The following is a 57,671-nucleotide window of genomic DNA, read 5'->3' on the forward strand; positions in this document are numbered from 1 at the left end:
CGCCGGCGTCCATCACGGCGATCCGGTCCGCCAGGCTCAGCGCCTCCAGCTGGTCGTGCGTGACGATGATCGTGGTGTAGCCGAACTCGCGCTGCAGCACCTTCAGCTCGCGGCGGACCCGCTGGCGCTGCCCGGCGTCCAGGTGCGAGAGCGGCTCGTCGAGCAGCAGCACCGGCGGGTTGCGCACCAGCGCGCGGGCCAGCGCCACCCGCTGCTTCTGCCCGCTGGACAGGTTGGCCGGGCGCAGCTCCAGCAGGTCGGTCATCTCCAGCCGCTCGGCGATGGCGTCCACTTTCCGGCGCGCGTCCCGGTCGCGGCGGGCGCGCAGCCCGTAGGCCAGGTTCTCCCGCACCGACAGCGGCGGGTACAGCGCGTAGCTCTCGAACCCGACGCCGACGTGCCGCTTGCCCGCCGGCAGGTCGCCCACCGACCGGTCGCCGATCAGGATGCGCCCGGCGGTGACCGTCTCCAACCCGGCGATCATCCGCAGCGTGGTCGTCTTGCCGCAGCCGGACGGGCCGAGCAGCGCGACCAGCTCGCCGGGCTCGATGTCCAGGTCGATGCCCTTCACCGCCTCGAACGGCTCGCGCCCACGGCTCCGGTACGTCTTGCGCAGCCCCTCCAGCCGAAGCCGCTGCGCCACCTGGGCCGGCGCCGTTGCGGCCGCCGTCATCGGGACCCTCCGGCCGCCACCTCGTCGGACACCTTCCTGGCCGCACCGATCCTGGCGCTGTCCTCCCCGGGACCGAACACATGCACCCGTGCCCAGTCCACCGCCAGCGTCACCGCTTCACCCTCCCTCACCCGCTGGTCGGCGGTGACCGCGATGACGGACTCCCCTGAGACGTCAACGCTCAGCTCCACCAACCGCCCCAGCCGCTCCGCGAGCGTCACCCGCCCGCGCAGCACCAGCCTGTCCGCCGGGACCGCGCCCGTGACCAGCGCGAGGTCCCGGGGCCGGATGCCCAGCCGCACCGCGTCCGGCGAACCCTCCGGCACCCCCACTGTCACACCCGCCCACCGCGCCACCCCGCGCTCCACGGCCGCGTCGAACAAGTTGATCTCCGGCTGGCCGAACATGCGGGCCACGAACGTGTCCACCGGCTCGTCCCACACATCTCCAGGGGCGCCCACCTGTACCAACCGCCCGTCCCGCAGCACGCCCACCCGATCCCCCAGCGCGAGCGCCTCCTGGTAGTCGTGCGTGACGTACAGCGTCGTCGTCCGCGACATCTCGCCCAACTGCTTCAACTCCGCGCGCATCGCCGCCCGCAGCTTGGCGTCCAGGTGCGACAGCGGCTCGTCGAGCAGGTAGACCTCCGCCGGCCGCACCAGCACCCGGCCCAGCGCGGTGCGCTGCCGCTGCCCGTTCGACAGCTCCCTGGGGAACCGCTGCAGGAGATGATCGATCCCGAGCGTCCTGGTCACCGCCGCGATCCGCTCGGCCTGCTCGGCGGCGGTGAACCGGCCGGCCCGCCCGGAGCGCAGCGGCGAGGCCAGGTTCTGCTCGACGGTCTTCTGCGGGTACAGCGCGTAGCTCTCGAACGCCATCGCCACCCTCCGGTCGTACGGCTCCACCCGCGTGACGTCCCGCCCGGCGATCCGCACCTCCCCGGAGACCGAGTCGACCAGCCCGGCCACGCTCTTCAACGTGGTCGTCTTGCCCGCGCCGGACGGCCCGAGGATGACGAAGAACTCCCCGTCCGCCACCTCCAGGTCCAGCCCGTGCAGCGCGACCTTCCTGCCGTACCGGGCGGTCAGGTTCTCCACGGCCAGCGAGCCCACTACGCCTTCACCGCCCCGAACGACAGCCCGCGCACCAGGTACCGCTGGATGGACAGCGCCACCAGCAGCGGGGGCAGCGCCGCGATGATCGCCGCCGCCGCCGTCAGGCTGTAGAACGCCTGCCCGCCGCCGCCGAGGAACCTGGTCACCGCGACCGTCACCGGCGGATGGTTGCTGCCGGTCAGGATCAGCGGGAACACGTAGTTGTTCCAGGCGAAGATGAACGCCAGCAGCGCCGACGCCGCGATCCCCGGCCGGACCAGCGGCAGCGCCACCATCAGGAACGCGCGCTTGCGGGTGTAGCCGTCCAGCAGCGCGGCCTGCTCCAGCTCGGCGGGCAGGTCCTGGAAGTACGACCGCAGGATCCACACCACCAGCGGCATGGTGACCAGCTGCAGCACCCACACCATGCCCACCGTGGTGTCGAACAGCCCGAGCTGGTTGTAGATCACGAACAGCGGGACGATCACCATCAGCTCCGGGGCGAACCGGAACGACAGGATCGTGAACATCACGTCGCTGGACCCTCGGTACTGCCAGCGCCCCGCCGCGTACGCCGCCGGGATGCCGATCACCAGCGAGACCAGCACCGCGCCCACGCAGTTGAGCACGCTGTCCAGCAGCGCCGAGGTGAAGTTCACGCTGGTCAGCCGGGCGCCGTCGGCGGAGAGCACGGTCGCGAAGTTGCTCAGCGTGGGGGTGAACTCGAAGTACGTGCTGACCTGCTCGGCCTCGGACTTCAACGACAGCAGCACCAGCCACACCAGCGGGAACAGCGAGAACAGGAACCACGCCAGCAGCATCAGGTCGGCGCCCACCGACGCCGGCGAGAACCGCCGCTGGCCAGGGGCTCGTTCACGGATGGCCACCTGGGTCACACCTCCGATCCGGCCGCTCGGCGCTGCGCCTTGGCCAGGACGCTCACCAGGTAGCGGGCGGTCAGGAACACCAGCGCCCAGAGCAGGAACATGTACGTGCTGCCCAGCGAGTAGTTGAAGTTGATGATCGAGTTCTGGTACGCGTTGATCTGCAGCGTGCGGGTGGCGTCGCCGGGTCCGCCGGCGGTGAGCACGAACACGTGGTCGAAGATCTTCAGGCAGTCCATGAACCGGAAGATCACCGCGACCAGGATGTACGGCCACATCATCGGCAGCATCAGCCTGCGGAACATGTAGAACCAGCCGGCCCCGTCCACCGCCGACGCCTCGAACGGCTCTTTCGGCAGCGACCGGATCCCGGCCAGCACCAGCACCGCCACGAACGGCGTGAAGATCCACACGTCCACCAGCACGACAGAGATCAGCGCGTGCGTGTCGCTGAGCCAGTCGAACGTCGAGCCCAGCCCGAGCACGTGGTTGAGCACCCCGAACTGCGGGTTGAACATCAGCTTCCAGAGCACGCCCGCGATCACCGGCGCGATCATCAGCGGCAGGATCAGCACCCGCTCGAACACCCGCCCGACCAGGCTGGACCTGTTCAGCAGCAGCGCGATCCCGATCCCCAGCACGGTCTCCGCCGCGGTGGCGGCCACCGCGTAGACCAGCGTGACCCGCACGCTCGCCCAGAACGCCGGGTCGGACAGCACCGTCCCGAAGTTGCGCAGCCCCACCAGCACCGGCTCCGGCACCACCGCCGCGTAGTTCAGGAACGCGTAGTACACCCCCAGCCCGAACGGGTACAGGATCCCCACGATGATCAGCACCGCCGGCAGCGACAGCACGTACGGCCGCATCCCCCGCCGCCACGCCGGCACCGCCCTCGCCCCGCCGCTCTCCGCCGCCCCGGTGTGACCGGGCCGAGCCGGCGCGCTCGTCGTCATCGAGTCCTCCCTGGTCAGGACCCGTGAGTGGTTAGCGTTGTCATAGCAACGCTAACCACTCACGGGTTGTTCACGGCGGAGGTGCTGGCGGCGGCCAGCTTGTCCAGTCGGGCCTTGGCGTCCTGGCCGGAGTAGATGTCCTGCAGCGCGGACGCCCAGTCCTCGGTGGTCTTGAAGAACTGCTTCTGCGGGGTGAACTTGATGTCGGTGGTGTCGATGACCCGCTCGAACGTCTCCTGGTAGCCGGGGAAGTTGCCCAGGGTCTGCTTGAAGGCGCCGTTGAACACGGACGCCCGCGTGGGGTCGGCGAAGCCGCGCTGGCCGCGCTGCACGGCCTTGGTCTGGGCCTGCTTGCCGGTGGCCCACTGGATGAACAGCCAGGCGGCGAGCTTCTTCTTCGACGCGGAGTTCATCGCCAGCGACCAGGTCCACAGGTTGGTGGCGTAGCTGCCGTCCGGGCCGGCCGGTCCGGGGTGCCAGGCCAGGTTGCCGGCCTGCGCGGCGTTGCCCTTGATGTTCTGCGGGTAGGTCGCGGAGTCGGCGTCGTAGACCATCATCGCGGTGCCGGCGCCCAGGTCGGACGTGCAGTTCGGGTACTCGTAGGTGGTCCACGAGGTGGGGCCGGCCTTCTTCGCCAGCTCCACCCACTTGCGGGTGAACGCCACCGCCTTCGGCGAGTTCATGGTGGCGGTGAGCTTGCTGCCCTCGCGGGTGTAGTCGACGCAGCCCTCGCGGGTGAACTGGGTCATGAACCCGGGGTGGATGGTGGCCCACGAGCGGGAGCCCCGGAACGCCACGCCGTAGCGGTTGTTGGCGCGGTCGGTGAGGTCGATGGCGAGCTGCATGAAGTTGTCGAAGCTGTCCGCCGGCTTGATCCCGCGCCTGTCGAACTCGGCCTTGTTGTAGCAGACCACGTTCGTCTCGAAGCCCCACGGGATGGCCCACTGCCCGCCGGTGCCCAGCGGGCTGCCGGTCTTGAAGTCCCACGCGGTGGAGCGGCGCAGGCCCACGTAGATGTCCTCGAAGTCGTAGTCCGGCGCGGTCGCCGAGGCGTTGTGCAGCCACGGGTTGAGGTCCTCCATCCAGCCGGGCGGGCCGTAGGTCCAGATGAAGTAGGCGCCGGTCATGAACGCGTCGTAGTTGCCGGCGCCGCTGGCCAGCTCGGTGTTCAGCCGGGTGAAGTAGTCCGCCTCGGCGACCAGGTCGGCCTTCACGTTGATGCCGGTGAGCTGGGTGAACTCGGCCAGCAGCGGCTGGAACGCGACCTGGTAGGGGTGCGGGGTCTGCAGGATGGAGATCTCCTGGCCGGCCGCCTTGCGCCAGTCGAACCCGCCGGTGACCTGGGAGGCGCCGTTCTCGTTGCGCCGCCCGCCGCCGGTGCCGACGCCGCAGGCGGCCAGCGCGCTGGCCGCGCCGAGGGCCGCGCCGCCCACGCCGAGCATGCGCAGCAGATCACGTCGGGGCAGGTCACGTCGGGGCAGCGCGCCGACCGGTCGGGTTACGTTCATCGGGGCCTCCGGGGTGACACGGGTTCGGGGGTCAGGCTCGCGTTCAGGCACAGCAGGGCCGGCGGGCGGTCCGGGTCGGTGGGCGTGGCCACCCGCAGCCGGGTGACCGCCACGTTGTCCAGCCGGGGCAGCACGTCGCGGTAGCGCGCCACCGCGATGCCCAGCCAGGAGCACAGCGCCAGGCGCAGCGCCGTGTTGTGGCCGACGACCAGCACGGACCCGCCCCGGTGACGGTCGGCCAGCGCGCGCAGCCCGTCGCGGACCCGGGTGGCCGCTTGCTCCGGCGGCTCGGCCCCGGGGAACGGGTGGCGCACCGGGTCGGTCACGAAGGCGGCGGCCAGCTCGGGCTCGTCGTCCCGCAGCTCGGCCAGGGTGCGGCCCTCGGCGATCCCGAAGTCCACCTCGCGCAGCTCCGGCACGACCTCCGGCCGTACGCCCAGCTCGGCCGCCGAGTCTTCCGCCGTCTGCCGGGCTCGACGCAGCGGCGAGCAGGCCACCGCGTCGTGCGGGTGCTCACGGACCCAGGCGGCCAGCGTGCGCGCCTGCTCGCGGCCGACGTCGTCCAGCTCCAGGTCGGTGACGCCGGCGTAGCGGTTCTCGGCGTGCCACTCGGTGCGGCCGTGGCGAACCAGGGTCAGCTCGACATCCCCTGCCGGGACGTCACCCTGGAAACCGAGCACCGCTGCTCCTTACCACCGCACCAGTCACGTGATCAGACAGCGGGCGCCAGGTGTGACCCGGTTCACCGCCCGCCAGGCTGGGCGTCACAGTATGACGGCGGTACATCTCAGGTCAATATGTGTAGCTAACGTCGTTTCACGTGATGTTGGCGTGACGAACATCCGCCTGTCGCCGAAGATCTCATCAGCAAGCGTGATTTTCACATCCAAGCTTGACGTATCCGCCCGGACGCGATGTGATGCCCATCGCAGGTGCTGGTGGGCACGAGCGGTGGGAGGTGCCGAGCTATGTCTACGCCGTCTACGCCCCACTCACCGGCGGAGCTGCGCCGGCTGAGCCCGGAGGGCCGCCAGTCCCGGATCACCGACCTGGTGCTGAGCAGCGGCTCGGTGTCCGCGCAGGAGCTGGCCGAAAGCTTCGGCGTGTCCGTGATGACCATCCACCGCGACCTGGACGAGCTGCAGCGCCAGGGCGTGCTGCGCAAGGCTCGCGGCGTGGCCACCGCCCAGCCCAGCGGCACCTTCGAGTCGAACGTCCAGTTCCGCGCCAAGGCCAACATCGAGGCCAAGCGGCTGATCGGCCAGCACGCCTGCCGACACGTCGAGCCCGGCATGTCCGTGCTGCTCGACGACTCCACCACCGCGCTGCAGATGATCCCGCACCTGGCCGAGCTCACGCCGCTCACGGTGGCCACCAACTACCTGGCCGCGATGCGCGAGCTGGCGGCCGTGCGCGACGTCCAGGTGATCGCGCTGGGCGGGCACTACAACGTGCACCACGACTCCTACCTGGGCACCATCTGCGTGGACACCATCCGCTCGCTGCGCTTCGACGCCGCGTTCGTGAGCACGTCGGCGGTCCGCGAAGGCTACGCGTTCCACCAGGAAGATCGGATCGTGGCCGTCAAGCGGGAGATGGTCGAGGCGTCCGAGCGCTGCCACCTGCTCATCGACCACAGCAAGCTCAACCGCAACGCCATTCACCGGCTGCTGCCCGTGCACCGGTTCGAGTCGATCATCGTCGACGCCGGGATCTCGGACGACACGCTGGCCACGCTTCACGAGTACGACGTCCGGGTCGAGGTGGCCGGCCGACCCGCCAGTGCCCGCTAGGGAAGGGAACCAGACGACATGCTGCTGCACGACGAACGCGCCCAACTGGTGGACTACTGCCACCGGATGCAGGCCGACGACCTGACCGTCGGCACCTCGGGGAACCTGAGCGTCCGCTCCGGGCAGCACATCGCGATCACCCCGAGCGGGGTCCCGTACGAGGACCTCACGCCGGAGTCCATCTGCGTGATCGACCTGGACGGCAACAAGGTGGACAGCGACCTCGAACCGTCCTCCGAGGTGCCCATGCACACCTCCGTCTACCGGGCCACCGACGCCGCCGCCGTGGTGCACACCCACCCGCTGTACTGCACGGCGCTGTCCGTGCTGCTCGACGAGGTGCCGCCGGTGCATTACATGATCGCGCTGCTGGGCGGGCCGGTGCGGGTGGCGCCGTACGCCCGGTTCGGCAGCCCGGAGCTGGCGGAGAACAGCGTGCGGGCCATGGAGGGTAGGTACGGCGCGCTGATGCAGAACCACGGCGCGACGACGTACGGCGACAGCCTGGCCAAGGCGTACTCGCGCAGCGTCTACCTGGAGTGGGTGTGCCGGCTCTACCACCAGGCCCGGCTGCTCGGCGAGCCCAACCTGCTGCCGCGCGAGGAGATCGACGGCGTGGCCGCCGTGCTCGGCGGCTACGGCCAGACCGTGCCGGCGCGGTGAGTACGGGCGCGCGCCTGGGCGTCGACGTGGGGACGTCGGTGGTCAAGGCGGTGCTGTTCGACGCGGACGGGGCGGCGCTGGCGGTGCGCGGGCGGCCGCTGGAGCTCGCGCACGGCCCGGACGGCGCGGTGGAGCAGGACCTGGAGGTGGTGCTGGCCGGGCTCGGCGAGGTGGTGCGCGGCGTGCTGGCGGACACGGGCGCCGACGCACGGCCGGAGCTGGTCGCGCTGACCGGCCAGGGCGACGGCTGTTGGCTGGTCGACGCGGCGCACCGGCCGGTCCGCCCCGCGATGTCCTGGCTGGACGGGCGCGCGGCGGGGCTGCTCGGCGAGTGGAGCGCGGACGGCGTCACCGAGCGGGTGTTCCGGGTGAACGGCTCCGCCCTGTTCCCGGGCGCGCCGGCGCCGCTGCTGGCCTGGCTGGACCGTCACGAGCCGGCCGCGCTGGATGCAGCCGCGACCGCCGGCTACTGCAAGGATGCCGTGTTCGGCCGGCTCACCGGGGTGCGCGCGACCGACCCGTCGGACAGCTCCATGCCGTTCGGCGACGGCACCGGCACCGGCTACAGCACCGAGGTGCTCTCCCTGACCGGTCTGGAGCACCGCCGCGAGCTGCTCGCACCCATCCAGGGGCCGGTGCCGCGCGCACCGCTGTCCGCATCGGGCGCGGCGCTGCTCGGCCTGCCGGCCGGTACGCCGGTCAGCTCCGGCCCGTTCGACTTCCCGGCCTGCGCGTTCGGCGGCGGCCTGCGCGACATCGGCGACGCGCTGCTCATCGTCGGCACCACGCTCGGTTGCCTGGTCAGGGTCGACCGGCTGGTCACCGACGGCGAGCCGGCCGGCTTCCACGTGGCCACCGGCGAGCCGGGGCGCTGGCTGCGGGCCATGCCGGCGATGGTCGGCACCGCGTCCCTGGACTGGCTGCTGCGCGTGCTCGGCCTCGGTGTGCAGGCCGTCGGCGAGGCGCTGGCCGAGAGCCCGCCCGGCGCGCGCGGGGTGGAGGCGCTGCCGTACCTGGCCACCTCCGGCGAGCGCGCGCCGTTCGTCGACCCGGCGGCGTCCGGGCAGCTCACCGGCGTCCGGCTGACCACCGACCGGCACGACCTGGTGCGCGCGGTGTGCGAGGGCCTGGCGTACGCGGCCCGGCACTGCTTCGAAACGGCGGGCCGCACCGGCCGGGTGGTCGTCTGCGGCGGCGGCACCCGCTCGCGGGCCTGGATGCGGGTGTTCGCCGACGTCCTCGGGGTGCCGCTGGAGCTGGCCCGCACCCCGGAGGTGGGCGCCCGAGGCGCCGTGATCGTGGCCGCAAGCGGTGACGAACTCGACGTATCGGCCTGGACCGCCCCGGAGGACGTCATCGACCCGGATCCCACCCACCGCCCGCTGTACGACGACGGCTACCGCCGCTACCTCGACCACCTCGCCGCCGCCCGCCCACTGTGGCCCCGGGATACCGCGTGACCGGCCCGAACGTGGCCGAGGCGCGGCGCGGGCTGGTACGCCTGTCGCACCAGCTCGGCGACCCGGCGGCCGACCTGGCCATCCTCGGCGAGGGCAACACCTCGGCCGCGCTCGGCGACGGCTCGTTCCTGGTCAAGGCCAGCGGCGCCACCCTGGGCCGGATCACCGAGGACGACCTGGTGCGGCTGGACCACGCCGAGGTGCTGGCGCTGGTCGACGACCCCACCCTGGACGACCACGACGTGGCCGCCCTCTCCGCCCGGCTGGCCGCCTCCCACGAAGGCAAGCCCGCCTCCATCGAGACCATGCTGCACGCGCTCGCCCTGGACCTGCCCGGGGTACGGGTGGTCGGGCACACGCACCCGACGGCGGTCAACGCGCTGCTCTGCTCCGACCGGGCCGCCGACCTGGTGGCCGGCAGCCTGTTCCCGGACCAGGTGGTGGTCTGCGGCGCGCACGCGCTGCTGGTCCCCTACGCCGAGCCGGGGCTCCCCCTGGCCAGGGCGGTCCGCCGGGGCCTGGCCGCGCACGTCGACGAACACGGCGCCCCGCCCCGGCTGGTGCACCTGGCCAACCACGGCATCGTGGCGCTCGGCGAGAACGCCGCCCAGGTGCTGGCCGTGACCGCCATGGCGGTGAAGGCCGCCCGAATCCTGTCCGGCGCGCTGGCCGTCGGCGCGCCGCGCTACCTCGACCCCGAGACCGTGCGCCGCCTCGACACCCGCGCCGACGAGAGGCACCGCCGCGCCATGCTGAGCCTCCGGGAGGACCGGTGACCGACCCGCCGAACCGGCTCAACCCCGCCCAACGCCGCGCCGCGGTGACCGCCGCAACCGCCGAACGGCACGACGTGGTCGTCATCGGCGGCGGCATCACCGGAGCCGGTGTCGCGCTGGACGCCGCTGCCCGCGGCCTGTCCGTGGTGCTCCTGGAGGCCGGCGACCTGGCCAGCGGCACCTCGTCGCGCTCCGGCAAGACCATGCACGGCGGCCTGCGCTACCTCGAACAGCTCAACTTCTCGCTGGTCGCCGAGGCGCTGCGGGAACGCGACCTGGCCATCACCCGGCTGGCCCCGCACCTGGTCGCCCCTGAGCCGTTCCTGTTCCCGCTGACCAAACGCTGGGAACGGCCCTACATCGGCGCCGGCGTCGCGCTCTACGACCTGATGGCGCTGGCCGGCCGGGGCCGGGGCGTGCCGCACCACCGGCACCTGTCCCGCCGGGGCGCGCTGCGGGCCGCGCCCGGGCTGGACCCGACCCGCCTCACCGGGGCGCTGCGGTTCTACGACGGACGGATGGACGACGCCCGCTACGCGCTGGCGGTGGCGCGCACGGCGGCCGGCCTGGGCGCGCGGGTGATCAGCCACGCCCGGGTGGTCGACGTGCTGACCGAGGGCGGCCGGGTGCGCGGGGTGACCGCGCGCGACGAGCCGTCCGGTTCGCTGTTCGAGGTCTCAGCGTCCGTGGTGGTCAACGCCGCCGGGGTGTGGGCCGCCGACGTCCAGGCGCTGGCCGGCGCCGCGACCTTCCAGGTCACCCCCGCGAAGGGCGTGCACCTGGTGATCGCGCGCGAGGCGTTCGACTCGACGGCCGGCGTCCTGGCCCGCGCCGAGGACTCCGTCATCATCCTGCGCAAATGGTTCGACCACTGGCTGCTCGGGACCACCGACACCGCGTACCACGGCGACCGCTCCGCGCCCACCGTCGACCCCGAGGACGTCGACTACCTGCTGCGCAACGTCAACAGGTACCTGGCCCGCCCGCTGACCCGCTCGGACGTGCTCGGCACCTTCGCCGGCCTGCGGCCCCTGCTCGCGCCCGTGCACGCCGCCTCCGGGGCCACGTCCGCGCTGTCCCGCGACCACACCGTGATCGAAGAACCGGCCGGCCTGGTGACCGTGGTCGGCGGCAAGTACACCACCTACCGCGTGATGGCCGCCGACGCCGTGACCGCCGCCGCCCGCTCCCTGCGCCGCACCCTGCCGCCCTCCCCCACCGCCGCGCTCCCGCTGGTCGGCGCCCCGAACTGGCGCGGCGTGGCCAACCGCCTACCGCTGCTCGCCGCCGAGTACGGCGTCGACGAACGCCACCTGCGCCGGATGCTGCACCGCTACGGCGACGAGCTGCCCGCCGTGCTCGCCCCCGCCCGCACCGACCCGTCGCTCGCCCGGCCGCTGACCGCCGCTCCCGAATACCTGCCCGCCGAGTTCCGGTACGCCGTCACGCACGAGGGCGCCACCACCCTGTCCGACGTCCTGACCCGCCGCAGCCACCTGGCCATCGAACGCCGCGACGGGGGTGCCGAGGCGGCGCCGGAGGTGGCGTCCCTGATCGCTCCGCTGCTGGGGTGGGACGCGGCGCGGGAGGCTCGCGAGGTGGCTGTTTACCGTTCCGAGGCGCGGGCACACTGACCACCGTGGCCACCTTGCTGATCGTGCACCACACGCCCTCGCCGGCCACCGCCGAGATGTTCGACGCGGTGCTGCGCGGCGCGACCGACCCGGAGATCACCGGGGTCGACGTGGTGCGGCGGGCGGCGCTGGCGGCCACCGCGTCCGACGTGCTGGGCGCCGACGGGCTGATCCTCGGCACGCCGGCGAACATCGGTTACATGTCCGGGGCGTTGAAGCACTTCTTCGACCAGGTGTACTACCCGATCCTGGACGATACGAAGGGTCGGCCGTACGGGCTGTTCGTGCACGGGAACCTGGGCACCGAGGGCGCGGTCAAGGCGGTGGAGTCGATCGCGGACGGGCTGGAGTGGAAGCGGGTGGCCGCTCCGGTCGTGGTCATGGGCACGCCGGACAAGGCGGCGCTGGAGGCGTGCTGGGAGCTGGGGGCGACGGTGGCCGCGACGCTGATGGACTGACCTGGCGGGCGCTGGGTCGGCGCTGGGTTAGCCTTCGCCGCATGGCCAGGCCGAAGGTGCACGACGAGGCGCTGCGCGTGCGGCTGCTCGAACAGGCGGTGCGGACCCTGTCCGAGGAGGGGCCGGACGCGCTGAGCCTGCGCAAGCTGGCCGCCCAGGTGGGGACATCGACCACGGCGGTGTACTCGCTGTTCGGTGGCAAGCCCGCGCTGCTGGGGGCGGTGTACGACGAGGCGTTCGAACGGTTCGGGCGGCGGCTGGCCACCATCCCGCCCGGGGACGACCCGCTCGCCGACCTGGCGGCGCTCGGCGTGGTGTACCGGCAGAGCGCGCTGGCCGACCCGCACTTCTACCAGGTGATGTTCGGGCCGGCGGGTGGCTCGTTCACCCCGGGCCCCGAGTCGCGGACGCGGGCCGAGGCGACCTTCCGGCCGTTGCTGGACGCGGTGCGCAGGGCGATCGACGCGGGGGTGTTCCGCGACGAGGACCCGGCGGTCATCGCCGGCTCGCTGTGGGCCAGCGTGCACGGCTTCGTGTCGCTGGAGCTGCGCTCGCTGCTGCCGCCGACCGAGGACGGCCCCGACGAGCTGTACCGCAAGGCGATGGTGGCCAGCAGCGCCGGCTGGCTCACCGCCGACGCGCGCGCCCGCGCCTAGACGGTGCCGAACTGCCGGTCCCCGGCGTCGCCGAGGCCGGGCACGATGAACTTCGCCTCGTTGAGCCGCTCGTCCACCTTCCCGACGACCACCCGCACCGGCAGCCCGCTCGCCTCGACCGTCGCCAGGCCCTCCGGGGCCGCCAGCACGCAGATCGCCGTGACGTCGGTGGCGCCGCGCTCGACCACCAGCTCGACGGCGTGCACCAGGGTGCCCCCGGTGGCCAGCATCGGGTCGAGCACCACCACCGGCTGGCCGACCAGCGAGTCCGGCAGCGACTGCATGTACGGCACCGGGCGGTGGGTCTGCTCGTCGCGCACCGCGCCGACGAACCCCATCCGCGAGTGCGGCAGCAGGGCCAGCGCGGCCTCGGCCATGCCCAGCCCGGCCCGCAGCACCGGAACCAGCAGCGGCGGCTTCTCCAGCCAATGGCCCGTGGTCGTGGTGACCGGGGTCTGGATCGGGCCGCTGGCCAGTGCGGCGTCCCGGCAGGCCTCGTAGACCAGCATGCCGGTCAGCTCGCGCAGGGCGGCCCGGAAGGCGGCGTCGTCGGTACGGGCGTCGCGCAGGGTGGACAACCAGGTCGCGACGAGCGGGTGGTCCACCACGTGTAAGTCCATGCACGGCAGGCTAGAGCGCGCCCCGTGGATCATCCAGCCGGCTGCGCGGCGCCCATGTGGCGCCTGGCGGCGTTGTCGTCGCCCCAGATACAACACCGGTATCTGGGGCTCCTCCGCCTTGCCAGCCACCACATGGATCACCGCTCGCTCGGCATAGATCCACGGGACACGCTCTAACCGGCGGTGAATCGAGCATGAGCAACGCTCCGGGCGCCGGCCGTCGACACAAAAGGCCCCGGTCGGGCCGTAACTGGAAGTCAGGTGCCTCATCTGCGTGATCCGGGGTCGGAGCCGGGGATTGACTGAAACGCGTTCCTGGCGCCCACCAGGGGGTTCCGCGACCCCTCGGGTGCGGCCAGGGGTGGCCGGTTCACCGACCGGAGATCAACACCCGGGAAATCGTGATCACCTGCGGATATGCCATCGTGCCGTACACCCGATCGAGCATAGGCCCGGACGCATATCAGCACCCCGCAGTCAAGTCACCCACAGTGAGCCGTGAACCTGACCCGAACGGGTGGTATCCGGTAAACAGTGACACGCTCACGGCTCCTCCGCCGCTGTACTCATTGAGAGTCAGTCGTCAGGAGGTGATCGGAGTGCCGGAGAACGCGCCTGCAAACGCGGCCTTGGTTGCCGCGGCGGAGCAACTCGGACAATGCGATGGCTACATCGTGCTAGCCGTGGACCCACAGACCGGCGAGGTCGACGCGCACGGACCGTACGACGGCCTGTCCGCCACCTTGAAGGCGGATCGCCTCCGCCACGAGTTCGACGAGGGTGGGCTCACCGATGTCAGCGTCGGCGTGGTGCGGTTGCACACCTCGCCGTGAGGCGTCTCGTCCGAGACACGCGGTTCCATACCCGGGTCGGCCCCATGCGGGGTCGGCCCGGTGGCGTGTCCGGGTGATCATGCGGCCCTATTACCCTGCGGACGCGACCGCACCGAGAGGCATACAGAACAGTGGCCACGGATATCGTCCCGATCCAGCTCTCCCTGACCGCCGGTGACCTGATCACCCTGTGGGCGCCGAGGTGGCGCGACGGGGGTGAGGACTGGGAGGGGTTCCTCGGCGACGAGGACGCGATCCACGCCTTCCCGGACGCGCCCGCGCTCGCCGCCTACGTGCGCACCGTGGCCGAGCACGACCTGACCGACCACCCGGCGTGGCCGCTGGTGCGCCAGCTCACCGTGGCCGAGCTGGTCCCCGACGAGGACAACTGTTACGACCTGGTCGGCGCGCCCGAGATCGTGGCCGACGAACCGGACACCTGGACCGTCGGCGAGCTGGCCGGCATCACCACGCTGGTCCGCTCGCTGGCCGACACCTGCGGCCTGGACTCCGTGCACGACGTGCTGAACTCCGCCGAGGGGTTCGCCCTGCTGGAGCGCGGCAAGTGGCTGTTCACCGGCCGCGACGGCGGCAAGCTGTGGACCGAGCTGGGCGAGGTGATCGCCGCCAGGTGGGACGAGGTGATCGACGCGCTGGACGGCATGGTCGAGGTCCCGGAGGTGGACGAGGACGCGCTGGCCACCGCCCGCAGCGAGCTGGCCGAGGAGACCGGCGAGCCGCTCCCGTCCGAACCCGAACGCGAACCCGCCCCCCGCGCCACCCACGACCGGCCGGTCGAGCGCGACGCCCCGCTCAGCAAGGCCGCCCGGTTCTGGGAGGACGTCGGCATCGACCCCATCATGATCAGCACCGACGAGGGCGACTTCTACACGCTGCGCTGCTACCTCGACGACCGGCCGCTGTTCCTCGGCGCCGAGGGCCGGATCGACGTGTTCGGCTCGGTCCGCGCGCTGGCCCGCCACCTGGCCGACGCCGGGGCCGACGACCACGACCTGACCCGCGCGTCCACCTGGCCCGACGTGGTCACCAAGGCCGTCGAGCGCGAGCTGGAGATCGAGGTCGACCCGCAGAACGCCTACCAGCTCGCCGGCCTGGGCGAGGACATCGCCGAAGGCCCCGCCGCCGTCGACCCCAACCAGCTCGACCTGGCCGTGGAGCTGCTGCGTGACGTAGGCGCCTGGGCACATGACGAGAGCGCCGCGATCGCCCTGGCCCCGTCCCAGAGCCTCGGCTGGCTGGTCTCCTGCATCCTCCGCCCCGACCCCAGCCGCCTCACCCCCAGCCCACCGTTCGAAGCCGAAGCCACCCGCTGGACCACCCTCACCACCGCCCTCACAAGGCGCCTCCACCGCCCGTAACCCAACCCACCCGCGAGTCGGGGCTCCCGGCACACCGAGTCGGGGTTTCCAGCACACCCGGCGGGGCGGCCGTCAGCCGATGAGCGGCGCGTACCCCGGCTTGATCACGTCGTTGATCAGCGCCAGCCGCTCGTCGAACCCGATGAACGCGCTCTTCATCGCGTTCACCGTGAACCACTGCAGGTCAGCCCACCCGTAGCCGAACGTGTGCGCCAGGTCGGTCAGCTCGCTGGTCATGCTGCACCGCGACATCAGCCGGTTGTCGGTGTTCACCGTGACCCGGAACCGCAGCCGGGTGAGCAGCCCGATCGGATGCTCGGCCAGCGACGCCACCGCCCCGGTGTGGATGTTCGAGGTCGGGCACATCTCCAGCGGTATCCGCTTGTCCCGCACGTACCCGGCCAGCCGCCCCAACCGCACCGACCCGTCCGGCGCCACCTCCAGGTCGTCGACGATGCGCATGCCGTGGCCGAGCCGGTCCGCGCCGCACCACTGCAGCGCCTCCCAGATCGACGGCAGCCCGAACGCCTCGCCGGCGTGGATGGTGAAGTGCGCGTTCTGCTGGCGCATGTACTCGAAGGCGTCCAGGTGCCGAGTGGGCGGGAAGCCGGCCTCGGCGCCCGCGATATCGAAGCCGACCACGCCGTCGTCCCGGTACCGCACCGCCAGCTCGGCGATCTCCCGGGACCGCGCGGCGTGCCGCATGGCGGTCAGCAGGCAGCCCACCCGGATGCGGTGGCCGGCGCCCGCGGCGCGCTCGGCGCCCACCCGGAAGCCCTCCAGCACCGCCTCCACCACGTCGTCGAGCGACAACCCGCGCTCCACGTGCTGCTCGGGGGCGAACCTGACCTCGGCGTACACCACGCCGTCGGCGGCCAGGTCCTCGGCGCACTCGGCGGCCACCCGGACCAGCGCGTCCCGATCCTGCAGGACGCCGACGGCGTGGGAGAAGGTCTCCAGGTACCGCTCCAGCGAGCCGGAACCGGACGCCGCGGCAAACCAACCGGCCAGCTCATCGACGTCGGTGGTGGGCAGCGACCACCCGCTGGACTCGGCGAGATCGACCACGGTGGCCGGCCGCAAGCCACCGTCCAGGTGATCGTGCAGCAGCACCTTTGGCGCAGTACGGACGTGTTCTGCGGTCAGCGGGACCGGGATCTGCGTCACGTGGGTGACCCTAGCGCTCATTACTCCCCTTCTTTCGGGTGATGCAAGAGGAACCGCCGACCCATGCGGGTGACGCTGCGCTACTCGATACTCTTGTGACTGCTCAGCTCCCCCTAACCGTTCGACGAAAGCGTCAGCGCCTTGAGTGATCAACAGACCATGTCGTTCGACCGGATGCGCAGCATGCTGATGCGTGCCGCCGAGATCCGGGACAGCGAGCAGCAGCAGATCTTCGACTCCCTGGACGAGATCCACGCGCGGTTGGCGACGCTCGACGCGCTGGGCTCGATGCGCAAACGGCTCGCCGAACTGCCCGACCGCACCGAGGTCAGCGTGCTGGCCGAGCGGCTGGACGAGACGGTGGCCAAGCTCGACGCGCAGGACGCCTCGATCGCCTCGGTGGCGCGCGGGGTGGACGCGCTCGTCGACCGCCTGGCCAAGCCGTTCGCCCAGCTCGACGGCCGGTTGGACGGGGTGGCCGGCCGGATGGAGGGCGTGGTCGGCCGGATGGACGGGCTGGACGACAAGCTCGGCGGCCTGCACAAGCGCCTCGACGACCTGGACAACCGGCTGGACCGCCACGAGCTGCGCCTTGACGGGCTGCCCGGCGCGATCACCAGCCCGGTCAAGGAGCGCGTCGGCGACGCCGAGACCGCGCTGCGCGGGCGGCTCGACGAGCTGGACGAGGAGTTCCGCCAGCAGTTGGACGGCGCCCGCGACGAGGCCCGCAAGAACGGCGACGAGCTGCGCCGCACCACCCAGCAGACCGGCGACGAGCTGCGCACCCTGATCAGCGAGAACGGCGCCGGGGTGCAGAACCTGATCGGCGAGACGGGCACCGAGCTGCACACCTTCATCGGCGACACCGGCACCGGGCTGAGCGGCAAGCTGGACGCGCTCGCCGAGCGCCCCGCCGTGGACCCGACCGACCAGCTCACCACGCTGGCCAACCGGCTCGACTCCCTGGCCGACCGGCTGGAGGAGGTCACCAAGCGGCTGGACACGCTGGACAAGACGCTGGACAACCGGCCGGACAAGGACTCCCTGTCCACGCTGGTGCGGCAGGCCAACCAGGAGTCCGAGCGGCGCAACGCCGGCCAGCTGGACGAGGCGATGGCCACCTTCGCCGAGCTCATCCTGGGCCGGGGTCCGGGCGGGCACCCGCCGCAGATGCCGATGCCTGCCCCACGTCCGGCACAGCGCCGTTCGCGCGCCAAGGCCTCCGTCAAGGCCCGCAACGGAACCACCCCCGACGACCCGTCCGACGACGGCGACGACTGAGCAGTCCGTAACGCCTGAGCCGTCCGCAACGAGCCGAACCTAGACCGACCGTCGGTCGGTCTAGGCCGGCCGGAGCTAGACCGACGGTCGGTCGGTTTGGGCGCGGACGGTCGGTCAGGTACGGACGTCGGCCAGTACGAGCTGGCGGGGGCCGGGCGCGGTGTCGGCCACGGTGACCGCGCCGTCCAGCGCGGCGCGGGCGGCCGGCAGCGTGTCCGGCCGGTCGGTGTGCAGCTCCAGCAGCGGCTGCCCGGCGGTGACCGGTTCCCCCGGGCCGACCAACAGGCGGACCCCGGCGGCCGGGTCCACCGCATCCTCCTTGCGAGCCCGTCCAGCACCCAGCCGCCAGGCCGCCACCCCGACCGCGTAGGCATCCGCCACCAGCACCCCGGACCGGTCCGCCAGCACCGGCTCGACGTGCCGCGCGGTGGGCAGCGGGGCGTCCGGATCACCGCTCTGGGCCGCGATCATCGCCCGCCACACCGGGTACGCCGCCCCGGACGCCAGCACCTCCGCCGGATCGGGCGCGCCGTCCAGGCCGACCAATGCGAGCATCTCCCTGGCCAGCCGCACGGTCAGCTCGACCACATCGGCCGGCCCGCCGCCCCGCAGCACCTCCACCGCCTCGGCGACCTCCAACGCGTTCCCGGCGGTCCGCCCGAGCGGCACCGACATGTCAGTGATCAACGCCGCGCACCGCAGCCCGTGCGCCGCACCAATGTCGATCATGGTCCGGGCCAGCTCGCCGGCCTGCTCCGGCGTCTTCATGAACGCCCCGGAGCCGACCTTCACATCCAGCACCAGCGCGTCGGTGCCCTCCGCCAACTTCTTGCTCATGATCGAGCTGGCGATCAGCGGGATCGACTCCACCGTCGCGGTCACGTCACGCAGCGCGTACAGCTTCCGATCCGCCGGCGCCAGCCGAGGCGTCGTAGCGCACACCACCGCCCCGACCTCCGCGAGCTGCGCGCGGATCTCCGCCTCGGACAGCGACGCCCGCCAGCCCGGAATGGCCTCCAGCTTGTCCAGCGTGCCGCCGGTGTGCCCGAGCCCCCGTCCCGACAGCTGCGGCACCGCCGCCCCACAGGCCGCGACCAGCGGCGCCAGCGGCAGCGTGATCTTGTCACCGACCCCGCCGGTGGAGTGCTTGTCCACCAGCGGCCGCCCCACCCCGCCGGAAAGGTCCAGCCGCTCCCCCGACTCGATCATCGCCAGCGTCCACCGTGCGGTCTCGCCGGCGTCCATACCCCGCAGAAGCACCGCCATCGCCAGCGCCGCCATCTGCTCCTCGGCCACCGCCCCGTCGGTGTACGCCCGCACCACCCAGTCGATCTGCTCGTCGCTCAGCCGCCCGCCGTCCCGCTTCGCCCTGATCACATCAACAGCGCTGGTCACCACCCGTGAGTGGCTAGGGCCGCTATGACGACCTTTACCACTCACGGCAGTTGACCTGGGCCGAAGGCGGCGGGGAGGAGCTCGTCGAGGGGGCGCACGCCGTCGGGGGTGTCCACCAGGCAGGTCGGGCCGCCGAGCTCGTAGAGGACCTGGCGGCAGCGGCCGCAGGGGGTCAGGGCGATGCCGTCCCCGGAACGGCAGGCCACCGCGACGAACCGGCCACCGCCGGTCAGCCGCAGCTGTCCGGCCATGGTGGTCTCGGCGCACAGCGTCAGCCCGTACGAGGCGTTCTCCACGTTGCAGCCCATCACCAGGCGGCCATCGTCGCACAGCCCGGCCGCCCCCACCCGCAACCCGGAGTACGGGCTGTAGGCGTACCCGGCGGCCGCCGAGGCGGCGGCGCGCAGCATCGGCCAGTCCGGCCTGGGGTCAGTCACCGGAACCACGCCGGTACTCCAGCCCGTCCGCGGCCGGCGGGCGCAACCGCTGCGCGGCCACCGCCAGCACCACCAGGGTGACCAGCTGCGGCGCGTACGTGGCGAACTCGCGCGGCACCGTGTCCGCCACGTAGTACACCGCGTACGCCAGCGCCCCGGCCACCGCCGCCGCGACCGCCGCCCACCACCGCCGCCGGGCCACCCACCACAGCGCCACCGCGACCGCCAGCAGCGACCCGCCGTAGAGCAGCGCGTGCACCGCCTCGCCCCCGGCCCGCAACTGCAGCCCGTCCACATAACCGAACAACGCCGACCCGGCCAGCAGCCCGCCCGGCCGCCAGTTGCCGAAGATCATCGCGGCCAGCCCGATGTAGCCGCGCCCGCCGGTCTGGTTCTCCAGGTAGCCGAGCTGGCCGGGGTTGAGCACCAGCGCCACGCCGCCCAGCCCGGCCAGCGCGCCGGACACCACCACCGCGATGTACTTGTGCGTGTACACCGACACCCCCAGCGACTCGGCGGCGAACGGGTTCTCCCCGCACGAGCGCAGCCGCAGCCCGAACCGGGTGTGCCAGAGCAGCCAGTAGCTGACCGGGACCAGCGCGAGCCCGAGCAGCACCAGCGGGGTGAACCCGGTGACCAGCCCGCGCACCAGGCCGGCCAGGTCGGAGAGCACCGGCACCCGCCCGTCCTCCAGCACCCCCAGCCAGTTGCCCAGCGGCTGCACCGAGTACGTGTCGAAGCCGGGCAGCTGCGGCGACTGCCGGGGGTTGCGGGACAGCGGCTCGAAGATCAGCGTGGACAGGTACTTGGTGAGCCCGGCGCCGAGCAGCGTGATCGCCACCCCGGACACGATGTGGTTGACCCCGAACGTCACGGTGGCCAGCGCGTGCAGCAGCCCGCCGAGCGCGCCGAAGACCACCCCGCCGACGATCGCCGCCCACGGCCCCCAGGCCAGCCCGGCGAACGCGCCGCCCCAGGTCCCCATGATCATCATGCCCTCGAGCCCGAGGTTGATCACGCCGGCCCGCTCGGCCCAGAGCCCGCCCAGCCCGGCCAGCATGATCGGCAACAGCAGCCGCAGCGCGGACTGCGCGGTGCCCGAGGAGGTCAGCTCGTGCTGGCCGGTCAGCTCGGAGGTCACCACCAGCACGCCGACGCCCACGGCGGTAACGAGAGCGGCCCGCGCCCACCCCGGTACCCGCCTGCGCGGCGGCGGCGCGTCCGGGACGGTGACCGGCGCGTCGGCCGGGTTCAGCGCGGTCATCATGCCTCCGAGGGGGCGCTGGCCGGCGGCGCGGACGGCGGGGGCGGGCCGGATCCGGCGGAGCTCAGCGCGATGCTGGCCTGCGCGGTGACCTTGCGGCGCTCGGCGGCGAGCTGGTAGCGGCGGACGATCTCGTACGCGATCACCACCGAGATCACCGTCACGCCCTGCATGATCACCGCGATCTCCCTGGGCACGCCGACGTTGTCCAGCGCCAGCGCCGCCTTGTCCAGGAACGCCCAGAGCAGCGAGCCGAACGCCACGCCGACCGGGTGGTTGCGGCCCAGCAGCGCGATCGCGATCCCGGTGAAGCCGTAGCCCTGCGGGGCGTTGAGGGTGTACGCGAAGTCGCGCCCGAGCAGCTCGGGCAGCCCGACCAGCCCGGCCATCGCGCCGGAGAGCAGCAGCGCCAGCACCGTCATCCGCCGCGCGTTGACCCCACCGGCCGAGGCGGCGGTGGCCGACTCCCCGGACGCGCGCAGGTCGAACCCGAACCGGGTGCGCCCGAGCAGGAACCAGTAGCCGAGGCCCAGCGCCACGGCCACGAACACCATCCCGAACACCGTGCCGCGCTCGCCCAGCGAGATGCCGGGGAACTGGCCACTCGGCCCGATCGGCTGGGTGGAGATGTTGTTCCCGCGCAGAACGCCGAAGGTGTCCGGCCTGATCAGGTAGGCGATGACGCCGGTGGAGATGGCGTTGAGCATGATCGTGGAGATCACCTCGTGCACGCCCCGGTAGGCCTTGAGCAGCGCGGCGATCGAGGCCCAGCCGGCGCCGACCAGCACGGCCACCAGGATGATCATCGCCGTGTGCAGCACCGGAGGGAGCACCCAGAGCCCGCCCACGATCGCGGCCACGCAGGCGGCCAGCCGGAACTGGCCCTCCACGCCGATGTTGAACAGCTTCATCTGGAAGCCCACCGCGACCGCCAGCCCGGAGAAGTAGTACACCGCCGCGCTGTTCAGGATGTCCACCGCGGTGGTGCCCTGCCCGACCTGGCCGACCATGGTCCGCAGCGCCAGCCACGGCGAGTCGCCGCTGATCGCCAGCGCCCCCGCGCACAGCAGCGCGGCGAACACCACCGCCAGCACCGGCGCCAGCAGCCGCCCACGCACCCCGTTCACGCCGCCGCCCCGCTCACGTCGCCGCCCCGGTCATCGCGGTGCCCAGTTGCTCGGGCGTCACGGTGGAGGGGTCCGCGTCGGCCACCAGCCGCCCGCGCAGCATCACCTTGATCGAGTCGGACAGCCCGATCAGCTCGTCGAGGTCGGCGGAGACCAGCAGCACGGCCAGGCCACGGTGGCGGGCGCGGCGGATCTCCTCCCAGATCAACGCCTGCGCGCCGACGTCCACGCCACGGGTCGGGTGCGACGCGATGAGCAGGTGCGGGTCGCCGGCCAGCTCGCGTCCGACCACGAGCTTCTGCTGGTTCCCTCCGGACAGCGCGGCCGCCGCGACCTCCACCGACGGGGTGCGGACGTCGAACTCGGTGACGATCCGCTCGGTGTCTGCCCGCGCCGCCGCCACGTTCAGGATCCCGCGCCTGACCAGCGGGCGGCGGCTCTGGTGGCCGAGCAGCCGGTTCGCCCACAGCGGCTGGGTGGGCAGCAGCCCGTGCCGGGTGCGGTCCTCCGGGATGTAGCCGATGCCGGCCTCGCGGCGGAACAGGGTCGGCTCGTGGGTCAGGTCGTAGTGGCCGAGCCGCACCCGCCCGGCCGCCGCCCGGCGCATGCCCATGATCGTCTCGACCAGCTCGGTCTGCCCGTTGCCCTCCACCCCGGCGATGCCGAGCACCTCGCCGGCCCGCACGCTCAGCGTGATGTCGTCGAGCACCCGCCGGCCGCCGTCCGCGAGCAGCGTCAGCCCCTCCAGCCGCAGCACCTCGCGCCCGGCCGCGGCCGGCTCCCTGATCCCGGGGTCGGGCAGCTCGCTGCCCACCATCATCTCGGCCAGCCGCCGGCTGGTGACCGTGCGCGGATCCACCGTGCCCACGCAGCGCCCGCGCCTGATCACCGTGATGGTGTCCGCGATCGCGCGCACCTCGTCCAGCTTGTGCGAGATGAACAGGAACGTGTACCCCTCCGCCCGCATCGCCCGCACGGTGCCGAACAGCTCGTCCACCTCCTGCGGGACCAGCACGGCGGTCGGCTCGTCCAGGATCACCACCCGGGCGCCCCGGTAGAGCACCTTGAGGATCTCCACCCGCTGCCGGTCGGCCACCCCGAGGCGGGCCAGCGGCAGCCCGGGGTCCACCCGCAGCCTGGTGGTGGCGGCCAGCTCGGCGATCCGGCGCCGGGCGCGCTTGCCGATGCCGTGCAGCCCCTCCGCGCCGAGCAGCACGTTCTCCGCCACCGTGAGGTTGTCGGCGAGCATGAAGTGCTGGTGCACCATGCCGATGCCGGCCTTGATCGCATCCGACGGCGAGCGGAACCGCAACGTCGAGCCGTCCACCTGGATCCGGCCGGAGTCCGGCTGCAGCATGCCGTAGAGGATCTTCATCAGGGTCGACTTGCCGGCCCCGTTCTCGCCGCACAGCGCGTGCACCTCGCCGGCGCGCACGTTCAGGTCGACGTTGCTGTTCGCCACCACGCCGGGGAAGTGCTTGCTGATGCCGAACAGCTGGACCGCGTACCGAGGGCTCATCTCAGGCCGCCCAGGCCTACGGAGTGGCCGACACCGTGATCGCGCCGCTGATGATCCGCGACTTGTAGGCGTCCAGCTGCGGCTTGATGTCGTCCACCTTGCCGCCGGAGGTGGCGTACCCGACGCCGTCCACCTTGAGGTCGAACACCTTGGGCAGGCTGCCCAGCCGGTTGCCGGCCACGGCGGAGATGTAGTCGTAGACGGCCACGTCGACCCGCTTGAGCATGGACGTCATGATCACGTCCTTGACGTCGGCCAGCGTCTTGTCCTGGTACTGGTCGGAGTCCACGCCGATGCCGTAACGCGGGCTGTTCGGCGAGCTGGCCGCCTTGATCGCGCGGAACACGCCGCTGCCGGACGCGCCGGCCGCCGCGTAGACGATGTCCGCGCCCGCGTCCAGCTGGCCCTTTGCCGCCTCGGTGCCCTTGGCCGGGTCGTTGAACCCGCTCAGGTCGCCGGCCGGGGACAGGTACTTGGTGTCGATCTTGATGTTCGGCGCGACGGCCTTGGCGCCCTGCTTGTAGCCGGCCTCGAACTTCTGGATCAGCGGCGTCTCCACCCCGCCGACAAAGCCGATGTGGCAGGTCTTGGTCTTCAGCGCCGCGGCGGCGCCGACCAGGAACGAGCCCTGCTCCTCGGCGAACAGCAGCGGGGTCACGTTCGGCACCCCCTCGGCCGTGCTGTCCACCAGCGCGAACTTCACGTTCGGCGCGGACTTCGCGACGGTCTTCACCGCGGGCTCGTACTTGAACCCAACGGCGATGACCGGGTCGTAGCCGCCGTCCACGAGCTGGCGCAGCCGGGTGGTGGCGGCGTCCTCGCTCTCCTCCTTGGCGGCGGTCAGCTCCTTGCTGTTGGTCAGCCCCAGCTCGGCGCGCGCCCGGTCCAGCCCGGCGGCCGCGGCGTCGTTGAACGAGGCGTCGCCGCGCCCGCCGACGTCGAAGGACAGCCCGACCCGCAGCGCGGCGGCGTTCGTGCCGGGGGCTGTGGGAGGGGCGGCAGCGGCCGTCCCGCTGGGCGCCGGGTTCCGCTGGCAGTCCGCCGGGGCGCCACCCCCGCCACCGCCGCCGCCCGCGCCGCCGGTGTCCTTGGCGCAGCCGACCACGCTCAGCGCGGCCGACAGCAGGACAGCGGCGAATACCGTTCCACGCGAAAATCCGAGCATCTTCGCCCCCTCGGCGTTCGGTCCGGATCGCGGCAGCGCCGAGCCCACACGGAAGCGGCATTGCCTGCCGGCACGCTACTGGGCGGTACCCGACGATGACCAGCACTGAGGGTTATTCAATTTGGACACGACGCATTGTCTTCTGGTTACCGACGAGTAAAGTCCGTGTCGATCATCCGGCGACGATCGGAGGAACGCGATGGACGAGGTCAGCGTGACGATTGCGGCCGCCCCGGAGCGGGTGTGGGCACTGGTCACCGACATCCCGAACATGGGCAGGTGGAGCCCGGGCTGCACCGGCGGCCGGTGGACCAGCGGCGCCACCGGGCCGGCCGAGGGCGCGCGGTTCACCGGCTCCAACAAGCACGGGCTGCTGCGCTGGTCGACGCACTGCACGGTCATCGAGTGCGAGCAGCCGCGCCGGTTCGCCTTCCAGGTCAGGGAGAACAAGATGCGGTGGGGCTGGAAGCTGGAGCCCGCCGAGGGCGGCGGCACCGTGCTGACCCAGTGGCGGGACCGGACCGAGGCGCCGTCGCTGCCGGTGCGCGCGGCCGCGTTGCTGATCTTCGGGGGCAAGGTCGACGAGACGATGGTGGACGGGATGCGCCGCACCCTGGACGCCGTCAAGGCCGACGCTGAGGCCTAAAGGGTGACCGGCGGCCGTCGCGGCGATGTCGATCACGGACTCGTCTACCGTGTACAAGCGTGTTCCCGCCTGGCCGACGTCTCGCCGGCGCGCTCGTGATCCTGGCGACCTCCGGGTGCGCCCTGCTGGGGCCGGCGGGCATCGCGACCGCCCAACCGCTACCCGACAAGCCCTCGCACACCCAGCCGCGACCGGCGCCGAACGCGCCCTGCACGGTGCCGCTGGCGCCGCCGCCGCCGATCGACGCCTCGGAACGGCCCCAGCCCGGCGAGGCCCCGCCGACGCCGCTGCCGATGCCGGACCGCCCGGTCGGCGGGCCGAGGATGGCCGAGTGCGGGCTGGTGCTGCCGCCGGGCGCGCCGCCGGTGCCGCCGGGTGAGACCACCGCGTCCTGGGTGCTCGCGGACCTGAACAGCGGCGCCGTACTGGCCGCCCGCAACCCGCACGCCCGCGAGCGGCCCGCGTCCCTGCTCAAGGTGCTCACCGCGCTGGTGGCGCTGCGCCGCCTCGACCTGGACACCGTGGTCGAGGGCACGGCGGAGGACGCGAACATGGACGGCAGCCGGGTCGGGGTGAACCCGGGCGGGCGCTACACGGTCCGCCAGCTGCTCACCGGCCTGGTCATGAACTCCGGCAACGACGCGGCCAACGCGCTGGCCCGCGAGCTCGGCGGGGTGCCGGCCACGCTGCGCGCGATGTCCGAGACCGCCGCCGAGATCGGCGCGCTGGACACCCGCCCGGCCAGCCCGTCCGGGCTGGACGCCGCCGGCATGTCCACCTCCGCCTACGACCTGGCGGCGATCTACCGGGTGGTGCACCGGGACCCGACGTTTGCCGAGGTCAGCCGGACCCGGCTGTTCGACTGGCCGGGCGCCGCCGGCCGCCCCGGCTACAAGATCAGCAACGACAACCACCTGCTGGGCTGGTACCAGGGCGCGATCGGCGGCAAGACCGGCTTCACCGACGACGCCCGGCACACCCTGATCGTGGCCGCCGAGCGGGGCGGGCGCCGGCTGGTGGCCGTGCTGATGCGCGGCGAGCAGCGGCCGGTGACCATGGACGCGCAGGCCGCGCGGCTGCTCGACTACGGCTTCGGGCTGCCGGCCACCACCGCGCCGGTCGGCACCCTGGTGGACCACCGCCCGCCCACGGACGCCGAGGTCGCGGCCGCTGCCCACTCGCCCGCCACCTCGCCACCGGCCCCCGCCGAGACCAAGGTCGAGAACCGCATCGCCGGCCTGGCCGTCATCGGGGCCGGCGTCATCCTGGGCGTGCTGGCGTCCGTGCTGGTCGCTCGCCGCCGCCCCCGCCCCGGTGGCCGCCACACCGCGAGCCGACCCGAAACGCCCGCCGAGCCCTGACCGTCCGTACCTCCCGCCCAGGGCCGCCGCTCAGGGCCGCCGCCGGCCACCCCCGCCGCGCGGGTTGTGGAAGTGCTCGCAGAGGTCGATCAGCTCGTCCTCGCTCAGCGCGGCCCCGGGAAGCCGCGCGCCGGGATGCGGACGCAGCCCGTCGATCGTGATCGCCAGGTGCCGCCGCCACGCGTCCGGTGACACCGACTCCACCGCCGGGATCACCCGCTGCAGCGCGCACATCACCAGGATCGCGTCGGTCACGTCGATGTCCGCGCGCACCACTCCGGCCCGCTGGGCCCGCTCCAGCAGCGCCCGCAGCCGCCAGTCGGCCTGCTCGCGCAGCTGGTTGAGCACCGGCGAGCTGGGCATGCCCTGCACCATGAGGTCGGCCAGCCCCCGATCGGTGGCGAAGAAGCCGCACGCCTCCTCGTAGTAGGCGACGATCGCCCGCCACGGGTCCTCGATGCGCATGACCCGGTCCCAGATCTCCTCCAGCAGCTCACCGGCCTCGGCGAACACCGCCTCGCAGAGCTTCTCCCTGCTCGGGAAGTGTCGGTACAACGTGGCGTTCCCCACACCGGCGCGGCGCGCGATCTCGTCCAGCGAGGCGTCCAGGCCGTCCTCGCGCAGAACCTCTCCGGCCGCGCGCAGCAGCAGTTTTCGGTTCCGCCGCGCGTCGCTGCGCAGCTTCGCCGCGGCGACGTGCTCGGTGCGCATGACGGTCATCATAGGAGTAAATCCGTGGACCTGTCCCCGCATACGCCGCTAGGCTTGTACACCGAACCGGGGACAACCCCCCGGATGTCCGGCTCGAGCAGTGCCGCTCGGGTCTTCCACCGAGAGGCACCCATGACGACGTCGACCAACGGGGATGGTCCGCGCGCCGGTGTCGTCGAGGCCGAGCGCGAGCGGGTCACCCCGCCGCCGGAATCGACGTTACCCGCGCCGGAGACCACCCCGGACGCGGCACCGGAGAAGGCCCCGGGCTGGGGCCTGCCGCTGGTAGTGCTGATCGCCGGCATGTTCATGTCCATCCTGGACATCAGCATCGTGAACGTGGCCATTCCGGTGATCCGCCAGGACTTCGGGGTCAGCGCCGAGAACATCCAGTGGATCAGCACCTCGTACAGCCTCACCGAGGGCGTGGTGGTGCCGGTCAGCGCCTGGCTGGGCGTCCGGTTCGGGCTCAAGCGGCTCTACATCTGGGCGTTGCTGCTGTTCACCGTGGCGTCCGTGCTGTGCGGCATGGCCGACGGGCTCGGCGCCATGATCTTCTTCCGGATCATGCAGGCCATCCCGGGCGGCATCCTCCCGGTGACCTGCCTGACCTTGCTGTTCCGGATCGTGCCGCCGCAGAAGCTCGGCGCCGCGATGGGGCTCTACGGGCTGGGCATCGTGGTCGCGCCGGGCGTCGGGCCGACGCTGGGCGGCTACCTGGTCGAGAACGTGGACTGGCGGCTGATCTTCTACATCAACATCCCGATCGGCGTGATCGGCGCGATCGCCGCCGTCATGGTGCTGCCGAAGACCCCCGGCGAGTCGACCAGGACGTTCGACCTGCTCGGCTTCATCAGCATCGCCGGCGCGATGTTCTCCCTGCTGCTGGCGTTGGAGAAGGGCAGCACCTGGGGCTGGACCAGCTACCCGGTGCTCATCCTGCTGGCCGTCGCGACCAACCTGCTGGCGTTCTTCGTGGTGATCGAGCTGCAGGTCAAGCAGCCGCTGCTGAACATCCGGGTGCTCAAGCACTGGCCGTTCGTCAACTCGCTGCTGCTGATCAGCGCGATCTCGGTCGGCCTGTTCGCGGTGCTGTTCTACATCCCGCTGTTCCTGCAGAGCGTGCAGCGGCTCAGCCCGTGGAACACCGGCCTGGTGCTGCTGCCGCAGGCGCTGACCATGGCCGTGCTGATGCCCATCGCCGGTCAGCTCTACGACAAGTTCGGCGCCCGCTGGCCGGCCGTGGTCGGGCTCTCGCTCACCGGCGGCGGGATCCTGTGGCTGTCCAGGATCAACGTCGACATCAGCCGCGGCGAGCTGGTCATCGGCCTGGTGGCCATGGCGGCCGGCATGGCGCTCGGCATGATGCCGATCATGACCGGCGGCCTGGCATCGCTGCCGCCCGAGGTCACCGACGTCGGCAGCGCGTTCAACACCCTGACCCAGCGGGTGACCTCCGCGCTCGGGCTGGCCGCGCTGACCGCGGTGGTCACCGTGGACAAGGCGCAGTTCATGGCCGACCGGTCCGGGCTGCTGCAGTCCAGCGGCGCGAACGTCGACCAGCGCATCACGCAGATGGCCGACCAGGGACAGTCCGGGCTGATCCCGCTGTGGCAGCAGCTGTCCAACCAGGTCCAGACGCAGGCGTACAGCAACGCGTTCTTCATCGCCGGGTCGATCACGCTGGTCGGGGTGTTGCTGGCGTTCGGGCTCAAGTCCGGGCCCCAGGCCCAGGGCGGCGACAAGCCGATGGCCCACTAAGGCGGGGATGCACGATGACGAGCCAGGACCCGACACCTGAAGGCGCCCCGGAGCAGCCGACGAACGGCGCGGTCGCCACCCTGGAGCGGCCCCGCCCCTCGGACCCGCCGCCCGCGCCGCCGAAGCGGAGGCTGAAGCGCTCGACCAAGATCGCCACCGCGATCATCACGCTGATCACCTTGCTAGAGGCGGGCGCGTTCGCCGGCACCTACTTCCTGCACTCCAGCAAGTACGTCTCGACCGACAACGCCAAGGTCGACGGCGACAAGGTGGACATCAACGCGCCCAGCACCGGCACGCTGATCGACTGGAAGGTCACCCAGGGATCGTCGGTACAGCACAACGAGGTGGTCGGCCGCATCGAGGAGGCCGGTAGCGGGGCGCGCGTCAAGCGCTCCATCAGGTCGCCGGGCAGCGGCACCGTCGCGGTCAACAACACCGTCGAGGGCCAGTACGTGACCCAGGGCTCCAAGCTGGCCACCGCGTACAACCCGGACTCGATCTACATCACCGCCCGGGTGGAGGAGAGCGAGATCAGCGAGGTGCGCGTCGGCCAGCAGGTCGACATCACCGTCGACGCCTTCCCCAACACGCCGATCCTCGGGCTGGTCACCCAGATCCAGGGCTCCACCGCCGGCGCGTTCGAGCTGTTCCCCAGCTCCGACAGCGACCCGCGCAACCCGCAGAAGGTCGACCAGTACGTCCCGGTCAGGATCGCCATCATCAACAACAACGGCGTGACCGTGGTTCCCGGGATGAACGTGGACGCCAGCATCCACAAGGACCACTGAGGCGGGCTCACCGGCCGTCGCGTCGCCGGCGTAGGCGCAGGAACCCGCCGACCAGGCCGGCCACCACACCGGTCACGACGCCGGCACCCACCAGCCCAACGGCGGCCGGCGCGCCGATGCCGTTGCGCACCACCACGTCCGTCCTGATCACCGCCGGCCCCGGAACAGACCGACGGTCGGTCTGTTCGTTCTCCCGCGCCGTCGCCGCCCACGCCGTCAGGAAGAGCACGAACCGCGACACCGTGAAGACAAAGATCAGCAACCCGAGAATCGGACCGAACGCCGCTCCGGTCGGCGAATTGGTCACCTCGGCGACGTACACGATCATTACCTGTTTGATCACTTCAAAGCCGACGGAGCCGATGAGCGCGGCCTTTGTCGCGCTTCGCCAGGAAACCGGCTCGCGAGGCAGCCGGGCGATGACCCACAGGAACACCAGCGAGCTGGCCAGCAACCCGGCCACCAACGCGGCCAACCAGATCAACGGGCTCAGCCAGGCCACGTCACCCAGCCCGAGATTGTTCGCGATCGGACCGGCCAGGCCGCCGACCACACCCACGGCCACCGACAACACCAACGCGACCCCGAGCCCCACCAGCGCAAGGAGGTCGACCGCCAGCCGGCGCAGGAACGTCGGCGGTTCGGTGCGCTGGCCCCACTGTTCCGAAAGCGCCTCGCGCAGATTGCTCATCCAGCCCAGTCCGGAGTAGGCGGCGGCCAGCAGGCCAATCACCCCGACCGTGCCGGCCGACGCGATCGCCTGGTCCACGATGCCGCCCAAGGTGACGTCCATCCCTGGCGGCGCCACCTTCGTGACCGACGCCTTGAGCTGGCCGATCAGCTCCGGGTGTGCCCGAAGGAAGAACGCGGCCACCGCGAACGCCACCATCAGCAGCGGGACCAGCGCCAGAACACTGAAGTAGGTGATGGCGGCGGCGTAGTGGTCGCCGTGCTTGTCTCCGTAGCGCTGCGCGGCCCTGAGCAGGTGATCGAGCCAATGATGCCGCGCCCGGAGCTCGGTCAGCTTGGACGGCCGTCCCGATCCGGCGGAAACGGTGCTGGTCACAACGGCCTCCCCGTGCGGTCGGCGACACTGCGCCCGATCGTGCACGCCCGGCGTTCCGGATGTGCGCGATCATTCTCGCGCTACCCGCCCGCGTCCGCCGGCATCCGCGCCCGCGCGTCACAGCGGCGCGGCGAAGCCAGTTCCTAAGAGATCTCCGCACACGCTCGCGGCTTGTTCAGATATTGCCGCGAGTAGAGCGTGGCGCAAACCTTGGTGTAGCGATCGTTGACGGCCGGATCTCCGGGTGGAGCTTTCTGCTCTACCCTTTCGCCGTGGCGGTTGTTCCCCCAGGACCGCTCGGTTTGCAACACCACCTCTCCGCTGGCGTTGAAAACCTCCACCACTAACCGGGGCTCCGGCGCCCCCATGATGGTGTAGTCGGTGAACGTTCCACCAAAACTGTAGATCGCGCTCGGCTCCGCCTCGGCAAACGCGCAGACCTCCACCGTATTGAGCCACGCGGTGCCACCAACGCAGTCCGTGACCCTCTCCGCGTCCGCCGCTGCCGAGCCGGTGAACAAAAAGAGGAGCAATAACGGAACCACCGAAGAAGCGACGAACGGGCGCAGCAAATCACCCCTACCGGGCATCATTCCCCCAGGACCCGCCTACGGAGTCCGACCGAATGCCCTGGGCACGACTACTAGTACGCGACCTGGCGAGACGGCTCGGGCACGATTAACGGCCCGAGCCTAGCCCGCAGCGACCGGAGTCGTAGCTGAAATGGGGAAATCGGCCACCGGAGCGGGTGTCAGCGCGCCGGCGGAAGGAACCCGATCCTGTCGTACACCGAGGCCAGTGTCGCGCCGGCGATGTCCCTCGCCCGGGTGGCGCCCTCGGCGAGCACGCGGTCCAGCTCGGCGCGGTCGTCGAGCAGCTCGTTCACCCTGTCGCGCATCGGGGCGACGAAGTCTCCGACCACCTCGGCCAGGTCCTTCTTCAGGTCGCCGTAGCCCTTGCCGGCGTAGTCGGTCTCCAGCTCGGCGATCTTGCGGTTGGTCAGCGCGGAGTAGATCGTGAGCAGGTTGGACACGCCCGGCTTCTGCTCCGGGTCGTAGCGGATCTCCCGCTCGGCGTCGGTCACCGCGGAGCGGATCTTCTTCGCGGACACCTTGGGGTCGTCGAGCAGCTCCACGATGCCGGCCGGCGTGGACGCCGACTTGCTCATCTTGGCCGTCGGGTCCTGCAAGTCGTAGATCTTGGCGAGGCCCTCGGGGATGAACGGCTCGGGCACCACGAACGTCCTGCCGTACCGGGAGTTGAACCGCTGCGCCAGGTCGCGGGACAGCTCCAGGTGCTGGCGCTGGTCCTCGCCGACCGGCACCGCGTCGGCCTGGTACAGCAGGATGTCGGCGGCCATCAGCACCGGATAGGTGAACAGCCCGACGGTGGCCCGGTCGGTGCCCTGCTTGGCGGCCTTGTCCTTGAACTGGGTCATCCGGCTGGCCTCGCCGAACCCGGTGATGCAGCCGAGCACCCAGGTCAGCTCGGCGTGCTCGGGCACCTGGGACTGCACGAACAGCGAGCACCGCTTCGGGTCCAGGCCGACCGCGATCAGCTGCGCCGCCGCGCGCAGGGTCCGCTCCCGCAGCGTCTTCGGGTCCTGCTCGACCGTGATCGCGTGCAGGTCCGGGATGAAGTAGAACGCGTCGGTCTCGTCCTGCAGCGCCACCCACTGCCGCAGCGCGCCGAGGTAGTTGCCCAGGTGGAACGAGTCGGCGGTCGGCTGGATGCCGGACAACACCCTCCGGCGGTGGGAATCGGTCATGACCATGATTCTCCCAGCGCCGCCAACCACACCGCCACCGCCCCGCCCGCACACATCACCGCAGGTCAAGACCCGTGAGTGGCTAGGGCCGCTATGACGGCCCTAGCCACTCACGGGTGGTGAGCTGGGCAAACGCCCCCGCACCGCCGGCGCCCGCCCCCACGCTGGCGCCGGCGGCCCGGCCTCAGAGGTTGCCGCGCAGTGCCTGCTCGCGTTCGATGGCCTCGAACAGCGCCCGGAAGTTGCCCTTGCCGAACCCGGCCGAGCCGTGCCGTTCGATCAGCTCGAAGAAGACGGTGGGGCGGTCGCCGAACGGCCTGGTGAAGATCTGCAGCAGGTAGCCGTCCTCGTCGCGGTCGACGAGGATGCCGCGCGCTTTGAGTTCGGACACCGGGACGCGGACGTGGCCGATGCGGGCGCGCAGCTCGGGGTCGTCGTAGTAGGAGTCGGGGGTGGCCAGGAACTCGACGCCGGCCGCGCGCAGCGTGTCCACGGCGGCGAGGATGTCGGCGGTGGCCAGGGCGAGGTGCTGTGCGCCCGGGCCCTGGTAGAAGCGGAGGAACTCGTCGATCTGGGACGCCCGCTTGCCCTGGGCGGGCTCGTTGAGCGGGAACTTCACCATGTGGTTGCCGCTGGCCACCACCTTGCTCATCAGCGCGGAGTACTCGGTGGCGATGTCCTCGCCGACGAACTCCGCCATGTTGGTGAACCCCATGACCCGGCGGTAGAAGTCCACCCACTGGTCCATCGCGCCGAGTTCGACGTTGCCGACCACGTGGTCCAGCGCCTGGAACACCCGCTCGCCGCCGGCGGGTTGCGAGCGCGGCTGGTAGCCGGGCAGGTACGGGCCGGAGTAGTGGGAGCGGTCGACCAGCGTGTGCCGGGTGTCGCCGTACGCCGCGATGGCGGCCAGCCGGACGGTGCCGTGCTCGTCGGTGAGGTCGTGCGGCTCCTGGAGGATCCGCGCGCCGGCGGCACGGGCGTGCGCGACGCACCTGTCCACATCGGGGACGTCCAGCGCGATGTCCGCGACCCCGTCGCCGTGCCGGCGGTGGTGCTCGGCCAGCGGGCTCGCCGGGTCCACCGCGCCGGTGATCACGAACCGGACGCCGCCATTGACCGGGCCGCTGGTCAGCACGTAGCCGTGGTGGTCGCGGTTGCCGGTCTCCGGGCCGCTGTAGGCGACCAGGTCCATGCCGAACACGGTCCGGAAGTAGTGCGCGGTCAGCGTGGCGTTGCCGACCACCCAGACCACCGCGTCCCAGCCGTTCACCGGGAAGCTGTCGTCGGCCGGGTCGTGGGCCACCAGCCCGACCAGCTCGCGCAGGGAGTTCGAGTCCACGGTGGTCATGGCCGTAGATTGGACCGGGCTGAGTGCACCGTATGCAATGAGCACAGTTCGGGCTGGCCTGGATGGCTAACAAGCGCCGGTTCGACGGCGGTGAGCTAGGCAATCCGGCTAGTATTCGCGGCATGCTCGACGAGCTGGACCTCGCGCTGCTGCGAGGGCTGCACGAGCACCCCCGGGCGGGCGCGCTGGAGCTGTCCCGGCAGCTGGGGGTGGCCAGGGCGACTGTGTCGGCGCGGCTGCGCCGGTTGGAGGAGTCCGGTGTGATCACCGGCTACGGCCCGGACGTCGACCTCGCCTCGGCGGGCTACCCGGTGCAGGCGTTCGTCACCCTGGAGATCGCCCAGGGCGCGCTGGAGCAGATCGCGCACGAGCTGGAGGAGATGCCCGGCGTGGTCGAGGCGTACACCACCACCGGCGCCGGCGACGTGCTGTGCCGGGTCGCCGCCGCGTCGCACCGCGACCTGCAGGACACCCTGGTGCGGCTCAACCACTCCAGCGCGATCGACCGGTCGACCAGCGTGATCGCCCTGAGCACGGTGGTGCCGCACCGGGTCGTCCCGCTGCTGACCCGCGACCGGCCGAAGCGTCCGTCCCGGTCGCCCCGGTACCGATGACGGCCGCCGTACTCCGGTTGATCGCGATCCTGTGCTGTCTGATCGCGGCCGGGTGTGCGGGCACGCCCGGACCGGCGGCGAGCGGTGCGCAGGCGCCGGCCGTCGTCGTCCAGCACGGGCAGGGCGCCGCGACGGTGCCGGCCAAGCCGCGCCGGGTGGTGGCGGTCGGCTCGGCGGACGTGCAGATCGCGGCGGCGCTGGGCGCGAACCTGGTGGCCGTCGTCAGGAACCCGTCCAGCCCGGACGGCAACTGGCCGGGCACCGCCAAGCTCGCGCCCGAGGTGCTCGCGCTGGACCTGGTGACCCCCAACCTGGAGCGGATCGCGGCGGCGCGCCCGGACCTGATCCTGGCCACCTCGGCGCAGCCGGAGTACCACGCCCAGTACCAGAAGCTGTCGGCGATCGCGCCGGTGGTGTCGTACCGACGCAGCCTGCTGCTGGACTCCGGCGACGACCTGACCAGGATGATCGGCGCCGCGCTCGGGGAGGACGCCAGGGCGGCGGCGATGGTCGACGACTCGCGGCGCCGGATGGAGCGCTTCGTCTCCGAGCACCCGAGGGTGCGCGGGATGAGCTACGCGTTCGGCCAGTACGGGAGCGGGAACCTGCACCTGGTGATGGCGGACGACACCACGTCCGCGCGGTTCCTGACCGCCCTGGGCATGCGGGTGCCGGACCCGCTCAAGCGGCTGGGCACCACTGACAACACGCGGTTCGGGATGACCCCGCTCGGGCCGGAGCTGCTGGCGACCCTGGACAGCGCCGACGTCGCGTTCATCAGCACCTACGGCGAGGGCGCGCGCCAGGAACTCACGGCGAACCCGCTGGTCGCCGGGCTACGGATGCGGGCGGACGGGCGCCTGCACCTGATCTCGGTGGACCTGGCAGGCGAGCTGCTGATGCCCAACCCGGCGATCACCGCCCACCTGCTCGACGAGCTGGCGCCGCTGGTCGCGAAGGCCGGGGGCTGAGCGCTCCCGGCTACTCCTCCGGGGAGGACTCCTTCGTGTCCGCCGGGGCGCCGAGGGTCGGCATCCGCACCACGCCGCTGTCCAGGTCGATGTCGAAGCGGGGCGGTCGGTACTGCTCGCCTTCGCCGTCCTCGCCGCTCTCGTCACGCAGTTTCTGTCCGGGGAACATCTCGCCCAACATGCCCATGCCGCCACGGTAACCCCTCCGCCGGCCGGGCCGGGGGACCACTCACGCGGGCGTGAGCGGCAGCAGGCGCGGGCCGTGGCCGGCGGCGGGGGTCAGGGTGCGGACGGGCTCGCGGTAGGTGGTGCTTCGCTGCCGGACCGGGCGGCCGGCCAGGGCGGCGATGGCGGACAGCTCGGCGACGGTGCGGGCCGAGCCGTTCTCCGAGCCGGCCATCCGGCTGATCGTCTCCTCCATCAGGGTGCCGCCCATGTCGTCCGCGCCGCCGGCCAGGATGCGCGCGGACAGCTCGTCGCCGAGCTTCACCCAGGAGCACTGGACGTGGTCGATGCGGCCGTGCAGGGCCAGGCGGGCGAACGCGTGCACCGCGCGGTTGTCCCGCTCGGTGGGACCGGGGCGGGCCAGGCCGGCCAGGTAGATCGGCGCGTTGTGGTGCACGAACGGCAACGGCACGAACTCGGTGAACCCCCGTGTCCTGTCCTGGATGGAGGCGAGCGTGCGGAGGTGGCCCAGCCAGTGGCGCGGCTCGTCGACGTGGCCGTACATCATTGTCGAGGAGGACGGGATGCCCAGCTCGTGCGCGGTGCTGACCACCTCGATCCACTGCGCGGCGGGGAGCTTGCCCTTGGTCAGGATCCAGCGGACCTCGTCGTCGAGGATCTCGGCGGCGGTGCCCGGGATGGAGCCGAGGCCGGCCTCGCGCAGCTCGGTCAGCCAGTCGCGGATCGAGACGCCCGCCTTGGCGGACGCGGACACGATCTCCATCGGGCTGAACGCGTGCACGTGCATGCCCGGCACGGCCTCGTGGACCGCGCGGACCAGGTCGGCGTAGAAGGTGACCGGCAGTTGCGGGTCGATGCCGCCCTGCATGCACACCTCGGTGGCGCCGGCGCGGGCGGCCTCGGCGGCACGGGCGGCCACCTCGTCCAGGGACAGCCGGAAGGAGTCGGCGTCCCGCTCGCGCTGGGCGAACGCGCAGAACCGGCAGCCCACGTAGCACACGTTGGAGAAGTTGATGTTCCGGTTGACGACGTAGCTGACCGGTTCGCCGACCACCTCGGCGCGCAGTTCGTCGGCCAGCCGGCACAGCTCGTCCAGGGCCTGTCCGGACGACGTGAGCACGGCCATCGCGGCCGACTCGTGCGCCGGGTCGAGCAGCGCGGCGGGGTCGGCGGCCGCGAGCGCGAGCCCGGCGCGGACGTCGGCGTCCAGCCGCTCCGGTGCCGCCGCGCCGTGACCGCGCTGGGTGGCGGCAAGCTCGTCGCGCAGCGCGTCCCAGTCGCCGTACACCGAGTCGAAGTCGCCGCGCCGGTCGCCGGTGCGGCCGGTGGTGTCGATGGTGGCCTGCAGGTCGACCCGGCCGGTGGAGTCGAACCCGCCGTCCGGCTCCTGCCAGGGCAGCCCGCGCGGCGCGGTGTCGTCGCGGGCCAGGCCGGTTTCGGGGTCGGCGAGGGCGGTGATGTGCGCGGACACCCGGGTGTCGATCCACGGCGCGCCGGCCAGCACGTAGCGCGGGTACACCGCCAGCCGCTCGCGCAGCGTGAACCCGGCCGCCTCGGTGCGCTCGGTCAGCTCCTCGATCGCCGGCCACGGCCGCTCCGGGTTGACGTGGTCGGCGGTCACCGGGGACACCCCGCCCCAGTCGTCGATCCCGGCGCGCAGCATCAGCTCGAACTCCGAGCCGACCAGGTTCGGCGGCGCCTGCAGCCGCATCTTCGGCCCGAGCACCAGCCTGGCCACCGCGATCGTGGCCGCCAGGTCGTCAAGCGAAGCGTCCGGGTCGTTGGCCATCGCGGTGTCCGGCTTGGCCCGGAAGTTCTGCACGATCACTTCCTGGATATGCCCGTGCGCCCGTGCGGCGGAGCGGATCGCGAACAGCGACTCGGCCCGCTCGGTCCGGTTCTCCCCGATCCCGATCAGGATCCCGGTGGTGAACGGCACGCCGACCCGGCCGGCGTCGGTCAGCGTGCGCAGCCGCACCGCCGGCTCCTTGTCCGGGCTGCCGTAGTGCGGGCCGCCGGGCTGCGACCACAGCCGGTCCGCGGTGGTCTCCAGCATCATGCCCATGCTGGCCGCGACCGGCTTGAGCCGGCTCAGCTCGGCCCAGGACAGCACGCCCGGGTTCAGGTGCGGCAGCAGCCCGGTCTCCTCCAGCACCGCGATCGCGCAGGCCCGCACGTAGTCCAGCGTGGAGCCGTACCCGCGCGCCTCCAGCCACTCGCGCGCCGCCGGCCACCGCTCCTCCGGCCGGTCGCCCAGGGTGAACAGCGCCTCCTTGCACCCGGCCGCCGCGCCCTCGCGGGCGATCGCCAGCACCTCGTCGCGCTCCAGGAACGCCGCCGGCAGCCGGTGCGGCACGGTGGCGAACGTGCAGTAGTGGCAGCGGTCCCGACACAGCCTGGTCAGCGGGATGAACACGCTGGCCGAGTAGGTGACCACGCCGGGGCGGCCCTCCGCGACCAGGCCGGCGTCGCGCACCCGGGCCGCGATCGTGAACAGCTCGTCCAACGCCTCCCCGCGCGCGGCCAACAGCACCGCGGCCTCGTCGACGTTCAGCGTGACGCCGTCACGGGCGCGGCGCAGCGCGCGGCGAACCGCGCTCGCCGACGGGGGCGCCATGGGTTCGGAAACGAGATCAGCCACCCGTGCACAGTAAGTCGGTTCCGCCCGGGCGGCGACCGCTCACGAGCACTTACTGCCCGGTAGCGGCCGCAGCGCCTGGTCCAGCGCCCAGTTGTTGTCGCCCAGCTGCCGATAGCCGTTGCGCACCGTGGTCTGCGCGCCGCGCAGGTCGCCCCGGTGCAGGGTGGCAACGATCGTGCCTGTCGAGTCCGGCGTGCTGTGCACGGTGAGCACGTCCGCGCTCACCTCCACCCGGCACGGCGCGGACAGCCCGGACTCCGAGCTGAGCGAGCCCTTGTCGATCAGCACGACCAACCCGAGGAGCAGGGCAATCATCAGGGCGAACGGCCAGCTCTTGGGGTCGAGGAACTTCTTTCTCAGCTTGCTCGGATCGATGATCTTGACCATGTCGATACCCGCCCACCCGACAGCACGTTTGTGGGTGTTGACGCTACCGTCGAAGCCGTTAGTCGCCGGGCGTTGGGTCCTCAACAGTACGGGCGTACTGTTAGGGGCGGCGAGGACGACCACCACCGACAGGCAGGGCAGAGGGAACGATGAAGGTCATCTACACCTACACCGACGAGGCACCGGCGCTGGCGACACACTCGTTCCTGCCGGTCATCGAGGCGTTCGCGGGCAAGGCCGGGGTCGACGTCGAGACCAGGGACATCTCGCTGGCCGCGCGCATCCTGGCCCAGTTCCCGGACCGGCTCGCCGACGCCCAGCGGGTGCCGGACGCGCTGGCCGAGCTCGGCGAGCTGGCCAGGACGCCGGACGCCAACATCATCAAGCTGCCTAACATCAGCGCCTCGATCCCGCAGCTCAAGGCCGCGATCAAGGAGCTGCAGGACGCCGGCTACGCCGTCCCCGACTACCCGGAGAACCCGGCCACCGACTCCGAGCGCGCCGCCCGCGCGGCCTACGACGCGGTGAAGGGCAGCGCCGTCAACCCGGTGCTGCGCGAGGGCAACTCCGACCGCCGCGCCCCCGCCTCGGTGAAGAACTTCGCCCGCAACCACCCGCACTCGATGGGCCGCTGGTCGCCGGACTCCGCCTCGCACGTCTCCACCATGAGCGATGGTGACTTCCGTCACTCCGAGACCTCGGTGACCCTGTCCGCCGCGGACGAGCTGCGCATCGAGCACGTTTCGGCGGACGGCACCGTCACGGTGCTCAAGCCGTCGCTGCCAGTGCTGGCCGGGGAGATCGTCGACGGCGCGGTGATGCGCCGGGAGGCCCTAGAGGCGTTCCTCGCCGAGCAGGTCGCCGACGCCAAGGCGCGCGGCGTGCTGTTCTCCGTGCACCTGAAGGCCACCATGATGAAGGTGTCCGACCCGATCATCTTCGGGCACGCGGTGCGGAGCTACTTCGCGGGCGTGTTCGCCTCGTACGGCGAGGAGCTGGCCTCGGTGGGCGCGGACCCGAACGACGGGCTGGCCGCCGTGTTGTCCGCGCTCTCCGGGCTGCCGGCCGAGCGCCGCGAGGCGGTCGAGAAGGCGGTCACCGCCGCGCTGGCCGACGGCCCGGCGCTGGCCATGGTCGACTCGGACCGGGGGATCACGAACCTGCACGTGCCCAGCGACGTGATCATCGACGCGTCCATGCCGGCCGCCATCCGCGCGTCCGGTCAGATGTGGAACGCGGCCGGCGAGCAGCAGGACACCAAGTTCGTCATCCCGGACAGCTCGTACGCCCCGCTCTACGCCGAGGCCGTCGCGTCGTGCCGGGAGCACGGCGCGTTCGACCCGGCCACCATGGGGACCACCCCGAACGTGGGGCTGATGGCGCAGAAGGCCGAGGAGTACGGCAGCCACGACAAGACCTTCGAGATCACCGCGCCGGGCACCGTGCGGGTGGTCTCGTCGTCCGGCGATGTGCTGCTCTCGCACGAGGTGGCGGCCGGTGACATCTGGCGCGGCTGCCAGACCAAGGACGCCCCGATCCGGGACTGGGTGGCGCTGGCGGTGCGCCGGGCGCGGGCCAGCGACACGCCCGCGGTGTTCTGGCTGGACGAGACGCGCGGGCACGACGCCGAGGTGTTGCGGAAGGTCCGTTCGTACCTCGCCGAGGAGGACACCGACGGGCTGACCATCGAGGTCATGCCGGTCGGCGAGGCCGCGCGGTACACCCTGGGCCGGGCCAGGGCCGGCCAGGACACCATCGCGGTGACCGGCAACGTGCTGCGCGACTACCTCACCGACCTGTTCCCGATCCTCGAGCTGGGCACCAGCGCGAAGATGCTCTCGATCGTGCCGCTGATGAACGGCGGCGGGCTGTTCGAGACCGGGGCCGGCGGGTCGGCGCCCAAGCACGTGCAGCAGCTGGTGCGGGAGAACCACCTGCGTTGGGACTCGCTCGGTGAGTTCCTCGCGCTCGCCGAGTCGCTGCAGTTCCTGGCCGGGGCGGACGACAATGCGAACGCCGCGCTGCTGGGCAAGGCGCTGGACGATGCCACCGGAAAGCTGCTGGAGAACGGCCGGTCACCGTCGCGCAAGGTCGGCGAGCTGGACAACCGGGGCAGCCACTTCTACCTCGCCCTGTACTGGGCGCAGGCGCTGGCCGCGCAGTCCGAGGACGCCGAGCTGGCGAAGACGTTCGCCGTGCTGGCCGACCGGCTGGCCGCCGAGGAGGACACCATCGTCGGCGAGCTGAACGGCGTGCAGGGCCGGCCGGCCGACCTGGGCGGCTACTACTGGGTGGACAAGGCGCGCACCGACGACGTCATGCGCCCGAGCCCCACGTTCAAGGCGGCGCTCGCCGAGTTCTGAGCCCGCCGGCTCGCCCTAACCGGAACGCGCCAGCGATCTCGTGGTGGTCGTGGGTACGGGCTCGCGGTTCCGCGGAACCGGGGCGCGGAAAAATGGCTCTCTTAAGCCGCACGTGCGGCTCAACACGCCTGCTTGAACCGCGAATGCCCACGGGGTGGTTCCGCGGAACCGCCTCTGGCGAGCCTCGCCGTGGTCCACAGGCCGGGCTCCCGGCGGTGCCCACCGAGGCGCGACGTCCGTGGTCGGGGCTCTCAGCGAGCGGTTCATCTCCGAGGTTCTCGGTCGTAGGCTGGTCGGCATGTCTGCCGGCACCGATGCCAGCCTGCCCCGTTCCGCCGAGACCGGATCGGGGTCCGGATCCGGTTCCGGGGCCGCCGCCGTCGCGGACCGGATGGCGGACGCCGCCACCGCGCTGCTGGCCGGCCTGGACGACGACCAGCGCTCGCGGGCCGCGTGGGCCTGGCCGTCGGGGGCCGAACCGGACTCCGAGACGGAGCGCCGGCGCTGGTTCTACACGCCGACCGACCACGGCGGGCTGCCTGTCGGCGCGATGAGCCCCGGCCAGTACCGGCGGGCCATGGCACTGGTGGCCACCGGGCTGTCCGAGGCCGGCTACGTGACGGCGGCGTCGATCATGGGCTTGGAGAACGTGCTGGACCGGGTGGAGGGGTTCGCCGGCGCCTCGTTCGGCCGGGAGCGCGGACGTGACCCGGGCATGTACTACCTGCGGGTCTTCGGCACGCCCGGCGACCCGATGTGGGGCTGGCGGTTCGGCGGGCACCACGTGTCGCTGAACAACCTGGTGGTGTCCGGTTCGCTGGTGTCGTGCACGCCGTGCTTCCTGGGCGCGGACCCGGCCAGCGCGCCGCTGCTCGGCTCGCGGGAGCTGCGGCTGCTGGGCGGGGTGGAGGACCTGGCGCGCGAGCTGGTCCTCTCCCTCGAGCCCTCGCTGCGGGCCGAGGCCGTGCTCACGCCCCGGGCGCCTGCGGACATCGCGAGCGCGAACCGCCCGAAGGTCGGCCCCGGTGACCGGGTGCTCCCGCTCGGTTCGCTGTTCCGCGACCGGTTCACCGACCCCGCGATGGCGAACCGCATGGACGCCGTGCAGCGCGACATCGAGCGGCGCTACCGGGTCACCGAGGCCGACCACGACGCCGTCGAGCTGACCGCCTCGCCGAAGGGCGTGCCGGCGTCCGCGCTGGACTCCGGGCAGCGGGACCTGCTGCGCGCGCTGCTCGACTGCTACCTGGGCCGGGCGCCGGCCGAGATGGCCGCCCGGTACGCCGAGCGATATGCCGGCGCCCTGCTGGACGGCGTGCACGTCGCCTGGGCCGGCTCGTTCGAACCCGGCCAGGCCTGCTACTACCGGCTGCAGGGACCCCGGCTGCTGGTCGAGTACGACAACGCCCAGCGGATGGCGAACCATGCACACTCCGTGTGGCGCGACCCGGAGGGCGACTTCGGCGCTGACGTGCTGGCCGCGCACCATGCCGCCCACCACACCGGCCCCTAGCCCGGCCCGCCACATAAAGTCGTGTCCATGACGAGCGGGACGACGACCCAGACGGTGACCGTGTGGTCCGACATCCACTGCCCGTGGGCGCTGGTGGCCGTGCACCGGTTGCGCGCGGCGCGCGAGGCGGGCGGCCTTGACGTGGTGTTCGACCAGCGCGCGTGGCCGTTGGAGCTGGTCAACAGCCAGAGCACGCCGCAGCACATCGTGCCCGCCGAGACCGCCGTGCTCGCCAACCACGAGCCGACGATCTTCAGCCAGTACACCGGCGACTGGCCGTCCACCTTCCTGCCGGCGTTCGAGCTGGTGGCCGCCGCCCGGCGAGTGCACGGCGTGCGCGCCGCCGAGGACGTCGACTACCAGCTGCGGCTGGCGTTCTTCCGGGACTCGGTGAACCTGAGCATCCGGGCCGGGCTCGAACGCGCGCTGTCCGACGCGGCCGAGGCGTACCCGGGCCTGGACCCGTCCGCGATCCTGGCCGAGTGGGACGCCGGTTCGGTGCGCGCGGACGTGCTGGCCGACTACGCGCGCAGCAAGGACCTGCCCATCCAGGGCAGCCCGCAGGTGTTCTGGCCGGACGGCTCGACCACCCACAACCCCGGGATGACCGACCACGAGTGGGTGCGCGGCCTGCCCCGGATCCGCTCCAGCGACCCCGACGAACCCGGTCGCCTGCTCCGCGCCGCCCTGTCCGCCGCAACGCCCGCGACACCCTGACCGACGCCCTGACCGAGACCGCCGGCCCCGGTCAGCCCAGGCCGAACGGCGTCTTCGGGATCGTCACCGCGAGCACCACCATGAGCACCCCGAGGCCGAGGTAGCAGAGCCCGTCGATCGCCTGGCTGCGCACCGCGAGCAGTCCGGCCCGGTCGTCCGGGAGCAGCACCCTGGCCACCCCGGCGATCAGGAGCGCGCCGGCGATCAGCCCGGTGCCCTCCCGCCAGTGCTCGGCAAGGACTCGGACGAAGCCGGCGGCGACGATCACCAGCACGACGATCAGCGCGCCGTGCGCGGGCACCCGGTCGGTGAACCGGCGGCGCCAGTCCCTCACGCCGCACCCCCGTCCGCCCCCGTCGCGCTCATCCGGCCATCTTGGCAGAACGGGCGGGCGGTGACCGGCCCTGGCCCCGGCCGCTCACCGGAAGTCCCTGGAACGGACGACCACCCGCAACTCCAGCCTGTCCAGCCGGTCGGCCAACAGGTTCAGCACGTTCGTGGTGTCGTTGGTGCGCTCCAGCCGACCCCGTACCACCAGCGCGGACCCGCCCATGGCCACCGTCCGGTACCGCGCCCACAGCCCGGGCGAGCACACCACGTTGAGCATGCCGGACTCGTCCTCCAGGTTCAGGAAGGTGACCCCGCCCGCCGTGGCCGGCCGCTGCCGGTGCGTCACCAGCCCTCCGACCCGCACCCGGGCGCCGTCGGTGACGGTGGTCAGCTCGGCGATCCGGACGGCTCCCTCGGCGTGCAGCTGGTCCCGCAGGTGCTCGATGGGGTGGCTGTCCGGGCTGACCCCGGTGGCCCAGACGTCGGCGATGGTCAGCTCGGCGTCGGTCATCCCGGGCAGCGGCGGGGCCTTGACGCCCACCTCGGTGCCGGGCAGCTGGGACGGCCGGTAGCTGGCGACCACGCCGGCGGCCCACAGCGCGGCCCGCCGGTCGATCCCGAAACAGCCGAACGCGCCCGCGGTGGCCAGCGCCTCCGCCTTCGGCACGGTCAGCTGGACCCGGCGGGCGAAGTCGGGCAGGTCGGCGTACCGACCGTTCGCGCGCCGTTCGTCCTCGATCGCCTTCGCCAGCTCGTCGCCGACCGTGCGCACGCTGGACAGCCCCAGCCGGATGGCCCGGTCGTCGGTGTCGGCCCCGGCGTCGTCCCCGACCGGCTCCAGGGTGGCGTCGGCCTTGGAGCTGTTCACGTCCGGGCCTCGGACCACCACCCCGTGCCGGCGCGCGTCGGCGATCAAGGACTGCGGGGAGTAGAACCCCATCGGCTGCGAGTTCAGCAGCGCCGCGCAGAACGCCGCCGGGTGGTACAGCTTGAACCAGGAGCTGTAGTAGACCAGCGACGCGAAGCTGATCGAGTGGCTCTCCGGGAAGCCGAAGTTGGCGAACGCCATCATCTTCTCGAAGATCTTGACGGCCACCTCGCCGGTGATGCCGTTGTCGGCCATCCCGGCGTAGAACCGCTCGCGCAGCGCGTTCATCCGCTCCACCGAGCGTTTGGAGCCCATCGCCCTGCGCAGCTCGTCGGCCTCGGCGGCGGAGAAACCGGCCACGTCCACCGCGATCTGCATCAGCTGTTCCTGGAACAGCGGCACGCCCAGCGTCTTGCTCAGCGCCTTCTCCAGCGCCGGGTGGTCGTAGGTGGCCTCCTCCAGGCCCTTGCGCCGGCGGATGTAGGGGTGCACCGAGCCGCCCTGGATGGGGCCGGGCCGGATCAGCGCGACCTCGACCACCAGGTCGTAGAACGTGCGCGGCCGCAACCGGGGCAGGGTGGCGATCTGTGCCCGGGACTCCACCTGGAACACCCCGACCGAGTCGGCCTTGCAGAGCATGTCGTAGACGGCCGGATCGGTGGGCTGCAGGTCCTCCAGCTCGATCGACCGGCCGTGGTGCTCGGCGACCAGGTCGATCATCTTGTGCAGCGCGGTGAGCATGCCCAGCCCGAGCAGGTCGAACTTGACCAGCCCGGCGACCGCGCAGTCGTCCTTGTCCCACTGCACCACCGTGCGGTCGGCCATCCTCGCCCACTCCACCGGGACCACCTCGGACACCGGCCGGTCGCAGATCACCATGCCGCCGGAGTGGATGCCCAGGTGGCGGGGGAAACCGAGCAGCTGGTCGGCCAGCGCCCAGACGTTCTCCGGGATGCCGTCGTCGTCCACCGCGACGTCGGGCTCGGCACCGTTGGAGGAGGCGGTGGCGGCGACACCGCTCTTGCGCACCGTCGGCCCCCACCGCTCGATCCGCTTGCTCCACGCGTCCTGCTGGCCCGGCGAGAAGCCGAGCGCCTTGGCCACGTCCCGCACCGCCGACCGGGGCCGGTAGGAGATCACGTTCGCCACCTGGGCGGTGTGCGTGCGGTGGTACTTCTCGTAGACGTACTGGATGACCTCCTCGCGCCGGCCGGACTCGATGTCCAGGTCGATGTCCGGGTAACCGTCCCTGGCCGGGGACAGGAAGCGCTCGAACAGCAGGCCGTGCGCCACCGCGTCCACCGCCGTGATGCCCAGCGCGTAACAGACCGCCGAGTTGGCCGCCGAACCTCGGCCCTGGCACAGGATGTTGTTCTTGTGGCAGAAGGACACGATGTCGTGCACGATCAGGAAGTAGCCGGGGAAGTTCTTCTCCTCGATGATCTTCAGCTCGTGCTTGATGGTCTCCATCGCCTCCGGGTTCTCCGCGTGGCTGCCGTACCGGATGGCCGCACCCAGCATGGTCAGCTCGCGCAGTTGGTCGGTCTCGGAGCGCCCGTCCAGGTCGAACGGCGGCAGCTCCGGGGCCACCAGGCGCAGCTCGAAGGACAGCTCCCGCCCCAATGCGGCGGCTCGGGCGACGGCCCCCGGGTACCGCGCGTCGAACCGGGCGGCCATCTCCGCGCCGCTGCGCAGGTGTGCCATCGGCGCGGCGGGCAGCCAGCCGTCCGCCTCGTCGAGGCTCCGCCGTGCCCGGACCGCCGCCAGCGCGGTGGCCAGCGGAAACCGCGCCGGGTCGGCGTAGTGCACGGCGTTGGTGGCCACCGTGGGGAGCCCGGCGTCGGCGGCCAGCGCGGCCAGCGCGTCGTTGCGCTCGGTGTCGGTGGGCAGCCCGTGCTCGGTCAGCTCCACGGCCACGTGCTCGGCGCCGAACAGCTCGACCAGCCGGCTCAGCTCGGCGGCGGCCGCCGGCACCCCGCGCTCGACCAGCGCCCGCCGCACGGCGCCCTTCCGGCAACCGGTGAGCACCACGGCGTGCCCGGCGATGTCGGCGGCGATCTGCTCCAGGTGGTAGATCGGCCGGCCCTTCTCCTTTCCGCGCAGCTGGGCGGTGCTGATGGTGCGGCACAGCGCGCGGTACCCGGCCGGCCCCCTGGCCAGCGCCAGCAGGTGGCTGCCCTCCGGATCGGGCACCCCGTTCTGCGGCGCCCGCAGGCCGAGGCTCAGCTCTGCGCCGAACACCGTGCGCATCCCCGCCTTCGCGGCCGCCTCGGCGAACCGCACCACGCCGTACATACCGTCGTGATCGGTGAGCGCGATCGCCTCCAACCCCAGCCGGACGGCCTGCTCGACAAGCTCCTCCGGATGGCTGGCGCCGTCGAGGAAGCTGTAGTTGGAGTGGCAGTGCAGCTCGGCGTACGGGACCGTGCCCACCCCCGGCCCCGCCCCGGCCGCCAGGTCGTCCGGCAGCTGGTACGGCGGCCGCTTGTGGGACCAGGCCGGGCTGTCCCCACCGTCCCCGGGCACCCCGGGCGGCGTGGCCCCGGTCAGGCTGGTGCCGTCCCTGGGCTTGCCGGACAGCACCCGCTCCAGCTCCGCCCAGCTGACCTCCGGATTGTTGAACCCCATGGGCGGACCTCAGCGCGGGCCGGGGGCATCGCGGCACCGACCGTTTCGGGCCGGGCGCGACGGGCGCCGCAGGTAGTGCCGGCCGCTGGGGCTGCGCCAGATGACCATGCCGCTGGGATGCTCCGAGACCGTCCACCCCGGACGGCGCGCGAGCAGTGGGGAGACCCGGCACGGTGCGGCCGGATTGTCAGTGCCTTGCGCCACGGTGTTCACCAGCACCCCTCTCGAACGTGTTCGAACGTATGTTCGAGTATAGGCGATCGAGGGCGCCCCGTCCAGGAGGCTGGGTTCGCGGGTCGAGGGACCGGTGAAACCGGTCAACTCGACGTGGAGGCCGGCGTCAAGAGCGCCACCGGGAACGTCCGGCCCGTTCGCGCCTGCCACGCGACAAAGTGCGGTGCGCGTTCCGCGATGCGCGCCCAGAGCTCGTCGCGCTCGGCGCCATCGGCCAGCCGTGCCCTGACGACCCGCCCGCGCCCACGGACCTGTATGTGGCCGGTGCCAGCCGCCGTGAGATTGAGAAACCACCTCGGCGTCTCGCGCGCGCCGTTGAGCCCGGTCCCGACGACGAGGAAGTCCCCGCCGCGTTCGAGGTAGACGATGGGAACGGTGTGCGGCCGACGGCTGCATCGACCAGGGACGGTCAACAGCAAGATGGGGAGCTTGCCCCGCCCTCGGCCCATGACTCGACCACTGGAGCGCCGGTACAGCGCGACAACCGCGGTGTTCATCAGTCGGTTGGCCGTGACCCTGGCGGAGTTCACGATACATCCCTTCGGAATCCGAAGTTTCGGATACCGTAGTATCGTCTCGGGACGTGACGAGGTCAACTCCCCCACTCGCAACCGATCGGCTCGCCGTGGGGCAGCTCGTGTCGCGACTGCTGTACACGTTCCGAGCCGAGCTGTTCTCGCACCCTCGCCGCGCGAGCGAGTACCCCGACCTCCGGTTCGCGCACACGCCGGTCCTGGGCAACGTGGGTGTCGAAGGGATCCGGTTGACCGAGCTGGCCCGCCGGGCGCAGCTCAGCCTCGCGGCCTGCTCCGAGCTGGTCGACGACCTACAGAAGCGCGGATACCTGGAACGACGACCCGACCCCTCGGATCGGCGCGCAAAACTGATCTTCCCAACGAAGCGAGGTCGCCGCCTGCTCGACGAAACGGGCCGGGCGATCGCGGAGATCGAACAACGCTGGCGCCAGCTACTCCCACCCGGTGAGTTCGACCGCGCCTGCTACGCCGTCGACAGGCTGCTCTCCGAACTCGATCGTCAAGACCGGCCAGGGGACACAGCGGCCGGCCACGCGAATCGGCCGGCCGGTGATGGTGGGCGCATCAGTCGTACACGCCGGTGACCGACCAGCGGCCGTGCTCGCCCCAGAGCAGCAGCAGCGCCACCTCGCCCGGCCCGCCGCCCTCATCCCCGTCCGCTCCCGCCCCGGACGGGAATGCCCAGGAGCCCGACTCGATGGCGGCCTCGCCATCCACCACCACCTGCAGCCGGCTGCCCCGCCATCCGGAGACCACGTCCCACCAGCGCTGGTCCACCGGCCACGGGCCGGCCCAGGCCCGCAGCGGCATCGGCCGGCCGCCGTTCACCACGATCCGGGCCGGTGCCCCGGTCAGCGCGTACCTGTCGGTCATCCGGACCGGGTCGCCGGCCGCCGTCAGCACCTCGGCGGGCGCCGGACGCACCAGGACCGTGGCCGGCGACGGGGCCGGCAACCGCCCCGGCCACGGCTCCGCCGCATCACCCCTGACGTCCCCCGCGGCGGCACCCTCGGACGGGGCGCCGCGCTCGTCGCCCCAGGGCACCAGCCTGACCCGTTCCGCCGAACCCCGCCCCCCACCCAGCACGGCCGTGTACACCCCCTCCGGACCGAGCATGGCCTGCACCCGGACCAGTGCCCGGCCGGCGCGCTCGTCGGCGGCGCCGATGTCGCCCCACAGCCCCATCTGCAGCGCGCCGGCCGTGACCACCTCCTCCCCGGACAGCCGCAACCGCCGAACACCGCCGTGTTCCGCCGCCGCGACGAGCCCGGCGCCGGCCAGCTCGCGGGTCAACCAGGCGTCCAGCTGCCAGCGCACCCGGTCCACCGTCCCGACCGGGGTCAGCGGCTCCGCGCAGCGCCACACCCTGGCCAGCTCCACACCGTCCACGGTGCACGCCCGGATGCCGAGCCGGGTGCAGGCCAGCCCATGCCCGGCCAGCAGGGCGTGCAGCCGCTCGGCCAGCGCCCTGGACGCGAAAGCCGCCGCGTCCACCCTGGTCACCGGCGGGTCCAGCTCGACAGACACCGCGAGCTCCTCCGGCGGGCGGCGGCGCGCGGGCGGGCGGGGATCCAGGCCGTTGGCCAGCCGGTGCGCGAGCACCGCGTCGGAACCGAACCGGGAGGCCACGTCGGCCGCCGGCAGCGCGGCGAAAGCGCCAAGGCTGCGCAGCCCCAGCCGGCGCAGCAGGCCGACCAGCTCCGCCCGGTCGACCCCCGGCTCCCTTTCCAGCTCCTCCACCAGCAGGGGAGCGAGGAAGTCCGTGGTCCGCCCCGGCTCCACCACCACGCCGCGGTGGGCGGCCAGGGTGGCCGCGAACAGCCCGTCCGCGATGCCGATCTGGCACTCCACCCCGGTGCGCGCGGCGACGTGGTCGATCAGCCGCACGGCGGTGGGGCGGGTGCCCCCGTAGTACTGCAGCGGCCCCTGCGCGAGCAGCGCGATCAGCCCGGGCCGGACCACCTCCACCCCGGAGGCCACCTCCTCCACCGCGAGGGCGACCCGCTCGAACATCCGGGCGTCCCGCTCGGGGTCGGCGGCCAGCACCGCCAGCTCCGGGCAACGGGCCTGCGCCTCCCGCCTGCGCAGCCCTCGGCGCACGCCCTGCGCCCTGGCCAGCGCCGAACAGGCCAGCACCCGGTTCGCGGCCACCACCGCCGCCGGCCGGTCCCGGGGGACGCCCGCCGCCTCGACGGCCGCCACCACCGGCCAGTCCGGGCACCACAACGCGAGCACCCGAGGCGCCGGATCCTCCTCGGCCCGCCCCTGCCCGGGCTCACCGCCGGCGTCGACCCGCCCGGGCCCGGCGCGCGGCCGCGATCCGCTCACCCCGCCTCCCGAACGGCCCTCGAGCCGGGCGCGGCCGCTTCCCCGGCGAACCCGGCGGTTCGCGCTACGGACCCGACCGCCACCGACCCGCCGACCCCGGCCACCGCTCCCCCCGGCCCCGGCAACAGCACGGAGACGGCCCGCCCCCGATGCGCCGCCCCACGGCCGCCGACCCGCACCCTGGCCCTCCGGCAGCGCAGCCTGCCCGCACCGCCGCCGGCCAGCCCGTGCCACTGCCCGGCCGCCGTGCCCACCTCCAGGTCGGCCCCCGGCCAACGGCCGACCGGGAGCAGCACCGCGCCGCGATGCCTCGCCCTGGCCGCCAGCCGCTGCCGGTCGCCGGCGCGCAGCCGCCCCACCCCGGCCACCGCCACCAGGTCCACGCCGTCCAGCAGCGCGGCGGTGACCGCCACCAGATCGGCACCGGGGCGAGGCACCAAAGCCACCCTGGCCAGCACCAGCCCCGCCTCCTCGGCCGCGACCAGCCCCACCGTGGGCATCCCCACCAAGGCACACCAGGCGCCCCCGGCGGACGCCTCCGCCACCAGCCCCAGCAGCAGCGACGTCGAGGACCGGACAGCGACCGTGCTCCCCCGGCGCAACCCCCCGCCGGGCAGAACCGAACGCAACGGCGCCGCGACCGGCAACACCCGTTCGCCGTCCGTCGGCGCGGCCCGAGCCCGGTGGCCCTCCGAGGCCCGCGTCGCACGGCCGAGCAACCTCCTGGCCTCCCTCAAACGCGCCGCCCTCGAGTCGGACCCTCCTTCCGATGGCGCCGACGCCCGTTCCGCCGACGCCGCTCCGGCCGCCAACCCGGTCACCGCAACCTCCCTGATGGGACCGCTCACGCGACGCCGGAGCGCCGCGTGTAACACCTCCATTGACATCGAACATCTGTTCGAACAGAATAATCCCCATGAGAACGCGTTCAGTCAAGGCGCTCAGGAGGGGCTCACTGTGGCCACGGGCAGTAGCACGCTGGTCAAAGTTGATAGCGACGGTGGGTTGGTTCTCGGCACGCTGGCCGGGGATCGAGCGACCTTTGCCGCCCTCTACGACCGCTTCGCCGCTCCGATCTACGACCTACACCTGGCGCTGCTTCGCGACCCCGCGCTCGCCGCCGAGGCCAGCCACCAGACGTTCCAGCGCGCCGTCGCGAACCTCAACCACCTCGGCGAGCCCTCCCAGCTGCGCCCATGGCTCTACTCCATGGTCTATCGGCAGGGCAAACCCAGCGGTGCGAGCGCCGCCGCCTCGGGCGGTCCGCAGTCCCGGCCGGGCGACGATCCGCAGGCGGTCATCTGGCGCGCCGTACCCGAGCTGAACCGGCTGGACCGCGCGCTGTTCACCCTGCACCTCCGGCACGGGCTGGACTTCTCCGAGATAGGCACGATCGTCGGCATGTCCGCCGACCGCGCCCGGTCTCGGCTGGACAAGCTGCGCGTGCGCCTCGATCCGGCATTGCGCCCGCTGCTCCAGTCCCGGCTCGCCCCACCGCGGCGGCCCGGCGGCCCGCCCAACAGGCCGCCGCCGTCCTTCGACGAGCTCCTCGCCAGCCACCCGACCCCGCTGCGGGTCGCCGTACCGCTGGCCACCCCACCGGCGGCGCTGCGAGAGCGGGTCCTGCGGGAGATCCCGCTGATCACCGCGCACCAGGGGCTGCCCCGGCCTCGGACACGGGCGGCCTGGATCACCACCGTGGCCAGCGTGCTCGTCATCGTGATGGGCACCGCGCTGTTCGTGCACCGGAACATGGAGCGCAAACCGGTGGTGGCCGTCACCTTCGGCCCGTCCTCCGAGCTCTCCCTGTCGACCACCGTGATCGACCTCGGGGCCACCAACTCGACCTCGACCGTGACGCTGGACAACACCGGCAAGAACCGGCTGTCCTGGCGCACCGACCCGGGGGCTCCCTGGCTGAAGGTGCAACCGGCGTCCGGCTCGCTGGACGGTGGCCAGTCCCAGGAGCTGACGGTCGTCGCCGACCGGGGGGCGCTGCCGCAGGAAGGCGACGGGCGCACCCAGCTCAAGGTCAGCGCCGCCGACGGCCAGGGCGAGGCGGAGGTCTCGGTGGCCCTGCGCGAGGAACGCCCACCCGCGATCATCAACCCGAGGGCGAGCAGCACCAGGATCGGGGGGTTCGGCTGCCCGACGGTCGCGACGATCAGCGCCACGATCCGGGACGAGTCGCCACCGGTCCGTGTCGTCCTGGTCGGTCCGGGGCAGCAGACACAGCCGATGCAGCCCAGCGGCGAGACCTACTCCGGACGAATCGGGTCTGGCTCCGGCGCCAACGTCGTCTGGAAGATCATCGCCACCGACTCGCGGAACAACACGGCGACCAGCCCGGCCCAGGTGATCGCGAACGCCGACTGCATGGCCCGCCCGTCGCCCAAGCCACCGCCCAGCGCCAGCCTGCGGCCATCGGTGAGCAGCCGGCCGTCGACCGGCGCCACCGGCAGGAGCACGTCACCGGACGACAGCGACAGCCCCGGCTCCACCGGGCGGCGCACCCCCTCCAACGGCGACGACGGCGACTCACCAGGAAGCGGGAGCGGCAGGGGCGAGGACCCGTACGGCGGCGGCCGGTTCGGGTTCTGACGGGCGGCCGGTGCCGCGGCTGGAGCACCGCCGGCCGGGTATGGACTCCGGGACCTGATGTGCACCATATTGGGCCGCGCTCGGTCCGAGCCCGTCGGCCGAGCCGAATGGGGAGGGACGATGAGCGACGTCGACGTGCTGGAGAGCGTGCTGACCAAGGATGCCGCGCTGCTGGCCGGCGTGAGCGGCGAGCAGGCGGGCGCCCCGACGCCGTGCCCAGGCTACGACGTGCGCGCCCTGACGAACCACATCGTCGGGTGGGTGCGGGTGTTCGCGGCGGCGGCCAACGAGCGGTCCGCCGGCATCGATCCGGCTGAGTTCGTCAGCACCGACCCGGTGGCGGAGTTCCAGGCCGCCGCGACGGAGCTGATCGACGGGTGGCGCACCCGGGGCGTGGACCGCTCGGTGCGCCTGACCGGCCCGGAGGTGCCCGGGCGGATGGCGTTGGCCATGAGCCTCATGGAGTACGTCACGCACGGCTGTGACCTGGCGATAGCGACGGGCCAGGACGTGCCGTTCAGCGACGACGAGCTCGCCCTCACCCTGGAACGCGCCCGCGCCACGCTGCCCGAGCAGTTCCGAGGGGAGGGCAAACCCTTCGGCCACATCGTCGAGGTGCCCGACGACGCCCCGATGGTGGACCGCCTGCTGGGCTTCATGGGACGGCAGCCGTCGCGGGCGGTGCGTTGACGCGGGCGCCGCGCCTCAGTGCGCGAAGTGCCGGGTGCGGGTGAGGTACAGCGGCACTCCGGCGGCGGTGGCGGCGGCGGTCACGGCGTCGTCGCGGATCGACCCGCCGGGCTGGACGACCGCCCGCACCCCGGCCTCCAGCAGCAGCTCGAGCCCGTCCGGGAACGGGAAGAACGCGTCGGACGCGGCTACCGAGCCGGCCGCCCGGTCGCCGGCGCGCCGCACCGCGAGGCCGGCGGCGTCCACCCGGTTCACCTGGCCCATCCCGACCCCGACGGTGGCCAGGTCGTGGGCGAGCAGGATCGCGTTCGACCGCACCGCCCGGCAGGCCCGCCAGGCGAACGCCAGATCGGCCAGGGTCGCGTCGTCCACCGGGTCGCCGGTGGCCAGCTCCCACTTGGTCGGGTCGTCGCCCGGAGCGTCGACCATGTCGCGGCTCTGGACCAGCATGCCGCCGCTCACCGCCCGCAGCTCGGCACCGGGCCCGGGCACCCCCGCCACCCGCAGCACCCGCACGTTGCGCTTGCGGGCGAGCACCTCCAACGCCCCGTCCGCGTACGACGGCGCCGCCACGACCTCGGTGAACACCTCCGCGACCTGCTCCGCCATCGCAACGCTGACCTCACGGTTCGCCGCGATCACACCGCCGTAGGCGCTGACCGGGTCGCAGGCGTGCGCCTTGCGGTGGGCGTCCGCGATCGAGGCGGCCACCGCGATGCCGCACGGGTTGGCGTGCTTGATGATCGCCACGCACGGGTCGCGGTGGTCGTGGGCGGCACGCCAGGCGGCGTCCGCGTCCAGGTAGTTGTTGTACGACATCTCCTTGCCGTGCAGCTGCTCCGCGCCGGCCAGGCCCTCCGAACCGCCGCCGGGCGCGGCGACGTACAGCGCGGCGGCCTGGTGCGGGTTCTCGCCGTAGCGCAGGCCGGCCCGGCGCCGCCAGGTCGCGCCCATCCAGGACGGGAACCGGTGCGCGGCGTCGACCTCGCCGGCGCCGGACGCCGCCTCGGGGGCCAGCACGTTGCCCATCCACGATGCGACGGCGACGTCATAGCCGGCGGTGTGCCGGTACGCCTCGGCGGCCAGCCGCTGCCGGTCGTCCAGGGCGAACCCGCCGGCGGCGATCTGCTCCAGCGCCCAGGCGTAGCGCGACGGGTCGACCAGCACGGCCACGCTGGCGTGGTTCTTCGCCGCCGCCCTGACCATGGCCGGGCCGCCGATGTCGATCTGCTCGACGCACTCCTCCACGCCCGCGCCGGACGCCACCGTCTCGGTGAACGGGTAGAGGTTGCTCACCAGCAGGTCGAACGGGGCGATCGAGAGCTGGCCGAGCTGGGACAGGTGCTCGGGCTTGCGGGTGTCCGCGAGCAGGCCGGCGTGGATCCGGGGGTGCAGCGTCTTGACCCGCCCGTCCAGGCACTCCGGGAACGAGGTGACCTCCTCCACCCTGGTCACCGGCACCCCGGCGTCGGCGATCCGATGCGAGGTCGACCCGGTGGAGACGATCTCCACGCCGGCCGCGTGCAGGCCGGTGGCCAGGTCCAGCAGGCCGGCCTTGTCGTAGACGCTGATCAGCGCGCGCCGGATCGGCCGGCGCTCGGAAGGACTCACGGGATGCTCACCTCTCGTCCGGTCACGGTGGCGCCGCGGCGGGCCAGGCCGGCCACGGTGTCCACCAGCAACCGCCGTTCTTCGGTCTTGATCCGCTCGTGCAGCGCGGCCTCGGTGTCGCCGGCCAGCACGGGCACCGCCCGTTGCGCCAGCACCGGCCCGGTGTCCACCCCGGCGTCCACCAGGTGCACTGTGCAGCCGGTGACCTTGACGCCGTAGTCCAGCGCGTCACGCACCGCGTGCACGCCGGGGAACGCGGGCAGCAGCGCCGGGTGGGTGTTCAGCACCGGGGCGCCCACGCCGGCCAGGAAGTCCGGGGACAGCAGCTTCATGAACCCCGCGCTGACCACCAGGTCCGGTCGGTGCTCGGCGACCGACTTGGTGAGCGCCTCGTTCCACCGCTCGCGGTCCGGGTGCTGGCGCAGCGACACGGCGAACGTCGGCAGGCCGGCGCGCCCGGCGCGGGCCAGGCCCTCGATCCCGGTGCGGTCGGCGCCGACGGCGGCCACCTCGGCCGGGTAGTCGCCCGCCGAGGCGGCGTCCAGCAGGGCCTGGAGCAGGGTGCCCGAGCCGGACACCAGGACGACGATCCTGGCCGGGACCGGCAGCTCCAGCCGGTACGGGGCGTTCGACGTGCTCAGCGTGGACTCCTCGACTCCCCTGCTCGGCGGGGCCTTCAAGCCTAGACGGCGGCCGCTTCGGGTCGTGCGCGGGCGGTGGGCGCCGGGCCGGGGCGGTGGGCTTGTTCACCCGGAAGCAGGGCGCCGGCCCGCGATCAACTGCCTACTGTGATCTGGCCCACAGTTATAACGAAATCCGGGAAGTGTGCCATGAGCCGCATGATGCTCGACTGCCGTGAGATGCCCAGCGAGTCGGGCTGCACGTTGACCCTGATCGGCGAGGAGGACGAGGTGGTGCGCGCCGGCGCGGCCCACGCGGTCGACGTGCACGGCCACGAGGACAACGAGGAGCTCAGGGCGGCGCTGCGCGCGGGGTTGCGCGACCCCGCGCTGAGCAACACCGAGCCCGGCTCGTTCGTCCAGCTGATCGAGCTGAGGACCGGACGGATCGACGACGTCAACACGCTGGTGGACCAGTGGGCGCAGGCCATCGGGGACGCCCGCACCGCGCGCTGGACCATCCAGGCCTCAGACCGGGACCGCCCGGACACCCACCTGGCGATCGTCGAGTTCCCCAGCCACCGGGCGGCGATGGCGAACAGCGACCACCCGGTCACCGCCGACTTCGCGACCAAGCTTGCCAAGCTCTGCGACCAGGAGCCGACGTTCCGCAACCTGGACGTCACCCGTGTCGACGGGTGACCCTCGCCCGGGACAGGCCGTCACCGGCACGCCCGTACCGGTGACGGCTACTCGACGTCGACGCCGCCGTCGGACGGCTCCGCCGCTCGCCCACCGCGCCGCGAGCCGGCCCGCCCGCGCGCACCGACCGTCCGGCCACGCCCACCCGAGCGGACCGATCGCGCCCGCCCCGGCAGCAGGGACACCGTGACCGCCGGCAGCCCGAGCCAGACCAGCAGCGCCGCGCCGATGGCCGCCGGGGGCAGCTCGACCGGGTCGTACTGCCCGGCGCCCAGCCGCCCGCCGACCACCGAGGCGAGCAGCGCGAACCCGACCGCCACCACGACGACGGCCACCACCACCGAGTAGAGCCGGGGTATCGGCTCGCGGACCGTCCGCCGGCAGTGGCGGCCGAGCAGCGCGCCGGCCAGCAGCGGAAGCACGAACGCCACCACCGTCCAGGCCGGCGGCCGGGTGATCGGCATGGCGGCCATGAGCGGCACCTGGGGCAGCGGCCCCGGCGAGGTGAACAGCGGGGACGCCGACGCCGCCCCGATCGACAGCCCGGGGCCGGCCAGCCAGCCGACGGCGGCGATCACCGCGTTCGGCAGGTAGCACACCGACAGCAGGGTGATGCCGATCCCGGCGCCCACCCCCGGCGCGGCCAGGGCCAGCCGCGCGTGCACCTCGCCGACCGCGGCCAGCAGCGCCGCGAGCAGCATCAACGCCCCGGCGCTCGCCTGCGCGGAGGCGCCGACCCCGGCCGCGGCCAACCCGGTGCGCAGCCAGCCCGGCGCGTCCGACCACCAGGCCGGCGGCCCGGCGACCCACAGGGCGCCAGCGCCGGCGCCGGCCGCCGTGACCAGTCCCCCGCCGAGCAGCGCCGCCCACGGGGTGGCCGGCGACGGGGTGCCAGGCAGGGCCGTCGCGAGCACGGCCACCGAGGCGTGCGTGCCGG

Annotated in this window: 53 protein-coding genes (2 of these 53 running past the window's edge); 23 read left to right on the forward strand and 30 right to left on the reverse strand. The window is 72.5% G+C overall.

What is annotated here, in order from left to right:
- The 6 genes in view from N912_RS0119780 to N912_RS53205 are tightly spaced (at most 59 nt apart) and all read right to left on the reverse strand, a layout consistent with a single transcriptional unit that may run on beyond the window.
- Positions 1-673, reverse strand: the 5' portion of a protein-coding gene (locus N912_RS0119780) for an ABC transporter ATP-binding protein (protein ID WP_028923772.1). 437 nt of this gene lie to the left of the window's left edge; the window shows 673 of its 1,110 coding nt (coding positions 1-673); its start codon is at positions 671-673; its stop codon lies beyond the left edge, outside the window.
- Positions 670-1,785 (reverse strand): ABC transporter ATP-binding protein, encoded by a 1,116-nt coding sequence (locus tag N912_RS0119785; protein WP_028923773.1) that lies wholly within the window; start codon positions 1,783-1,785, stop codon positions 670-672. Before N912_RS0119785 ends, N912_RS0119780 begins: the two co-directional genes overlap by 4 nt.
- Positions 1,785-2,654, reverse strand: a complete 870-nt coding sequence (locus tag N912_RS0119790; protein WP_028923774.1) for a carbohydrate ABC transporter permease — start codon at positions 2,652-2,654, stop codon at positions 1,785-1,787. The genes N912_RS0119785 and N912_RS0119790 overlap by 1 nt, the downstream gene beginning before the upstream one ends.
- 5 nt (positions 2,655-2,659) lie before the next feature.
- Positions 2,660-3,604, reverse strand: coding sequence for a carbohydrate ABC transporter permease (locus N912_RS0119795; RefSeq protein WP_037065413.1), 945 nt, complete (start codon positions 3,602-3,604; stop codon positions 2,660-2,662).
- Between the two features lie 59 nt (positions 3,605-3,663).
- Entirely contained in the window at positions 3,664-5,112 is a 1,449-nt protein-coding gene (locus tag N912_RS0119800) for an extracellular solute-binding protein (RefSeq protein ID WP_051580446.1), read from the reverse strand.
- Complete coding sequence (locus tag N912_RS53205) at positions 5,109-5,792, reverse strand: histidine phosphatase family protein (RefSeq protein ID WP_245645343.1); 684 nt, start codon at positions 5,790-5,792, stop codon at positions 5,109-5,111. The genes N912_RS0119800 and N912_RS53205 overlap by 4 nt, the downstream gene beginning before the upstream one ends.
- 288 nt (positions 5,793-6,080) lie before the next feature.
- On the opposite strand from N912_RS53205, the gene N912_RS0119810 reads away from it, so the two are divergent.
- Genes N912_RS0119810 through N912_RS0119840 form a run of 7 tightly spaced genes read left to right on the forward strand, consistent with a single transcriptional unit; the run spans position 6,081 to position 12,552 of the window.
- A complete protein-coding gene (locus N912_RS0119810) occupies positions 6,081-6,905 on the forward strand; it encodes a DeoR/GlpR family DNA-binding transcription regulator (RefSeq protein ID WP_028923777.1) in 825 nt (274 codons plus the stop codon).
- An 18-nt stretch (positions 6,906-6,923) separates the two neighbouring features.
- Complete coding sequence (locus tag N912_RS0119815) at positions 6,924-7,568, forward strand: class II aldolase/adducin family protein (RefSeq protein ID WP_028923778.1); 645 nt, start codon at positions 6,924-6,926, stop codon at positions 7,566-7,568.
- Positions 7,565-9,028, forward strand: coding sequence for an FGGY-family carbohydrate kinase (locus N912_RS0119820; RefSeq protein WP_028923779.1), 1,464 nt, complete (start codon positions 7,565-7,567; stop codon positions 9,026-9,028). Before N912_RS0119815 ends, N912_RS0119820 begins: the two co-directional genes overlap by 4 nt.
- Complete coding sequence (locus tag N912_RS53210) at positions 9,025-9,804, forward strand: class II aldolase/adducin family protein (protein WP_051580487.1); 780 nt, start codon at positions 9,025-9,027, stop codon at positions 9,802-9,804. Before N912_RS0119820 ends, N912_RS53210 begins: the two co-directional genes overlap by 4 nt.
- Complete coding sequence (locus N912_RS0119830) at positions 9,801-11,438, forward strand: glycerol-3-phosphate dehydrogenase/oxidase (RefSeq protein ID WP_028923780.1); 1,638 nt, start codon at positions 9,801-9,803, stop codon at positions 11,436-11,438. The genes N912_RS53210 and N912_RS0119830 overlap by 4 nt, the downstream gene beginning before the upstream one ends.
- A 5-nt stretch (positions 11,439-11,443) precedes the next feature.
- Complete coding sequence (locus N912_RS0119835) at positions 11,444-11,896, forward strand: flavodoxin family protein (protein ID WP_028923781.1); 453 nt, start codon at positions 11,444-11,446, stop codon at positions 11,894-11,896.
- 41 nt (positions 11,897-11,937) lie between these two features.
- The gene (locus N912_RS0119840) at positions 11,938-12,552 is read left to right on the forward strand and encodes a TetR/AcrR family transcriptional regulator (protein ID WP_028923782.1); all 615 of its coding nucleotides are present in this window, start codon (positions 11,938-11,940) and stop codon (positions 12,550-12,552) included.
- Here the strand turns inward: N912_RS0119840 and upp are convergent.
- On the reverse strand, positions 12,549-13,172 hold the full coding sequence (upp, locus tag N912_RS0119845) for a uracil phosphoribosyltransferase (protein WP_028923783.1): 624 nt from the start codon (positions 13,170-13,172) through the stop codon (positions 12,549-12,551). The two genes, N912_RS0119840 and upp, sit on opposite strands and share 4 nt — an antisense overlap.
- A gap of 599 nt (positions 13,173-13,771) precedes the next feature.
- Between upp and N912_RS0119855 the strand changes: the two genes are divergently transcribed.
- Both N912_RS0119855 and N912_RS0119860 read left to right on the forward strand, forming a co-directional pair.
- Positions 13,772-14,005, forward strand: coding sequence for a hypothetical protein (locus N912_RS0119855; RefSeq protein ID WP_028923784.1), 234 nt, complete (start codon positions 13,772-13,774; stop codon positions 14,003-14,005).
- Positions 14,006-14,136: 131 nt separating this feature from the next.
- The gene (locus N912_RS0119860) at positions 14,137-15,384 is read left to right on the forward strand and encodes a hypothetical protein (RefSeq protein ID WP_028923785.1); all 1,248 of its coding nucleotides are present in this window, start codon (positions 14,137-14,139) and stop codon (positions 15,382-15,384) included.
- A gap of 72 nt (positions 15,385-15,456) precedes the next feature.
- Here N912_RS0119860 and N912_RS0119865 read toward each other — a convergent pair whose 3' ends face one another.
- Positions 15,457-16,542, reverse strand: coding sequence for an adenosine deaminase (locus N912_RS0119865; protein ID WP_245645354.1), 1,086 nt, complete (start codon positions 16,540-16,542; stop codon positions 15,457-15,459).
- Between the two features lie 168 nt (positions 16,543-16,710).
- Here N912_RS0119865 and N912_RS0119870 point away from each other — a divergent pair, with 168 nt between their 5' ends.
- Entirely contained in the window at positions 16,711-17,832 is a 1,122-nt protein-coding gene (locus N912_RS0119870; RefSeq protein WP_037065416.1) for a PA containing protein, read from the forward strand.
- A gap of 114 nt (positions 17,833-17,946) precedes the next feature.
- Here N912_RS0119870 and N912_RS0119875 read toward each other — a convergent pair whose 3' ends face one another.
- Genes N912_RS0119875 through N912_RS0119900 form a run of 6 tightly spaced genes read right to left on the reverse strand, consistent with a single transcriptional unit; the run spans position 17,947 to position 24,739 of the window.
- Entirely contained in the window at positions 17,947-19,227 is a 1,281-nt protein-coding gene (locus N912_RS0119875; RefSeq protein ID WP_425415302.1) for a thymidine phosphorylase, read from the reverse strand.
- 41 nt (positions 19,228-19,268) lie between these two features.
- A complete protein-coding gene (locus N912_RS0119880; RefSeq protein ID WP_037065420.1) occupies positions 19,269-19,637 on the reverse strand; it encodes a cytidine deaminase in 369 nt (122 codons plus the stop codon).
- A 19-nt stretch (positions 19,638-19,656) separates the two neighbouring features.
- A complete protein-coding gene (locus N912_RS0119885) occupies positions 19,657-20,928 on the reverse strand; it encodes an ABC transporter permease (RefSeq protein ID WP_028923790.1) in 1,272 nt (423 codons plus the stop codon).
- A complete protein-coding gene (locus N912_RS0119890; protein ID WP_028923791.1) occupies positions 20,928-22,055 on the reverse strand; it encodes an ABC transporter permease in 1,128 nt (375 codons plus the stop codon). The genes N912_RS0119885 and N912_RS0119890 overlap by 1 nt, the downstream gene beginning before the upstream one ends.
- A 13-nt stretch (positions 22,056-22,068) precedes the next feature.
- On the reverse strand, positions 22,069-23,574 hold the full coding sequence (locus tag N912_RS0119895; protein ID WP_028923792.1) for an ABC transporter ATP-binding protein: 1,506 nt from the start codon (positions 23,572-23,574) through the stop codon (positions 22,069-22,071).
- Positions 23,575-23,590: 16 nt separating this feature from the next.
- A complete protein-coding gene (locus N912_RS0119900) occupies positions 23,591-24,739 on the reverse strand; it encodes a BMP family lipoprotein (protein WP_028923793.1) in 1,149 nt (382 codons plus the stop codon).
- 199 nt (positions 24,740-24,938) lie between these two features.
- On the opposite strand from N912_RS0119900, the gene N912_RS0119905 reads away from it, so the two are divergent.
- Positions 24,939-25,385 (forward strand): SRPBCC family protein, encoded by a 447-nt coding sequence (locus N912_RS0119905; RefSeq protein WP_028923794.1) that lies wholly within the window; start codon positions 24,939-24,941, stop codon positions 25,383-25,385.
- Between the two features lie 59 nt (positions 25,386-25,444).
- Positions 25,445-26,746: a D-alanyl-D-alanine carboxypeptidase family protein gene (locus N912_RS53215; RefSeq protein WP_245645344.1), complete on the forward strand. Its 1,302-nt coding sequence runs from the start codon at positions 25,445-25,447 to the stop codon at positions 26,744-26,746.
- Positions 26,747-26,776: 30 nt separating this feature from the next.
- Here the strand turns inward: N912_RS53215 and N912_RS53220 are convergent, their stop codons facing one another.
- Positions 26,777-27,457: a TetR/AcrR family transcriptional regulator gene (locus tag N912_RS53220; protein ID WP_064745331.1), complete on the reverse strand. Its 681-nt coding sequence runs from the start codon at positions 27,455-27,457 to the stop codon at positions 26,777-26,779.
- A gap of 132 nt (positions 27,458-27,589) precedes the next feature.
- Here N912_RS53220 and N912_RS53225 point away from each other — a divergent pair, with 132 nt between their 5' ends.
- Positions 27,590-29,218 carry a DHA2 family efflux MFS transporter permease subunit gene (locus tag N912_RS53225; protein WP_084211022.1) on the forward strand — a complete coding sequence of 543 codons (1,629 nt, stop codon included), beginning with the start codon at positions 27,590-27,592 and terminating at the stop codon, positions 29,216-29,218.
- Between the two features lie 14 nt (positions 29,219-29,232).
- The gene (locus N912_RS0119925) at positions 29,233-30,009 is read left to right on the forward strand and encodes an efflux RND transporter periplasmic adaptor subunit (RefSeq protein WP_051580450.1); all 777 of its coding nucleotides are present in this window, start codon (positions 29,233-29,235) and stop codon (positions 30,007-30,009) included.
- Positions 30,010-30,016: 7 nt separating this feature from the next.
- Here N912_RS0119925 and yhjD read toward each other — a convergent pair whose 3' ends face one another.
- The 4 genes from yhjD to hppD form a co-directional block, all read right to left on the reverse strand.
- Entirely contained in the window at positions 30,017-31,075 is a 1,059-nt protein-coding gene (gene yhjD / locus N912_RS0119930) for an inner membrane protein YhjD (RefSeq protein WP_028923796.1), read from the reverse strand.
- 143 nt (positions 31,076-31,218) lie between these two features.
- Complete coding sequence (locus N912_RS0119935) at positions 31,219-31,647, reverse strand: hypothetical protein (protein WP_156993778.1); 429 nt, start codon at positions 31,645-31,647, stop codon at positions 31,219-31,221.
- 179 nt (positions 31,648-31,826) lie between these two features.
- The gene (gene trpS / locus N912_RS0119940) at positions 31,827-32,843 is read right to left on the reverse strand and encodes a tryptophan--tRNA ligase (RefSeq protein WP_028923798.1); all 1,017 of its coding nucleotides are present in this window, start codon (positions 32,841-32,843) and stop codon (positions 31,827-31,829) included.
- A gap of 184 nt (positions 32,844-33,027) precedes the next feature.
- Positions 33,028-34,194: a 4-hydroxyphenylpyruvate dioxygenase gene (hppD, locus tag N912_RS0119945; protein ID WP_028923799.1), complete on the reverse strand. Its 1,167-nt coding sequence runs from the start codon at positions 34,192-34,194 to the stop codon at positions 33,028-33,030.
- Between the two features lie 122 nt (positions 34,195-34,316).
- Here hppD and N912_RS0119950 point away from each other — a divergent pair, with 122 nt between their 5' ends.
- Positions 34,317-34,808, forward strand: coding sequence for an Lrp/AsnC family transcriptional regulator (locus tag N912_RS0119950; protein ID WP_037065423.1), 492 nt, complete (start codon positions 34,317-34,319; stop codon positions 34,806-34,808).
- Positions 34,805-35,779: an ABC transporter substrate-binding protein gene (locus tag N912_RS0119955; protein ID WP_028923801.1), complete on the forward strand. Its 975-nt coding sequence runs from the start codon at positions 34,805-34,807 to the stop codon at positions 35,777-35,779. Before N912_RS0119950 ends, N912_RS0119955 begins: the two co-directional genes overlap by 4 nt.
- A gap of 10 nt (positions 35,780-35,789) precedes the next feature.
- Here the strand turns inward: N912_RS0119955 and N912_RS64540 are convergent, their stop codons facing one another.
- The 3 genes from N912_RS64540 to N912_RS0119970 form a co-directional block, all read right to left on the reverse strand.
- On the reverse strand, positions 35,790-35,966 hold the full coding sequence (locus N912_RS64540; protein WP_169747908.1) for a hypothetical protein: 177 nt from the start codon (positions 35,964-35,966) through the stop codon (positions 35,790-35,792).
- A 42-nt stretch (positions 35,967-36,008) separates the two neighbouring features.
- Positions 36,009-38,582: a bifunctional FO biosynthesis protein CofGH gene (locus N912_RS0119965; RefSeq protein WP_051580451.1), complete on the reverse strand. Its 2,574-nt coding sequence runs from the start codon at positions 38,580-38,582 to the stop codon at positions 36,009-36,011.
- A 63-nt stretch (positions 38,583-38,645) separates the two neighbouring features.
- The gene (locus N912_RS0119970; RefSeq protein ID WP_051580452.1) at positions 38,646-38,993 is read right to left on the reverse strand and encodes a hypothetical protein; all 348 of its coding nucleotides are present in this window, start codon (positions 38,991-38,993) and stop codon (positions 38,646-38,648) included.
- Between the two features lie 149 nt (positions 38,994-39,142).
- Between N912_RS0119970 and N912_RS0119975 the strand changes: the two genes are divergently transcribed.
- The 3 genes from N912_RS0119975 (at position 39,143) to N912_RS0119985 (ending at position 43,586) form a co-directional block, all read left to right on the forward strand.
- Positions 39,143-41,356 (forward strand): NADP-dependent isocitrate dehydrogenase, encoded by a 2,214-nt coding sequence (locus N912_RS0119975; RefSeq protein ID WP_028923804.1) that lies wholly within the window; start codon positions 39,143-39,145, stop codon positions 41,354-41,356.
- A 298-nt stretch (positions 41,357-41,654) separates the two neighbouring features.
- Positions 41,655-42,869, forward strand: coding sequence for a DUF3500 domain-containing protein (locus N912_RS0119980; protein WP_245645345.1), 1,215 nt, complete (start codon positions 41,655-41,657; stop codon positions 42,867-42,869).
- 27 nt (positions 42,870-42,896) lie between these two features.
- Positions 42,897-43,586: a DsbA family oxidoreductase gene (locus N912_RS0119985; RefSeq protein ID WP_037065425.1), complete on the forward strand. Its 690-nt coding sequence runs from the start codon at positions 42,897-42,899 to the stop codon at positions 43,584-43,586.
- A 31-nt stretch (positions 43,587-43,617) separates the two neighbouring features.
- Here N912_RS0119985 and N912_RS0119990 read toward each other — a convergent pair whose 3' ends face one another.
- The 3 genes from N912_RS0119990 to N912_RS53230 form a co-directional block, all read right to left on the reverse strand.
- A complete protein-coding gene (locus tag N912_RS0119990; RefSeq protein ID WP_051580453.1) occupies positions 43,618-43,920 on the reverse strand; it encodes a DUF3017 domain-containing protein in 303 nt (100 codons plus the stop codon).
- A gap of 84 nt (positions 43,921-44,004) precedes the next feature.
- Positions 44,005-47,412 (reverse strand): error-prone DNA polymerase, encoded by a 3,408-nt coding sequence (locus tag N912_RS0119995; RefSeq protein WP_028923808.1) that lies wholly within the window; start codon positions 47,410-47,412, stop codon positions 44,005-44,007.
- Positions 47,413-47,729: 317 nt separating this feature from the next.
- The gene (locus tag N912_RS53230; protein WP_156993780.1) at positions 47,730-48,176 is read right to left on the reverse strand and encodes a nitroreductase/quinone reductase family protein; all 447 of its coding nucleotides are present in this window, start codon (positions 48,174-48,176) and stop codon (positions 47,730-47,732) included.
- A 107-nt stretch (positions 48,177-48,283) separates the two neighbouring features.
- Here N912_RS53230 and N912_RS53235 point away from each other — a divergent pair, with 107 nt between their 5' ends.
- Entirely contained in the window at positions 48,284-48,766 is a 483-nt protein-coding gene (locus N912_RS53235; protein WP_211261299.1) for a MarR family winged helix-turn-helix transcriptional regulator, read from the forward strand.
- Here the strand turns inward: N912_RS53235 and N912_RS0120010 are convergent.
- Positions 48,747-50,417 (reverse strand): DNA polymerase Y family protein, encoded by a 1,671-nt coding sequence (locus N912_RS0120010; RefSeq protein ID WP_028923809.1) that lies wholly within the window; start codon positions 50,415-50,417, stop codon positions 48,747-48,749. The genes N912_RS53235 and N912_RS0120010 overlap by 20 nt on opposite strands.
- A gap of 89 nt (positions 50,418-50,506) precedes the next feature.
- On the reverse strand, positions 50,507-51,229 hold the full coding sequence (locus N912_RS53240; protein ID WP_245645346.1) for a hypothetical protein: 723 nt from the start codon (positions 51,227-51,229) through the stop codon (positions 50,507-50,509).
- Between the two features lie 238 nt (positions 51,230-51,467).
- Here N912_RS53240 and N912_RS0120020 point away from each other — a divergent pair, with 238 nt between their 5' ends.
- Complete coding sequence (locus N912_RS0120020) at positions 51,468-53,111, forward strand: BACON domain-containing protein (RefSeq protein WP_156993782.1); 1,644 nt, start codon at positions 51,468-51,470, stop codon at positions 53,109-53,111.
- 120 nt (positions 53,112-53,231) lie between these two features.
- Positions 53,232-53,801, forward strand: coding sequence for a TIGR03086 family metal-binding protein (locus N912_RS0120025; protein WP_028923811.1), 570 nt, complete (start codon positions 53,232-53,234; stop codon positions 53,799-53,801).
- A gap of 15 nt (positions 53,802-53,816) precedes the next feature.
- Here N912_RS0120025 and purH read toward each other — a convergent pair whose 3' ends face one another.
- Together purH and purN are read right to left on the reverse strand one after the other, a co-directional pair.
- A complete protein-coding gene (gene purH, locus N912_RS0120030; protein WP_028923812.1) occupies positions 53,817-55,412 on the reverse strand; it encodes a bifunctional phosphoribosylaminoimidazolecarboxamide formyltransferase/IMP cyclohydrolase in 1,596 nt (531 codons plus the stop codon).
- Positions 55,409-56,026 carry a phosphoribosylglycinamide formyltransferase gene (gene purN, locus N912_RS0120035; RefSeq protein WP_028923813.1) on the reverse strand — a complete coding sequence of 206 codons (618 nt, stop codon included), beginning with the start codon at positions 56,024-56,026 and terminating at the stop codon, positions 55,409-55,411. Before purN ends, purH begins: the two co-directional genes overlap by 4 nt.
- Before the next feature lie 216 nt (positions 56,027-56,242).
- Here purN and N912_RS0120040 point away from each other — a divergent pair, with 216 nt between their 5' ends.
- The gene (locus tag N912_RS0120040) at positions 56,243-56,734 is read left to right on the forward strand and encodes a DUF1059 domain-containing protein (protein ID WP_028923814.1); all 492 of its coding nucleotides are present in this window, start codon (positions 56,243-56,245) and stop codon (positions 56,732-56,734) included.
- Positions 56,735-56,781: 47 nt separating this feature from the next.
- Here N912_RS0120040 and N912_RS53245 read toward each other — a convergent pair whose 3' ends face one another.
- Positions 56,782-57,671: the 3' portion of a cell division protein PerM gene (locus tag N912_RS53245; RefSeq protein ID WP_051580456.1), read on the reverse strand. The gene runs 487 nt beyond the window's last position; only the last 890 of its 1,377 coding nucleotides appear in the window; the start codon falls outside the window, past its right edge; the stop codon is at positions 56,782-56,784.

It is taken from the genome of Actinospineispora acaciae DSM 45401 (assembly GCF_000620785.1).
GTDB classification, from domain to species: domain Bacteria; phylum Actinomycetota; class Actinomycetes; order Mycobacteriales; family Pseudonocardiaceae; genus Pseudonocardia; species Pseudonocardia acaciae.

Excerpts from the sequence above, each read along its gene's own strand:
- N912_RS0119975 (WP_028923804.1), top strand. The coding sequence starts at position 39,143 with ATGAAGGTCATCTACACCTACACCGACGAGGCACCGGCGCTGGCGACA.
- N912_RS0119815 (WP_028923778.1), top strand. The coding sequence starts at position 6,924 with ATGCTGCTGCACGACGAACGCGCCCAACTGGTGGACTACTGCCACCGG.
- N912_RS0119905 (WP_028923794.1), top strand. The coding sequence starts at position 24,939 with ATGGACGAGGTCAGCGTGACGATTGCGGCCGCCCCGGAGCGGGTGTGG.
- N912_RS0119985 (WP_037065425.1), top strand. The coding sequence starts at position 42,897 with ATGACGAGCGGGACGACGACCCAGACGGTGACCGTGTGGTCCGACATC.
- N912_RS0119895 (WP_028923792.1), bottom strand. The coding sequence starts at position 23,574 with ATGAGCCCTCGGTACGCGGTCCAGCTGTTCGGCATCAGCAAGCACTTC.
- N912_RS0119965 (WP_051580451.1), bottom strand. The coding sequence starts at position 38,582 with ATGGCGCCCCCGTCGGCGAGCGCGGTTCGCCGCGCGCTGCGCCGCGCC.
- N912_RS64540 (WP_169747908.1), bottom strand. The coding sequence starts at position 35,966 with ATGGGCATGTTGGGCGAGATGTTCCCCGGACAGAAACTGCGTGACGAG.
- N912_RS0119900 (WP_028923793.1), bottom strand. The coding sequence starts at position 24,739 with ATGCTCGGATTTTCGCGTGGAACGGTATTCGCCGCTGTCCTGCTGTCG.
- N912_RS0119995 (WP_028923808.1), bottom strand. The coding sequence starts at position 47,412 with ATGGGGTTCAACAATCCGGAGGTCAGCTGGGCGGAGCTGGAGCGGGTG.
- N912_RS0119840 (WP_028923782.1), top strand. The coding sequence starts at position 11,938 with ATGGCCAGGCCGAAGGTGCACGACGAGGCGCTGCGCGTGCGGCTGCTC.
- N912_RS0119925 (WP_051580450.1), top strand. The coding sequence starts at position 29,233 with ATGACGAGCCAGGACCCGACACCTGAAGGCGCCCCGGAGCAGCCGACG.
- N912_RS53220 (WP_064745331.1), bottom strand. The coding sequence starts at position 27,457 with ATGCGCACCGAGCACGTCGCCGCGGCGAAGCTGCGCAGCGACGCGCGG.
- trpS (WP_028923798.1), bottom strand. The coding sequence starts at position 32,843 with ATGACCGATTCCCACCGCCGGAGGGTGTTGTCCGGCATCCAGCCGACC.
- N912_RS0119810 (WP_028923777.1), top strand. The coding sequence starts at position 6,081 with ATGTCTACGCCGTCTACGCCCCACTCACCGGCGGAGCTGCGCCGGCTG.
- hppD (WP_028923799.1), bottom strand. The coding sequence starts at position 34,194 with ATGACCACCGTGGACTCGAACTCCCTGCGCGAGCTGGTCGGGCTGGTG.
- N912_RS0119955 (WP_028923801.1), top strand. The coding sequence starts at position 34,805 with ATGACGGCCGCCGTACTCCGGTTGATCGCGATCCTGTGCTGTCTGATC.
- N912_RS0119870 (WP_037065416.1), top strand. The coding sequence starts at position 16,711 with ATGTCGTTCGACCGGATGCGCAGCATGCTGATGCGTGCCGCCGAGATC.
- N912_RS0119950 (WP_037065423.1), top strand. The coding sequence starts at position 34,317 with ATGCTCGACGAGCTGGACCTCGCGCTGCTGCGAGGGCTGCACGAGCAC.
- N912_RS0119795 (WP_037065413.1), bottom strand. The coding sequence starts at position 3,604 with ATGACGACGAGCGCGCCGGCTCGGCCCGGTCACACCGGGGCGGCGGAG.
- N912_RS0119970 (WP_051580452.1), bottom strand. The coding sequence starts at position 38,993 with ATGGTCAAGATCATCGATCCGAGCAAGCTGAGAAAGAAGTTCCTCGAC.
- upp (WP_028923783.1), bottom strand. The coding sequence starts at position 13,172 with ATGGACTTACACGTGGTGGACCACCCGCTCGTCGCGACCTGGTTGTCC.
- N912_RS0119885 (WP_028923790.1), bottom strand. The coding sequence starts at position 20,928 with ATGACCGCGCTGAACCCGGCCGACGCGCCGGTCACCGTCCCGGACGCG.
- N912_RS0119880 (WP_037065420.1), bottom strand. The coding sequence starts at position 19,637 with ATGCTGCGCGCCGCCGCCTCGGCGGCCGCCGGGTACGCCTACAGCCCG.
- N912_RS0120040 (WP_028923814.1), top strand. The coding sequence starts at position 56,243 with ATGAGCCGCATGATGCTCGACTGCCGTGAGATGCCCAGCGAGTCGGGC.
- N912_RS0119800 (WP_051580446.1), bottom strand. The coding sequence starts at position 5,112 with ATGAACGTAACCCGACCGGTCGGCGCGCTGCCCCGACGTGACCTGCCC.
- N912_RS0120025 (WP_028923811.1), top strand. The coding sequence starts at position 53,232 with ATGAGCGACGTCGACGTGCTGGAGAGCGTGCTGACCAAGGATGCCGCG.
- N912_RS0119980 (WP_245645345.1), top strand. The coding sequence starts at position 41,655 with ATGTCTGCCGGCACCGATGCCAGCCTGCCCCGTTCCGCCGAGACCGGA.
- N912_RS53225 (WP_084211022.1), top strand. The coding sequence starts at position 27,590 with ATGACGACGTCGACCAACGGGGATGGTCCGCGCGCCGGTGTCGTCGAG.